The organism is Chitinophaga oryziterrae (assembly GCF_009758125.1).
GTDB classification, from domain to species: domain Bacteria; phylum Bacteroidota; class Bacteroidia; order Chitinophagales; family Chitinophagaceae; genus Chitinophaga; species Chitinophaga oryziterrae.
The window spans coordinates 173014-230131 of the sequence record NZ_WRXO01000002.1; the positions used below are offsets into that span (position 1 = coordinate 173014).

67 protein-coding genes (2 of these 67 running past the window's edge) are annotated in these 57118 nt (G+C 43.1%); 52 read left to right on the forward strand and 15 right to left on the reverse strand.

The window, feature by feature from the left end; all coding sequences use genetic code 11:
* Positions 1 to 1182, forward strand: the 3' end of a protein-coding gene (locus GO495_RS08270) for a glutaminase family protein (RefSeq protein WP_157299245.1). Its footprint begins 1272 nt before the window's first position; only the last 1182 of its 2454 coding nucleotides appear in the window; the start codon falls outside the window, past its left edge; the stop codon is at positions 1180 to 1182.
* Between the two features lie 441 nt (positions 1183 to 1623).
* On the opposite strand, the gene GO495_RS08275 is transcribed toward GO495_RS08270, so the two are convergent.
* Positions 1624 to 1860, reverse strand: a complete 237-nt coding sequence (locus GO495_RS08275) for a hypothetical protein (RefSeq protein ID WP_157299246.1) — start codon at positions 1858 to 1860, stop codon at positions 1624 to 1626.
* Between the two features lie 130 nt (positions 1861 to 1990).
* Between GO495_RS08275 and GO495_RS08280 the strand changes: the two genes are divergently transcribed.
* On the forward strand, positions 1991 to 3451 hold the full coding sequence (locus GO495_RS08280; protein ID WP_157299247.1) for a sialate O-acetylesterase: 1461 nt from the start codon (positions 1991 to 1993) through the stop codon (positions 3449 to 3451).
* Positions 3452 to 3505: 54 nt separating this feature from the next.
* Complete coding sequence (locus GO495_RS08285; RefSeq protein WP_157299248.1) at positions 3506 to 4375, forward strand: DMT family transporter; 870 nt, start codon at positions 3506 to 3508, stop codon at positions 4373 to 4375.
* A gap of 48 nt (positions 4376 to 4423) precedes the next feature.
* Here the strand turns inward: GO495_RS08285 and GO495_RS08290 are convergent, their stop codons facing one another.
* A complete protein-coding gene (locus tag GO495_RS08290; RefSeq protein ID WP_157299249.1) occupies positions 4424 to 4846 on the reverse strand; it encodes a hypothetical protein in 423 nt (140 codons plus the stop codon).
* A 32-nt stretch (positions 4847 to 4878) separates the two neighbouring features.
* A complete protein-coding gene (locus GO495_RS08295) occupies positions 4879 to 5118 on the reverse strand; it encodes a hypothetical protein (protein ID WP_089782441.1) in 240 nt (79 codons plus the stop codon).
* Between the two features lie 351 nt (positions 5119 to 5469).
* Between GO495_RS08295 and GO495_RS08300 the strand changes: the two genes are divergently transcribed.
* The 7 genes from GO495_RS08300 to GO495_RS08330 all read left to right on the forward strand — a co-directional run bounded on the left by GO495_RS08300 (position 5470) and on the right by GO495_RS08330 (position 15008).
* Entirely contained in the window at positions 5470 to 6048 is a 579-nt protein-coding gene (locus GO495_RS08300; RefSeq protein ID WP_157299250.1) for an RNA polymerase sigma-70 factor, read from the forward strand.
* Positions 6049 to 6109: 61 nt separating this feature from the next.
* The gene (locus GO495_RS08305) at positions 6110 to 7123 is read left to right on the forward strand and encodes a FecR family protein (RefSeq protein ID WP_157299251.1); all 1014 of its coding nucleotides are present in this window, start codon (positions 6110 to 6112) and stop codon (positions 7121 to 7123) included.
* A gap of 64 nt (positions 7124 to 7187) precedes the next feature.
* Complete coding sequence (locus GO495_RS08310) at positions 7188 to 10673, forward strand: TonB-dependent receptor (protein ID WP_157299252.1); 3486 nt, start codon at positions 7188 to 7190, stop codon at positions 10671 to 10673.
* Positions 10674 to 10685: 12 nt separating this feature from the next.
* The gene (locus GO495_RS08315) at positions 10686 to 12308 is read left to right on the forward strand and encodes a RagB/SusD family nutrient uptake outer membrane protein (RefSeq protein ID WP_157299253.1); all 1623 of its coding nucleotides are present in this window, start codon (positions 10686 to 10688) and stop codon (positions 12306 to 12308) included.
* A 32-nt stretch (positions 12309 to 12340) separates the two neighbouring features.
* A complete protein-coding gene (locus tag GO495_RS08320; protein WP_157299254.1) occupies positions 12341 to 13474 on the forward strand; it encodes a SusE domain-containing protein in 1134 nt (377 codons plus the stop codon).
* 21 nt (positions 13475 to 13495) lie between these two features.
* Positions 13496 to 14626 (forward strand): glycoside hydrolase family 76 protein, encoded by a 1131-nt coding sequence (locus GO495_RS08325; RefSeq protein ID WP_157299255.1) that lies wholly within the window; start codon positions 13496 to 13498, stop codon positions 14624 to 14626.
* A gap of 94 nt (positions 14627 to 14720) precedes the next feature.
* Positions 14721 to 15008: a GIY-YIG nuclease family protein gene (locus tag GO495_RS08330; RefSeq protein ID WP_089782448.1), complete on the forward strand. Its 288-nt coding sequence runs from the start codon at positions 14721 to 14723 to the stop codon at positions 15006 to 15008.
* 146 nt (positions 15009 to 15154) lie between these two features.
* Here the strand turns inward: GO495_RS08330 and GO495_RS08335 are convergent, their stop codons facing one another.
* Genes GO495_RS08335 through GO495_RS08380 form a run of 10 tightly spaced genes read right to left on the reverse strand, consistent with a single transcriptional unit; the run spans position 15155 to position 22929 of the window.
* On the reverse strand, positions 15155 to 15319 hold the full coding sequence (locus GO495_RS08335) for a phosphatidate cytidylyltransferase (RefSeq protein WP_157299256.1): 165 nt from the start codon (positions 15317 to 15319) through the stop codon (positions 15155 to 15157).
* Between the two features lie 44 nt (positions 15320 to 15363).
* The gene (locus GO495_RS08340; protein WP_157299257.1) at positions 15364 to 16572 is read right to left on the reverse strand and encodes a DUF3570 domain-containing protein; all 1209 of its coding nucleotides are present in this window, start codon (positions 16570 to 16572) and stop codon (positions 15364 to 15366) included.
* A gap of 6 nt (positions 16573 to 16578) precedes the next feature.
* Positions 16579 to 16800, reverse strand: a complete 222-nt coding sequence (locus GO495_RS08345; RefSeq protein WP_157299258.1) for a DUF4266 domain-containing protein — start codon at positions 16798 to 16800, stop codon at positions 16579 to 16581.
* The gene (locus GO495_RS08350) at positions 16787 to 17680 is read right to left on the reverse strand and encodes an FAD:protein FMN transferase (protein WP_157299259.1); all 894 of its coding nucleotides are present in this window, start codon (positions 17678 to 17680) and stop codon (positions 16787 to 16789) included. Before GO495_RS08350 ends, GO495_RS08345 begins: the two co-directional genes overlap by 14 nt.
* Positions 17680 to 18111 (reverse strand): thioredoxin family protein, encoded by a 432-nt coding sequence (locus GO495_RS08355; protein WP_157299260.1) that lies wholly within the window; start codon positions 18109 to 18111, stop codon positions 17680 to 17682. Before GO495_RS08355 ends, GO495_RS08350 begins: the two co-directional genes overlap by 1 nt.
* A gap of 50 nt (positions 18112 to 18161) precedes the next feature.
* Positions 18162 to 20756 carry a mechanosensitive ion channel family protein gene (locus tag GO495_RS08360; RefSeq protein WP_157299261.1) on the reverse strand — a complete coding sequence of 865 codons (2595 nt, stop codon included), beginning with the start codon at positions 20754 to 20756 and terminating at the stop codon, positions 18162 to 18164.
* 60 nt (positions 20757 to 20816) lie between these two features.
* Positions 20817 to 21398, reverse strand: coding sequence for a nitroreductase family protein (locus tag GO495_RS08365; RefSeq protein ID WP_157299262.1), 582 nt, complete (start codon positions 21396 to 21398; stop codon positions 20817 to 20819).
* A 10-nt stretch (positions 21399 to 21408) separates the two neighbouring features.
* Positions 21409 to 21843, reverse strand: coding sequence for a thioesterase family protein (locus GO495_RS08370; RefSeq protein WP_157299263.1), 435 nt, complete (start codon positions 21841 to 21843; stop codon positions 21409 to 21411).
* Positions 21844 to 22422 carry an RdgB/HAM1 family non-canonical purine NTP pyrophosphatase gene (rdgB, locus tag GO495_RS08375; protein ID WP_157299264.1) on the reverse strand — a complete coding sequence of 193 codons (579 nt, stop codon included), beginning with the start codon at positions 22420 to 22422 and terminating at the stop codon, positions 21844 to 21846. It abuts the gene before it with no gap.
* Positions 22423 to 22431: 9 nt separating this feature from the next.
* Positions 22432 to 22929, reverse strand: a complete 498-nt coding sequence (locus GO495_RS08380; RefSeq protein ID WP_157299265.1) for a hypothetical protein — start codon at positions 22927 to 22929, stop codon at positions 22432 to 22434.
* A gap of 171 nt (positions 22930 to 23100) precedes the next feature.
* Here GO495_RS08380 and GO495_RS08385 point away from each other — a divergent pair, with 171 nt between their 5' ends.
* The 41 genes from GO495_RS08385 (at position 23101) to carA (ending at position 52185) form a co-directional block, all read left to right on the forward strand.
* Complete coding sequence (locus GO495_RS08385) at positions 23101 to 24219, forward strand: branched-chain amino acid aminotransferase (RefSeq protein ID WP_240915192.1); 1119 nt, start codon at positions 23101 to 23103, stop codon at positions 24217 to 24219.
* Between the two features lie 15 nt (positions 24220 to 24234).
* On the forward strand, positions 24235 to 24543 hold the full coding sequence (locus GO495_RS08390) for a hypothetical protein (RefSeq protein ID WP_157299266.1): 309 nt from the start codon (positions 24235 to 24237) through the stop codon (positions 24541 to 24543).
* 105 nt (positions 24544 to 24648) lie between these two features.
* Positions 24649 to 25029, forward strand: coding sequence for a 30S ribosomal protein S12 (rpsL, locus tag GO495_RS08395; RefSeq protein WP_012789278.1), 381 nt, complete (start codon positions 24649 to 24651; stop codon positions 25027 to 25029).
* Between the two features lie 34 nt (positions 25030 to 25063).
* On the forward strand, positions 25064 to 25531 hold the full coding sequence (gene rpsG, locus GO495_RS08400; RefSeq protein WP_157299267.1) for a 30S ribosomal protein S7: 468 nt from the start codon (positions 25064 to 25066) through the stop codon (positions 25529 to 25531).
* Between the two features lie 357 nt (positions 25532 to 25888).
* Positions 25889 to 28036: an elongation factor G gene (gene fusA, locus GO495_RS08405; protein ID WP_157299268.1), complete on the forward strand. Its 2148-nt coding sequence runs from the start codon at positions 25889 to 25891 to the stop codon at positions 28034 to 28036.
* A 312-nt stretch (positions 28037 to 28348) separates the two neighbouring features.
* Complete coding sequence (locus GO495_RS08410) at positions 28349 to 29440, forward strand: glycosyltransferase family 87 protein (protein WP_157299269.1); 1092 nt, start codon at positions 28349 to 28351, stop codon at positions 29438 to 29440.
* Positions 29441 to 29543: 103 nt separating this feature from the next.
* The gene (locus GO495_RS08415; protein WP_157299270.1) at positions 29544 to 30314 is read left to right on the forward strand and encodes a glycosyltransferase; all 771 of its coding nucleotides are present in this window, start codon (positions 29544 to 29546) and stop codon (positions 30312 to 30314) included.
* Between the two features lies 1 nt (position 30315).
* Positions 30316 to 31104 (forward strand): polysaccharide deacetylase family protein, encoded by a 789-nt coding sequence (locus tag GO495_RS08420; protein ID WP_157299271.1) that lies wholly within the window; start codon positions 30316 to 30318, stop codon positions 31102 to 31104.
* Positions 31105 to 31262: 158 nt separating this feature from the next.
* Positions 31263 to 31865 (forward strand): porin family protein, encoded by a 603-nt coding sequence (locus GO495_RS08425; protein ID WP_157299272.1) that lies wholly within the window; start codon positions 31263 to 31265, stop codon positions 31863 to 31865.
* Between the two features lie 1238 nt (positions 31866 to 33103).
* A complete protein-coding gene (gene rpsJ / locus GO495_RS08430) occupies positions 33104 to 33409 on the forward strand; it encodes a 30S ribosomal protein S10 (protein WP_012789286.1) in 306 nt (101 codons plus the stop codon).
* A gap of 218 nt (positions 33410 to 33627) precedes the next feature.
* Positions 33628 to 34245 (forward strand): 50S ribosomal protein L3, encoded by a 618-nt coding sequence (gene rplC, locus GO495_RS08435; protein WP_089782467.1) that lies wholly within the window; start codon positions 33628 to 33630, stop codon positions 34243 to 34245.
* 1 nt (position 34246) lies between these two features.
* Entirely contained in the window at positions 34247 to 34885 is a 639-nt protein-coding gene (gene rplD, locus GO495_RS08440; protein ID WP_089782468.1) for a 50S ribosomal protein L4, read from the forward strand.
* Between the two features lie 51 nt (positions 34886 to 34936).
* Positions 34937 to 35236 (forward strand): 50S ribosomal protein L23, encoded by a 300-nt coding sequence (gene rplW / locus GO495_RS08445; RefSeq protein WP_089782469.1) that lies wholly within the window; start codon positions 34937 to 34939, stop codon positions 35234 to 35236.
* An 86-nt stretch (positions 35237 to 35322) separates the two neighbouring features.
* On the forward strand, positions 35323 to 36156 hold the full coding sequence (gene rplB, locus GO495_RS08450; protein WP_089782470.1) for a 50S ribosomal protein L2: 834 nt from the start codon (positions 35323 to 35325) through the stop codon (positions 36154 to 36156).
* Positions 36157 to 36242: 86 nt separating this feature from the next.
* Complete coding sequence (rpsS, locus tag GO495_RS08455; protein ID WP_089782471.1) at positions 36243 to 36509, forward strand: 30S ribosomal protein S19; 267 nt, start codon at positions 36243 to 36245, stop codon at positions 36507 to 36509.
* Between the two features lie 92 nt (positions 36510 to 36601).
* The gene (rplV, locus tag GO495_RS08460; RefSeq protein ID WP_089782472.1) at positions 36602 to 36958 is read left to right on the forward strand and encodes a 50S ribosomal protein L22; all 357 of its coding nucleotides are present in this window, start codon (positions 36602 to 36604) and stop codon (positions 36956 to 36958) included.
* A 45-nt stretch (positions 36959 to 37003) separates the two neighbouring features.
* The gene (gene rpsC / locus GO495_RS08465; RefSeq protein WP_157299273.1) at positions 37004 to 37822 is read left to right on the forward strand and encodes a 30S ribosomal protein S3; all 819 of its coding nucleotides are present in this window, start codon (positions 37004 to 37006) and stop codon (positions 37820 to 37822) included.
* Between the two features lie 41 nt (positions 37823 to 37863).
* On the forward strand, positions 37864 to 38283 hold the full coding sequence (gene rplP, locus GO495_RS08470) for a 50S ribosomal protein L16 (protein ID WP_089782474.1): 420 nt from the start codon (positions 37864 to 37866) through the stop codon (positions 38281 to 38283).
* 69 nt (positions 38284 to 38352) lie between these two features.
* Positions 38353 to 38553, forward strand: a complete 201-nt coding sequence (gene rpmC / locus GO495_RS08475; RefSeq protein WP_089782475.1) for a 50S ribosomal protein L29 — start codon at positions 38353 to 38355, stop codon at positions 38551 to 38553.
* 78 nt (positions 38554 to 38631) lie between these two features.
* Entirely contained in the window at positions 38632 to 38889 is a 258-nt protein-coding gene (gene rpsQ / locus GO495_RS08480) for a 30S ribosomal protein S17 (RefSeq protein WP_157299274.1), read from the forward strand.
* A 73-nt stretch (positions 38890 to 38962) separates the two neighbouring features.
* Positions 38963 to 39331, forward strand: coding sequence for a 50S ribosomal protein L14 (gene rplN, locus GO495_RS08485; RefSeq protein WP_089782476.1), 369 nt, complete (start codon positions 38963 to 38965; stop codon positions 39329 to 39331).
* 171 nt (positions 39332 to 39502) lie between these two features.
* Positions 39503 to 39841, forward strand: coding sequence for a 50S ribosomal protein L24 (gene rplX, locus GO495_RS08490; protein WP_089782477.1), 339 nt, complete (start codon positions 39503 to 39505; stop codon positions 39839 to 39841).
* Positions 39841 to 40422: a 50S ribosomal protein L5 gene (rplE, locus tag GO495_RS08495; RefSeq protein WP_157299275.1), complete on the forward strand. Its 582-nt coding sequence runs from the start codon at positions 39841 to 39843 to the stop codon at positions 40420 to 40422. The genes rplX and rplE overlap by 1 nt, the downstream gene beginning before the upstream one ends.
* Before the next feature lie 77 nt (positions 40423 to 40499).
* Complete coding sequence (rpsN, locus tag GO495_RS08500; RefSeq protein ID WP_089783686.1) at positions 40500 to 40769, forward strand: 30S ribosomal protein S14; 270 nt, start codon at positions 40500 to 40502, stop codon at positions 40767 to 40769.
* A 112-nt stretch (positions 40770 to 40881) separates the two neighbouring features.
* A complete protein-coding gene (gene rpsH / locus GO495_RS08505) occupies positions 40882 to 41280 on the forward strand; it encodes a 30S ribosomal protein S8 (protein ID WP_089782479.1) in 399 nt (132 codons plus the stop codon).
* A gap of 117 nt (positions 41281 to 41397) precedes the next feature.
* Positions 41398 to 41955: a 50S ribosomal protein L6 gene (gene rplF, locus GO495_RS08510; protein WP_157299276.1), complete on the forward strand. Its 558-nt coding sequence runs from the start codon at positions 41398 to 41400 to the stop codon at positions 41953 to 41955.
* Positions 41956 to 42040: 85 nt separating this feature from the next.
* Positions 42041 to 42394, forward strand: a complete 354-nt coding sequence (rplR, locus tag GO495_RS08515; RefSeq protein ID WP_089783687.1) for a 50S ribosomal protein L18 — start codon at positions 42041 to 42043, stop codon at positions 42392 to 42394.
* A gap of 37 nt (positions 42395 to 42431) precedes the next feature.
* Positions 42432 to 42950: a 30S ribosomal protein S5 gene (gene rpsE, locus GO495_RS08520; RefSeq protein WP_089782481.1), complete on the forward strand. Its 519-nt coding sequence runs from the start codon at positions 42432 to 42434 to the stop codon at positions 42948 to 42950.
* Positions 42951 to 42980: 30 nt separating this feature from the next.
* The gene (gene rpmD, locus GO495_RS08525; RefSeq protein ID WP_089782482.1) at positions 42981 to 43166 is read left to right on the forward strand and encodes a 50S ribosomal protein L30; all 186 of its coding nucleotides are present in this window, start codon (positions 42981 to 42983) and stop codon (positions 43164 to 43166) included.
* Between the two features lie 108 nt (positions 43167 to 43274).
* Entirely contained in the window at positions 43275 to 43721 is a 447-nt protein-coding gene (gene rplO, locus GO495_RS08530) for a 50S ribosomal protein L15 (RefSeq protein ID WP_089782483.1), read from the forward strand.
* A gap of 73 nt (positions 43722 to 43794) precedes the next feature.
* A complete protein-coding gene (secY, locus tag GO495_RS08535; protein WP_338075384.1) occupies positions 43795 to 45135 on the forward strand; it encodes a preprotein translocase subunit SecY in 1341 nt (446 codons plus the stop codon).
* A 152-nt stretch (positions 45136 to 45287) separates the two neighbouring features.
* A complete protein-coding gene (map, locus tag GO495_RS08540) occupies positions 45288 to 46088 on the forward strand; it encodes a type I methionyl aminopeptidase (RefSeq protein WP_157299277.1) in 801 nt (266 codons plus the stop codon).
* Between the two features lie 114 nt (positions 46089 to 46202).
* Complete coding sequence (infA, locus tag GO495_RS08545) at positions 46203 to 46421, forward strand: translation initiation factor IF-1 (protein WP_012789309.1); 219 nt, start codon at positions 46203 to 46205, stop codon at positions 46419 to 46421.
* A 28-nt stretch (positions 46422 to 46449) separates the two neighbouring features.
* Positions 46450 to 46566, forward strand: coding sequence for a 50S ribosomal protein L36 (rpmJ, locus tag GO495_RS08550; protein WP_089782486.1), 117 nt, complete (start codon positions 46450 to 46452; stop codon positions 46564 to 46566).
* A gap of 36 nt (positions 46567 to 46602) precedes the next feature.
* The gene (gene rpsM / locus GO495_RS08555) at positions 46603 to 46983 is read left to right on the forward strand and encodes a 30S ribosomal protein S13 (protein WP_089782487.1); all 381 of its coding nucleotides are present in this window, start codon (positions 46603 to 46605) and stop codon (positions 46981 to 46983) included.
* A 92-nt stretch (positions 46984 to 47075) separates the two neighbouring features.
* On the forward strand, positions 47076 to 47477 hold the full coding sequence (gene rpsK, locus GO495_RS08560; RefSeq protein ID WP_089782488.1) for a 30S ribosomal protein S11: 402 nt from the start codon (positions 47076 to 47078) through the stop codon (positions 47475 to 47477).
* Positions 47478 to 47642: 165 nt separating this feature from the next.
* Positions 47643 to 48248, forward strand: a complete 606-nt coding sequence (gene rpsD, locus GO495_RS08565; RefSeq protein ID WP_089782489.1) for a 30S ribosomal protein S4 — start codon at positions 47643 to 47645, stop codon at positions 48246 to 48248.
* Positions 48249 to 48373: 125 nt separating this feature from the next.
* Entirely contained in the window at positions 48374 to 49369 is a 996-nt protein-coding gene (locus GO495_RS08570; RefSeq protein ID WP_089782490.1) for a DNA-directed RNA polymerase subunit alpha, read from the forward strand.
* Between the two features lie 120 nt (positions 49370 to 49489).
* Positions 49490 to 49972, forward strand: a complete 483-nt coding sequence (gene rplQ, locus GO495_RS08575; protein WP_089782491.1) for a 50S ribosomal protein L17 — start codon at positions 49490 to 49492, stop codon at positions 49970 to 49972.
* Positions 49973 to 50152: 180 nt separating this feature from the next.
* Complete coding sequence (locus GO495_RS08580) at positions 50153 to 50980, forward strand: hypothetical protein (protein ID WP_157299278.1); 828 nt, start codon at positions 50153 to 50155, stop codon at positions 50978 to 50980.
* Between the two features lie 95 nt (positions 50981 to 51075).
* A complete protein-coding gene (gene carA, locus GO495_RS08585) occupies positions 51076 to 52185 on the forward strand; it encodes a glutamine-hydrolyzing carbamoyl-phosphate synthase small subunit (RefSeq protein ID WP_157299279.1) in 1110 nt (369 codons plus the stop codon).
* 647 nt (positions 52186 to 52832) lie between these two features.
* Here the strand turns inward: carA and GO495_RS08590 are convergent.
* A complete protein-coding gene (locus GO495_RS08590) occupies positions 52833 to 54065 on the reverse strand; it encodes a pyridoxal phosphate-dependent aminotransferase (RefSeq protein WP_157299280.1) in 1233 nt (410 codons plus the stop codon).
* Positions 54066 to 54200: 135 nt separating this feature from the next.
* Positions 54201 to 54608, reverse strand: coding sequence for a DUF1573 domain-containing protein (locus GO495_RS08595; RefSeq protein ID WP_089783688.1), 408 nt, complete (start codon positions 54606 to 54608; stop codon positions 54201 to 54203).
* A gap of 192 nt (positions 54609 to 54800) precedes the next feature.
* On the opposite strand from GO495_RS08595, the gene GO495_RS08600 reads away from it, so the two are divergent.
* On the forward strand, positions 54801 to 57118 hold the 5' portion of the coding sequence (locus tag GO495_RS08600; protein WP_157299281.1) for an alpha-ketoacid dehydrogenase subunit alpha/beta. The gene runs 82 nt beyond the window's last position; only the first 2318 of its 2400 coding nucleotides appear in the window; it begins with the start codon at positions 54801 to 54803; its stop codon lies off the right edge, out of view.

Here is a 57118-nt window from a genome sequence, read left to right on the forward strand (position 1 = left end):
ACTAACCTGGCTCCCTGGTGGAAAAAAGATGCATCCTGCACCATAGAAAAAGAATTGTCAAAAGCAGCAATCGATTACGCTGCTATCATGCAACGCTGTAATACATTTGACGATAATTTATACGCGGATACAAAAAAAGCAGGTGGTGAAAACTACGCTAAATTATGTAACCTGGGCTACAGGCAGAGTATCGCCGCTCACAAACTGGTAAAGAGCCCGGATGGAGATGTCCTGTTCCTTTCTAAAGAAAACTTCAGCAATGGTTGTATCAACACAGTAGATGTCACTTATCCGTCTGCTCCTTTATTCCTGGTATACAACCCGGACCTGATGAAGGGGATGCTTACCGGTATCTTCTATTTCAGCGAAAGCGGAAAATATACACAACCCTATGCAGCCCATGATCTGGGTACTTATCCGCTGGCCAATGGCCAGGCGTATGGTGAAGGCATGCCTGTGGAAGAATCAGGTAACATGATCATCTTAACGGCCGCTATTGCCAAAGCAGAAGGTAATGCGGACTATGCAAAAAAGCACTGGAAAACTTTGACCACCTGGGCAGAATATTTATTGAAAGAAGGTTTTGATCCTGCTAACCAGCTTTGCACAGACGACTTTGCAGGACACCTGGCGCGGAATGCCAATCTTTCAGTTAAAGCAATCGTTGGCTTAGGTAGTTATGCCATGCTGGCTGATCAGCTGGGAGATACTGCTACTGCCAACAAATACCGTAAGGCAGCAAAAGAGATGGTCCCTAAATGGATGCAACTAGCAGATGATGGGGATCATTACACACTGGCATTTGAAAATAAAGGCTCCTGGAGCCAGAAGTATAATTTAGTGTGGGATAAAGTATTGGGATTGGACCTGTTCCCTATTTCTGTGTATGACAAAGAGATAAAATATTATCTCACCCGTCAGCAGCCATTTGGTCTACCACTGGATAGCCGTAAAGGATATACCAAATCGGACTGGATACTGTGGACTGCTGCGCTGGCGAATAATCAGTCGGATTTCAGTGCATTAATAGACCCTGTATATAAATATGCAACAGAAACTTCTTCCCGTGTACCTCTCAGCGACTGGCATGAAACGTCAGACGGTAAGATGGTAGGCTTCCAGGCAAGAAGCGTAGTGGGCGGGTATTTCATGCAGTTGCTCAGTGCTACCATAAAGAAATAATACGCAATGGAGTAGCTTGTTTTACAGGCTACTCCATTCAATTTATAGAGTGTAGTAATGTTACTACAAAAGGTTCGTTCCCGTCTTTATATATTTGTAATCAAGTTACTATCCTTAAATAAAAAAGGCGCCGCCTTTCCCCATTCTCTAAATGCAAACATTTCGTTCAACATATTAGGGTATGATCATAGATCATACTGTAAAAGCTTGGTTTTTATTAGGATATGGTAGATAAGGTTGTCATTCTTGGCGACCTTCCTTTTTTTATACCAGTGAGTAAAAAAAAAGAAGCCCGCAAATGTGACTTTGCAGGCTGCCCCCTTTTTTGGGCGATGGATGTATTGAGGAATTAAATGGATGTTCGAGGTTACAATGAATGACTCCCGGGGGGATTACAATGAACGAAAGGGGACTAACGAATAAAAGATAAATGGATGAAAATCAGTTCTCGCTGAATTCGCTGAAGAAACGACGCGCCACGTGTTTGAACCTGTTCACATCTGCTTCATTATTAAGCGATATAATATCCGGAGTTGTTGATTGATAATATTTCAAAGCCGCCGTTGCCAGATCAATGTTCCCTTTTGCATCTACTGTAGCTTTAATATTGTTGCTATTACTGTTCAGGTAATGCAGCGCTTTGATGTCGAATTGAAAAGTTATGATATCGTTTGACATGTTATTTTTCGTTTTATACAGATCCTATATAAAAATTTCGTGCCAAAATATTTAAACCCTTAAATCCCCCGAAAAAATTTCATTTAATTCTCCCGTTTTGTACCTTACCTGTCTCAAAATCAAGATAAATATGCAATTAGCCACGTTAGCCAGGTCTTTCTTCTTATTTGTTGTTACATGCTTTATGGCGCTGTATAGCTATGCAGACGTACGTTTACCGGCATTAGTGAGCAACAATATGGTACTACAACGCAACAAACCATTACACATTTGGGGATGGGCAGACAAAGGAGAAAAGATTACGGTCTCTTTCTTTAATACTACCTATAAGGCAACTGCCGCCGCGAATGGCAAATGGCAGGTAACATTACCCGCCCGTCCTGCCGGAGGGCCTTATACCATGACAATTAAAGGTAATAATGTCATTACGCTGGATAATATCCTGATAGGGGAGGTGTGGATCGCTTCCGGACAGTCGAATATGGAAATGCCCGTAAACGGATGGAGCCATGTTATCAATTTCGAACAGGAAATAAAAGCCGCCAACTATCCGGAGATCCGTTTATTCCAGATCAACCATACTACCAGTACGGCCCCGCAGGAAGATGTGGTGACCTGGAAAGGTGGATGGTTAACCTGCACTCCGGAAAATATTCCACAGTTTTCCGCAGTTGGTTACTTCTTTGCCCGTGAAATTTATACACACGAACATATACCTGTTGGCGTTATACACACATCCTGGGGAGGGACTGTGGCAGAGGCATGGACAAGTGGGGAGTCTTTAAAGACAATGCCGGCGTTTGCAGATACCGTGAAGGCGCTGGAAAGCCTGCCGGAACCAAAGGCTCCCGGAGATCCCAACAAAGCGACTTTATTATATAATGCAATGATCCATCCTTTATTACCTTATCCCATCCGTGGGGCAATCTGGTATCAGGGTGAAAGTAATGCAGACAGGGCCTATCAGTACCGCGAACTGTTTCCTTTGATGATCAAAGACTGGCGCAAGCACTGGAATACCGGGGAGTTCCCTTTTTATTTTGTACAGCTGGCCAGCTTCAAAGACAAAAAGACAGAACCTGCTCCGTCCGCCTGGGCAGAGTTAAGAGAAGCGCAGTTACGTACTTTGGCATTGCCGAATACCGGAATGGCTTCAGCAGTTGATATAGGAGATGCAAAAGATATCCATCCCAGGAACAAACAGGAAGTAGGCAGACGCTTATCGCTGATAGCACGGGCACAGGTATATGGAGAAAAGATCCCTTTTTCAGGCCCTGTTTATTTGTCTAAACAGATTGCCGGTAGTAAGATCACGTTGTCTTTTAAATATACAGATGATGGTTTAATGATGAAACATGGGAGCTCTGCATTAACAGGTTTTGAGATTGCCGGGGCTGATAAACAGTTTCATTGGGCGCAGGCTAAGATCTCAGGAGATCATATAATCGTATGGAGTGATGAGGTGAAAAGCCCTGTAGCCGTACGTTACGGCTGGGCAGATAACCCGGATGGGAATCTGTATAATGGCGCCGGCTTGCCTGCATCTCCGTTCCGTACAGATGACTGGCAGGGAATAACTTTCGGTAAATAATTAAATAATAGAGGGCTGATTGTATTCAATCAGCCCTCATTCAGGTGAACAACGATGCGTCAGATTATTATAGGTTTGCTCTTCGCTTTTTTATGGGCATCCGCTGCTGTAGCTACTAAATACGGTATTCATTCCGCAGATCCTTTTATCCTTGCCAATATCCGTTTTTTACTGGCAGGAGGGGCTATGCTTTTCTACACCTATGCTATCAAACGCGAAGCGTTACCTAAGGGAAAAGAATGGCTGCATTTACTGATATTCGGCCTGATGAACACCACCATCTACCTGGGGTGTTTTGTCCTTTCCATGAAATCAGTTTCTGCCGGTATCGGTAGTCTGTCTACAGCTACCAGTCCGTTATTCATTATGATGATATCCGCTGTATGGCTGAAAAGGCCATTACGCTGGTATGAGATCTGCGGAGTTATCCTGGGTCTCACAGGTGTTGCGCTGGCAACATATCCTTTATTGCAGGATAGTCATGCTACATTGAAAGGCGTATTGATATTAATGGGCGGAATGGTTTCTGTATCAGTCGCCACGGTCTATTATGCACGTGTAAAATGGACGCTGCCCAACATTGCTATCAATGCGTGGCAGGTATTTCTGGGTGGGTTCTTATTATTGCCCGTTACCTGTTTCACCGGTAATTTTTCAGACAGTCATTTCGATTTACAATTCTGGCTGGCCATTGGCTGGCTGGCGATTCCTGTATCTATTATCGCTTTACAATTGTGGTTTTACCTGGTACGTAAAGATGCTGTGAAAGCCTCTTTATGGCTGTTCTTATGCCCTGTTTTCGGTTTTATGCTTTCTTCGCTGTTATTGCACGAACCACTCAGCTGGTATACCCTGGCCGGTACTTTACTGGTAATAGGTGGATTATACCTGGCACAAAGAGAAAAGTTTGCTGGTGGGGCATAAAGCAGTGAGAGCGGCATTGACCGACCCCGTTAAAAGCCTGCGGATGGATTAATCCTCAAAATCGATGGATTTGATCTTATTGGCCAGGTTATCGATGCTTTGCAGCTCGATCTCTATCATCTTTCTTTTCAGCACAATTGCTTCTTCCTGGGAAATGAGTCCGTTATTAAGAGCGGCCTGAATTTTCTTTTGAAGGAGTGTCTTAGACTTTTCTACTTTCTTTCCTTTGAAATAAGTATTGGTCTTTTTAGAGATAAATTTCCAAAATAAAGACAAGACTATAGATACGCTGGGGGCTATTATGACCAGCCATGATTTTAGCGGGTAAGACTCAGAAAGATTGTTGGCGAGCAATACTAAGAGTGTACCACCGCTGGCGCCGGCTATGCTTGCGGATGTAGTATTATTAGGTTGCTGGATATTGGAAGCCGGTGTGGATAGGTTAGCAACCAGTGGATTTTCCTGGTTCAATTGAAAAAAATAGGATTTAAAATAATACGGTTCTATTTGCCTAACAATGCGTCCATCGTACGGAGTAGCTGCTGGGTGTCGTTTTGCTTTTCAAGTTCTAACACTATTACGTTTCCTGATCTATTTTCTATTACAAGGGTTTTAGGCGGATATTTACTGAACTTCTTCAGCTTTGCAGATTCTTGCGCTGCACCTATCAAAGTTACAGCCAGTGAAGACAGTGAAGCGAAAACTGCAATTATTCCCAATATAGTTGTGAACGTAGCTGACATCTAATAATATTAAAGTTTAGATATCTAAATTACGGAAATTTTATTAGAATAACCCTCTTCTTATCGAGATATATAATAAATAATGCATTCAAAAGAACATACGTATGAAGCTGATTTTAATTTGAAATATTTTTCTCTCTTTGTAAGTAGTTTTTCCGGATTACCTGTCTTTATAAGAATAAGAACTCATTTAAGGGAGACTGATTCCACGAAGAAAACTGTAAAATGCTTTATACCATATGATTAGGGGACAAATTCTACGGCATTGGTTATCTTTACCTTTCTTGCAGCCTTAACAGTATGACACGTTATAAATCCACATGGTAGCATTGTAGTATAAAGAGGTGAAGTATGAGCAGCAGCGCAAATTTAAAGTTGTGGCAGCAACAGATCGCATGTGAAGGAGATGAAAAAGCCTTCGCGGAGCTATTCCGACATTTCTATGACCGGTTGTTACACTTTTGTATCCAGTACGTTCACTCCCGCGAAGCTGCGGAAGAGATCGTTTCCGATGTATTTGTGAAAATATGGAACCGCCGTACAGAATTAGAAAAGGTAGCCAACCTGGAAGTATATCTCTTTGTAGCCGTTAAAAATCACTCCCTTAACTATCTTGAACAATATTCGTCTCTGCGTATTTCCCCTATTAATGAAGAAACAGGGATGGCAGAACTGACCAATTCCGTAGATCCCGAAAAGAGGATGGAATGGAAAGAGATCCTGTTCAGAATGGACCAGGAAGTAAGTCGCCTGCCCGATCAATGCCGCCGGGTATTTAAACTCATCAAAGAAGAAGGATTTAAATATAAAGATGTGGCAGAAATCCTCAACATCTCTCCACGTACTGTAGAAACCCAGTTATTCCGTGCTATGAAACGCCTCAACGAAGTAATAGGACCCTATATGTTCAACCGTATCAAAAAAAAATAATTACATCTTGTAAGTAGTTATTTTCTTTTCCCTGTCCTTCTTATACAACCGGCTCCATTTTATGATCAACGAAGAATTATTCACCACGTTATCTGCCAGGAAACTGTCAGGAGAAGCTACCGCAGCAGAACAGCAGGAGCTGGAAGCGATGTTGCAGCAGGACCCTGTCTTACAGGAACGTTATGCTATCCTTCAGCAATACTTTACAGAAACATCTTATCACGCATCTGCAGATACCGAACAGGCATTGAAGCGCACAATGGCGCGTATCAAATTAACAGATATACCGGTTAAGCGTACACGATTTACTCCCATGTGGAGATGGGCAGGCGCTGCTGCCGTTCTATTACTGATAGGAGGATTTGCATTCACCTTTCATCATACCGCATCAGTAAAACAGATGGCTGTTGTTGATACTACCGAATGGCTGCACAGGCAAAATGGTAAAGCCACTAAAGCCACTATAGAACTGGCAGATGGTAGTAAGATATGGCTGAATGCTGATAGTAAACTCTCTTACCCCGAAGTATTCAGCAAAGGAATACGCGAAGTATATCTGGAAGGAGAAGCCTTTTTTGATGTAGCCAGTAATCCCGGCAAACCCTTTATCATTCATCTTGCAAAAGGGGATGTACAGGTATTGGGTACTTCATTTAATATCCGTGCTTATGAGAATGAGCCGGTACAAACATCTGTAAGAACAGGTAAAGTTGCATTTATCCCGGCCTATAAAGGCAGCGGTAAAAGACCGGATACTATTTACATTACACCGGATGAGAAAGTAACCTATGAACAGGTAGCCAACAGCATTAAAAAAGAAGTGACTTCTTCGGAAGATGATAAAGCCTGGACAGAAGGCCGTCTTGTATTCAGGGATATGACCCTGGAAGATATCTCCTATGAACTGGAAAGAACATTTGGTAAAAAAGTATCGTTTACCGAAGATGCGCCACGGCATTTTCGCTTAACAGGTAATTTCCAGAACAACAACCTGCAGGATATCATGTATTACCTGGCCCGGTCAAAAGCATTTCATTACGATATTACTGACAGTACATTAATTATCAGTCAGTAAGTTTTAGCATACATTATAGTTCACGTTATTTCAATCAATCAAAATTCACAAACACAGCTGCGTTATGAAAGAAAGACCGCTACCTATTTTATTCTCGGGTCCTTTCCGCTCTTTGTTCCTGCCGCTGATTATCTGCATGGCTTTGTTAAGCATGCTGGATCTAAAAGCACAGGTGGCATTTGCTTCCAATATGGAGCATCCGTCAGCAGGACAACAGGTAAAGGATACTGAGAAACCTTTAGAGAACCGTATTAGCCTGCAGGTAAATAATGAACTGCTGGCCCATGTATTGGAGAGAATAGAGCAACAGACCCCTTTTGTGTTTGTATACTCCAATGATGAGATTAAAGCTGCACAGAAAGTTTCTCTCAATGTAAAGGACAAAAAACTGGCGGAAGTGCTGGAAATGATATTATCTCCGCTGGATATCCGGTTTGAAATGATCAATAACAAGATCATTCTCAGGCAGGGGGGAGAAACCGCTACCTATACCGGCGTAGAAGATGTAACAGTGAATGGCCGTGTAGTTAACAATAAGGGAGAAGGTATCCCTAATATCAATGTTCGTTTGCAGGGTTCCTCCATCGGTACTATTACAAATGATCAGGGTTTTTTTACGCTAAAGATCCCGGCTGGGCAAAGCAATGGTACCTTGGTATGCTCTTCCGTTGGTTACATCCCATCGGAAGTGGGGATCGCAGGCAGAACTAATATTACCATTATGCTTACTGCCGACTCTAAGGACCTGGGAGAAGTAGTAGTTACAGCATATGGCTCACAGCAAAAGAAACAGGTAACAGCTGCTATCAATACCATCTCTTCAAAAGATTTACAGGGCAGACCCGTTACTAATATGTTTCAGGCTCTGCAGGGACAGGCGCCTAACCTGATCCTGCAACAGAACACCGCAGAACCCGGCGCTACATTAACAATGAATATACGTGGTGTGGGAAGCCTGACCGGTAACACCCCACTCATCATCATCGATGGTGTACAGGCAGGTACTACCGGCTTGCAAAACCTGAACCCATACGATGTGGAAAGCATCTCCGTATTGAAAGATGCGGCGTCTTCTGCTATCTATGGTTCACAGGCGGCTAACGGTGTCGTATATATTACCACTAAAAGAGGTACCAAAGACGGTAAACCAGGTGTGCAGTACAATGCGATGTATGGCTGGCAAACGCCTACCACACTGCCTCGCAATGTGGAAGCATGGGAATACATGACGCTGAAAGATGAAGCATTGGTGAACTCCGGTAAAACACCTCAGTATTCTCCCGAAGATATCGCATACTGGCAGAAACGTGGTTCAGAACCTGCTATGCTGCACGAAATGCTGCGTAAAACTACACCTCAGCAAAGTCATAATCTTAGTCTGACCGGTGGTGGTAAAAACAGCAGCTACCTCATTTCTCTGGGATATTTAGACCAGGGGAATATGTTGCAGAACAAATATGTAAATCAGGACTTCTACTACAAACGTTATAATGCAAGAACAAATCTTTCTGTAGATGTAAGCAAGTATGTAAAGGTGAATGCAAATATCGCCTACACAAAATCATACTATCGCACTCAGCAGCCGGATATAGGTTTCCTGATGAGAGATGCGATGCGTACACCACGTATCTATCCTGTAAAGGATTCTCTTGGTAACTATGTTGTGCCTGCGCTTAGCAGTGGTAACGTAATTGCAGCGCTGGACCTGGGTGGTTATAATATGAGAGAAGAAGATAACCTGCTGGGTGGGATCGATGTAACGATCAATCCTGTAAAGCATCTGTCTTTTAACTTCAATGCTTCCGGCAACTACAAAATAAATGACAATATCAGCAGGGTTAATAAATATTCCTACGCTCCTTATTATACCACTGCCAATCCTCCTATCTACAACCAGCTTTCTGAATCCAGTTATAAAGACAGGAATACAAACGTATACGCTACTGCAGAGTATGAAAATACCTTCGGTGAACACTACGTAAAAGCACAGGTGGGCGCAAGAAGTGATGCTACCAACGAATTTTATGGTCTGCGGGCCAGTCGCTATGGTACTACCAACCTGGACGATCAGTATGCTATTGGTGGAGGTTATATTCCTAAACCAGACGGTAGCTATGACTATTCCAGCATCGGTACATATAACGACATCACCAATCCTAACCTGTATGCATTGAACTCGCTCTTCGGCAGAGTAAACTATGTATACAATGATAAATACATGGCAGAATTTACCTGGCGTTATGATGGGTCATCCAAACTGGCTCCGGGTCATCGCTGGCAGTTCTTCCCTGCATTTTCACTGGGATGGCGTGTTACCGATGAGAAGTTCATGGAAGATCTGAAGAGATATGGAAATGTGAAACTCCGTTATTCATGGGGACAGGTAGGTAACTCTAACATAGGTGGTTACAACTACCTCGCAAGAGTAACACTCAATCCAAATAAGTATGCGTTTAACAATTCACCTTCTCAGGGGGCGGACTTCTCCGCTTACAACGAAACATTACAATGGGAAATTTCTACCATGAGTAACTACGGAGTGGATGTAGATTTACTCAACAATAAAATATCTGCTTCATTCGATTACTTCAACAAGAATACTACAGGGATCTATCTGTTCCAGGTAGTACCAGGTACGGCGGGTACCGGGTCTTCTTTGCAGAACGTTGGTAAGGTACAGAACAAAGGATGGGAACTGTCCGTTTCTTACCGTGCTAAAACCGGCGGATTCAATCACACCCTCACTGCTAACCTGTCTGATAACTTAAATAAGGTGATCAGGTATGGTGAACAGTCTATACAGGGGTCCGACTTTACTTATATCATTAAAGAAGGTTTCCCGATCGCTTCTTACTATGGTTATAAATCAAACGGCCTGTACCAGAACCTGGACGATATCAAAAATGCACCTGCGGTGCCATTCGCCTATAACCAGCAGGTAATGCCGGGAGATGTAAGGTATATAGACCGCAATAAAGATGGTAAGATAGATGCCAATGACCGTTATGTATTTGGGAATCCTTTTCCCCGTTATACCTTCGGATTCACTTATGCAGTTAACTGGAAGAACTTCGATTTTTCCATGTTCTGGCAGGGGGTAGGTAAAAGATCCCAGTTCCTGCGTGGGGATATCGTAGAAGCATTTCATAACAATGAAGACCATGCTTTCGTACAACACCTGGACCGCTGGACGCCTACCAATCCTGAAGCTACTTATCCTCGCCTCACTATCGGAACCGCAGACGCCAACAACTTTGCTTATTCCGATTACTGGTTATTTGATACCAAATACCTGCGTTTAAAGAACCTGCAGTTTGGTTACACCTTACCACACGATATTCTGAGTGCCATAAAGGTGCAGAGTGTCAGGGTTTATTTCACCAGTCAGAACCTGTTAACGATCACGCCAAAACGTTTCCGCCAGTTGGGCGTGGATCCTGAGTTTACACAGTATGATGATAAGTTAAGCAATGCTAATTACAATCCTATTGCAGGACGTAACTATCCCAATGCTTCCACTTTCTCATTTGGTCTGGATCTGAAATTCTAAAAAGTTAATTGTATGAAGAGATTAATAATATTGATATTAAGCGCTACTTCGCTGTACTCCTGCCGCAAGCTGGACCAGCCTATCACGCGTGAATATACAGATGCTGCCTACTGGCGGACAAACGATGATGCGTTGGCCGCTTTATCCAGCTGTTATGAAAACATGTCTAACGACGGCTACTTCTTCGGTGATGAAGCGCTGAGTGATAACGCCTATGTTAGCGGAGATGGTTTTAATGCCGTATCAAAGATCGCCAATGGCGCGTATGATCCATCCAATGGCCGTGTAACAGCTGAATGGGGGTACCGCTATACCTGTATCCGTAAGTGTAATGTCGTGGTGCTGAACATTGATAAAGTACCCGGTATGGACTCCACTTTAAAACACAGGATCCTGGCAGAAGCCCGGTTTATCCGCGCCTATTCCTACTTCCAGCTGGTAAACTGGTATGGGAATGTACCTTTCTATACAGACCTTATCACCATCGATGCTGCTAAAACGATTGGCCGTACGGATAAAGCGCAGATCCTGGATTTCATTCAAAGTGAACTCACCGACATCCGTTCTTCCCTGCCTGTAAATAACTATACTGGCACTGCGGGCGGATATGCGGAGAAAGACAAAGGTCGTATCACACGCGGAGCTGCTATTGCACTCAGCGCGCGTGTGCACCTCTTTAAAAGCGAATGGCAGGGAGCGGTAGATGACTGCGAAAAACTCATAGGCAATACCACTAACGGTACGTATGGCCTGATGGGTAATTACAGCGACATCTTCACTACCGCTAATGAGTACAACAACGAAGTGATCCTCGACCTGCAATATGGAGGTGGCCGTACATTCAGCTCACAACGTAGCTTCCTGCCACAGACTGTCGCTTTGCTGAGAAGTGTACTGGTACCTACACAAGACCTGGTAGATGATTACGTAATGCTGAATGGTAAAGGTATCGCTGAATCAGGCTCCGGCTACGACGAAAACGATCCATATAAAAACAGGGACCCGCGCTTTGAAGCCACTATCCTGCATGATAAATCTACTATCACAGACTTTGATGGTAAAGTGCAGACTATTCTTACTCAGCCGGGTTCTAATCCATCTACCAACAGTATAGATGATCAGGGCGCTTCTCCTACCGGTTATTATTTCTACAAATACTACGATCGTACTGCCAGTAATTACAACTCATCTCTCAACCTCATCATGATCCGTTATGCAGATGTACTGCTGATGTATGCAGAGGCAAAGAATGAACTGGGACAACTGGATGCTGCCATATGGAATCAAACCATCCGTGCACTACGTGTACGGGCTAAGTTTACCGATGCAGGAGCTACCGAATTTCCGGGAGGTACAAAAGAAGTACTGCAAACTATCGTTCGCCGCGAAAGAAGAGCAGAACTGGCATTCGAAGGCATTCGTCCTTTTGATATCCGCCGCTGGAAAATCGCAGACGTAGTGCTGAACAAACCGGTGAGAGGTATTAAAGTAACATCAGGTGCATTCACCAAAGATCCAAACGGGTATATTATTGTGGAGAACAGAATATTCTCTAATCCCAAACATTACCTGTGGCCGGTACCTACGTTTGAACACGATCAGAACGCTAACCTCGGACAAAACGATCTCTGGTAAAATTCCTACTAACAATTACAAACTGATACGATATGAAAAAGTATTTCTCCGCTATAATTATTGCATCACTGGGCCTTCTGTTCGGCGCTTGCAAAAAGGACTATAAAATAAATTCCAATATTCAACCGGTTAGCAAACTGAGTGCTCCGGTAGATGATAAATATATCAAGCTGCAACCTGCTACCAGCGCTTCTGTTAGTTTCGAATGGGAACAGGCACGTGCAGAAGATGGTTCTCTGATATTGTATGAAGTAGTGTTTGATAAAGAGACCGGCGACTTCTCCGATCCTGTTGCTACGATTGCTTCTGATGGTGGTGGGGTACAGAACAAACTGAGCCTGTCCCATAAAGATCTGAACAGCATTGCCGGTAAAGCAGGCATCGCTGCTCTGGCTACAGGTAAACTGAAATGGAGTGTGAAAGCTGCCAAAGGATTCAACATCAAACTGGCTACTGAAACACGTACGATAGAAGTAGAAAGGCCAAATGGCTTTGCTGAAATTCCGGTAGATGTATACCTCACCGGCGAAGCTACTGAAGTGGGTACTGATCTGTCAAAAGCGATAAAACTGAAATCTACGGCACCTGGTGTATTTGAAGTGTATACTTCTTTGAAAAATGGTAGCTATCAGTTCGTTGACAGGAATACCGGTACTCCTGCTACTTATTATATCGATGGCACTATTTTAAAAGAAGGTGGCGAAAGCACACAGGCTGATGGTACCAAACAATACCGCCTGCGCCTTGACTTTAATAATACGGCGGCTACCGTTACTGAGATTACTGCTATCGGCTTGTGGTTCGCTCCGGAAAACAAAATTCTATACGACCTGCCATATGCAGGTAACAGTACCTGGTCTTTCCAGAACCAGGTCATCACTTTCCACCAGGAATCATGGGGCCGTGATGAACGTTATAAATTCCGTATGGATGTAAAAGCGGCAGATGGTACAGTTGGTCAGGAATGGTACGGTAGTTCTAATTCAGATAACAACCGCCCTACAGCCACTACACCGTTATCTTTCTGGGAACTGAAACCTGTTCCGAACAACGACCAGTACAACTATAGCTTCAAATTCATGTCAGAGGTAGATACCAAAGCATGTGATGTAAATGTATACTTCTCGCCAGACAAGAATTATACGCATGAAGTAATCATTAAATAACTATTCCAATCTGATTAGCATATGCGTAGAATCTTCATTTTATTAACACTGGCTACTGCCTTTACTTCCTGCCTGAAAGAACCGGTAGATGATGGTCCGGGACCTGGAGCAGGACAAACCAGCTATATATATAACTGGCCCCTGATCGCAGATTCCTCTTCTTCAACACTGATCAGCAGCTTTTATAATCAAAGCAGCAAGACCTTCAATAAAAACAATGCAGGTGATCTTACTTTCAACTATTGGCCCAATGCACATGCATTGGATGTGCTTGTAGATGTTTACCTGCGCACCAATGATCCGGCCATCAAAACAAGGATGGACGATTTACTGGATGGTATGAAAACAAAGAACGGCGGTACCTATATCAATCATTATTACGATGATATGGAATGGATGACCTTAGCCTGCCTGCGTGCTTATGAAGCTACCAGTGATGACCGTTATAAAACCACTGCCGAACTGCTGTGGAATGATATCAAAGGGGGATGGGACGATGCCTTTGGCGGAGGGATCTACTGGAACAAAGACAGACAGAATAAAAATACCCCTGCCAATGCTCCTGCAAGTATCATCGCTTCCCGTATATACCAGTTGGACCGTAATGCGGATGATCTGGTATGGGCCAAGAAAATCTACCAGTGGCAAAAGGATTACCTGGTGGACCCTGTATCCGGACTGGTATGGGACGGACTCGATGCTACCGGTACCAATAAAAGCTGGAAGTTCACTTACAATCAGGGTGTTTATATCGGTGCAGGTATTGAACTCTACAAGATCACCAGTGATAATACCTATCTGAATGATGCGGTGAAAACAGCAAATAACTCAATGGCAGGGGATTTCAGTAGTGACAATATCATGAAAGATGAAGGCGCCGGGGACGGTGGTTTATTCAAAGGTATCCTGGTGCGTTATATGATGTTACTGATTACTGATGGTAACCTGAGCAGCACTGATGCCGCGAAGTATATCAGCTTCCTGCAACTGAATGCGGAAACATTGTGGTTACAGGGAACTTCCCGCCCTCAGGTACTGTTTAATACGAATTGGACTACAAAAGCGACTACTACAGACCTTACTACTCAATTGAGTGGTGCAATGCTGATAGAAGCCGCAGCAAGACTAAAAGAGTTGAATTTGATAAATTAATAATAAGTATATTTATGGCCACTATGAAATAGTTGGCGGATAAAAAGGTTACCTCACAAGGGTAACCTTTTTGTTTTCCGGCATAACCGACACTATGTATATCGTATATATCCTATTTTCCCGGAGTAATGAGAAGATTTATACAGGGCATACTACAAACCTTGTAAAAAGATTTCACTTCCATAATATACATGGGCGTCAGCGATGGACACTGCAATACAGGCCATGGGAAGTTATTTACCTGGAAGTTTTTGAAGACAAGCCCACTGCCATGAAACGGGAGTGGTTATTGAAATCCGGCAAGGGACGTGCCTGGATTTGGGGGAAGATCCAACAGGAATATTATGCTAAAGGATTTATCAGCAATGATTTAAGTGATTAGCTGCCACAAACAGGGGCTCCTGACAGAGAATGACATATTATCTTCAAACACGGAGTTCCTGATGGAGCTAAGTTTGTTGTGCCATATTTTACCAGATAATCCAGGTAAACAGGCTCCGGCAGGAGCCTCATATTTGTAGCTTCGAACTATTTTTTGGTGCCGCGCGATATAAGAAAAATAATCAGGATCACTACAAAAGCTACTGCAATGATGCCTGTCCATACACCTGCCTTGAAAATACCGCCTACTACCTCACAGCTGCTTAATAACAGGATGGCGAAGCTGAATAATGCCAGTTGTAAGTTTTTCATATCATCTGATTTAGATGTGGTATATCATACTCTGTGCCAGACTATTACTTCATATGTCTGAAATCCAGCAACAGCGATACAATATGTGCAGACAGCTGATCTGAGCGTTTGTAGAAGGAATATCGCAGTGCCACTTCCTGAAAAGCACTATGCTTAAATATGGGTTTAAACATAGCATACCGCCCTGTAATACCCACTTTGTAGCTATTGAACTTACTCAGGTCATAATCAGATGTGTAGAAGTCTTCCGTCAGCAGATGCTGATCAATAGGCTTAAAATACCTGGAAGGCGTTTGTGTGTAAAAACGTACAAGAGGAGATAATGTAAATAAAGGACTGGTTTTCACCGGTAACTCCAGCTGAAAGGTATGCCCGGTAATACCAAAGTTGTCCCGGTAAAACCGGTAATAGGAGCGGAGTATCACGTTATTACCAATGAATGTATTCAGCTGCACCGCCAGTGGCACCTTCCATCTTTCACGTGGAAGATTCTCTACTTTCACCAGTCCGGTGTTAAAATACACCCGGTGGAAAGGAGTGGAGAGCAATCCCCGCTGATATACCAGCTCCGGATAAATCGCCAGCTGCATACGCTGGTTAATCACCTGGTATAATGCCAGACTAAGATTATAAGAGGAGCGGCGGTAAATATCAAACCATTGCTGATCACGCAACTCTACAGGATATACTAATGTTTTCGGATAATAATAATCAGGATCAAATCTTCCCCAGCGCAGATCGTCAAAGTAACATTGCAGGGATGCTGATATCTGCCGGGTATGCGTAGCATTATCATGAGAGACAGAAACGCCTACAGGCAGAGACATGTAATCGGACTCTATCGAAAAACCTGCATTAATACCCGCTGTAATACCAGACTTCTTCATCAGACGGTTATACCCGCCTGCAATATGAAACCGCTTATCCACGCGGGATGCAGAGGATAATACATAATCAATATTGTCCGTAGAAGCAGAAGATATCACATCTATGCCTGCATTCAGGTATCCTGAATTTACAGAATCACGTTGATGCGTCAACGTAAACTCGGATACATATACCTGCAGGTTCTCCGTACCTTTACCTCCGGTTACCGCAGAATGGTCCCCATCCTGTGTATAATAAGAAAATAGCAGCTGTATATCCGATTTGGCAAGTTGTTGTTTCTTATATACCGTGCTATCGTTCCTTTTTTGCGCAGTTGCTGTAAAATAAGCCATCAGCAAGGCTGCCGCAACAAATATTCTTTTCATGTCTGATCAGTTACAACCACATCCTCCGCTACCTTTCCCTGTTCCGCCACCACTACTCCCTTCACGGTAAGACTGTGCGCTTTCATCTAATTTTTCTATTCCTGCTTTTCCTAATTGCATATTGGCATCATTCAGATATTGCCGCTGATAAGGCTTTACCGTAGCACAAGCCTGTAGTAACAATACCACAAGAATGATGATTAATATGCCGCTCTTATGCTTTTGCATGTATTTGAATCTTTTCCGACTGAAATATCTTGTTCTTACTATCGATGATGATACAATGTACATCCGGTAACTGGTTAATGAAGTCCAGTCCTACGGAAGGTCCCATTACTGTTACGGCCGTTGCCAGGGCGTCCGACAATTCTGCACTGGGGCTTATCACTGTTACGCTTTTAATATAGGGGACCGGTTTGCCCGTTCGGGGATCTATATTATGTGAATAACGGATACCATTCCTTTCTATATACTGTTCATAATTACCAGACGTTGCTACAGACGCATTTTGTACAGGTAGCCACATTAGCATCTTTTCAGGATCATCAGGGTTTGCAATACCTACTTTCCAGGGTTCACTACCCCAGGCGCTAAGGTCGCCACTGGCATTTATCACGCCGCTGCTCGCTCCCGCAGCTATCCACAATGCCTTTACCTTATCTGCGGCATATCCTTTCCCTATCGCCCCAAAACCTATCCGCATACCTTTCTGCTGTAACAGGATACGGTTATTATCCAGTAACGTAATATAGCGGTAGCCGGTTTTTTGAAGGGCGTCTGCTATTGCAGACGATTGAGGCCACTGAAAATTGTGTTGTTTGAAATTAAAGAGGCGTTTCAGTAAGCCGGAAGAAATATCAAAGGCTCCCTGGGAGATAGCGCTTAAGCGCAGACAACGTTGTATCAGCTGGTATACCTCGGCTGGTACTGTAACCGGTTGTAACCCGGCATTGGCATTCAGCTGCGCCGTAACAGAAGTATCATTGAACTCTGTGAGTAATGCCTCTATCCTTTTAATTTCAGCTACACCCTGTTCCAGCCTTTGCTCCGTTCCTATCAGTTCAAAATCAGAACCCATTAAGCGGATATGGAGCTTGTTATCAGGCATTACTTAAGCAGTTGTTTGAGGGTACTGATAAAATCAGAAGGGGATTGTTGCCTTACAGGGACGGCTGTGATCAGTTTCTTTTCAGGACTTAGCAGCACTATATGCGGAAAGGCCCCCTCAGGATTAAAAGCGGCTGCCAGGGAATCGTATTGTGAGCGTAAGGGGGCAGCTATCTTTTTACGCTGGGGGAAGTCTGCTTCCAGCAGCACGAGATTATCTCCTGCAAAGCGCAGGAAGATACTGTCGGATAATATGGCCTTGTTGAATTGTATACAGGGGATGCACCAATCAGAACCTGAAAAAACCAGCATTACCTTTTTGCCTGTTTTTTTTGCCAGGTCGAATGCTTTATTGGGGTTTTGCATAATCTGTGCTTCACAAACCGCACAAGAGAACCACATTCCCACGAACAGTAACAGAATAAGTCGCATAATGCGATGATTTTTATGGCATGGCTACCGCGCAAATATAGTTAAAAATACTATATACCTTCCTGGTCCGGATGCTTTTCGGACGAATCCTGTTGTTTCTTAATGAGCGGACCAGCCGGCTTTTCGACTGGTATAACCTCATCTGTTTGTGTCCCGGTTTGGGGGACATTTTCTTCCTTCCGATAAACATCCTGTCCCATCCTGATTTCCACCTGTTGCGGAGAAGGATGCGCAATCTTAATCCCTGCCTGTTGTAATTGAGAATAAATATCTATCAGAATTTCACTTTTCAAAGTCCCCGCCTGTCCAAGGTCACTAATCCAGAACGAAACTAAAAAGTCGATCGCATTATTTCTGAAATTAGCCAGTAATACCGCGGGTTCGGGTATTTCCAGCACGCCTTCCTGTTCTTTAATACATTTTTTAAGAATATCAGAGACTGCTTTAATATCCGAGTCATAAGCAACGCCTATGGGCAGATCTATCTTACGGGTGCGGTTATTCACTGTCCAGTTTACCAGTTGCTGGGCTATCAGGTCCCCGTTAGGGACAATCACCTCAGAACCATCTCCTGCAGATATCTTACTGGATCGGATGCCTATTTCTTTTACTACACCGGAACGGGTACCTAACTCTATCACATCGCCCACCTCTATTGGTTTTTCAAATGCCAGTATCACTCCGGATACAAGATTGTTGACAATATTCTGCAAACCGAAACCGATACCAACACCCAATGCGCCAATTACAATGGCCACTTTATCCATTGGTATCCCGGATGCTGCAAAGGCCAGCAGCGTACCGGCGCCTAATACGGCCAGTCGTATTAATAATATTGCCGAACCCACTCCTTTACGGGGTTGTGAAGTTTTACCGGTATAGCCCATCAGGTAAGAGATGATCTGCGTGATCACTGTAGATATCCAGATTATCAATAAGAAGATGATCACACTGCTATACGAGAAAGTGATATTCCCGATTTTACGTTCTTCGCCCAGGAACTCGCTGACGAAATCATAAATAGCGTCATAAATATACAGGTTACGGGTCATCAGCACTAGCCATCCTATAGTAGCGATGATATAAAAGAAGGCCTTAAGTTTATTCTTGATATTCTGATAATCTATCAGAGAGATAAATGTGCTGGAATCTTTATTGGCCTCTACCTGTAAATAAATAGCTTCCATTAATATTTCAACCATCAGCACAATGCTCAGGGCCATTGTAATATTCACTACGCTTGCCGCTCCAATGATCTTAGCCGCGGTAACCCGTGCTATAATTACCAATAAAAGAGAAAAGGAACTCATGAGGATGAACAGCCATATCGCAGAACGGGAATATTTCGGCAATGGCAGGGTTGTATTACGCAGGCTCTGTAATAAATAAACGCCTAATGTAATAGAGAGGATCGCTCCTGCAAAAAGGCCCCATTGCTCGGTAAAGGTGGCCTGTATCAACAGGTTATTCACGCAGTAAATAGCCAGTAATAACACCAGGAATAACCATCTTTTAAAAATATGAACAGGAATATTTTCCCTGATGATAAAAGTGGCAGAAAGGACAGTAATTCCCCATGCTATCTCTGCATATAGAATAGGATACTGGATAGATAATAATGAAGTAAATGTCGCTACTAATAGGATAGCGCTGGCAATAGGATGACGATACAGATATCTTGAATGCTGTAAGATAGATTCTGCTTCTGTAGGTTCATGATGTAGTCTTATCTTCTTTGTATTAAACCGTACCCACCATAAAAAGGCAATACCTGCCAATAACCATATGAAAAACAAGGGTCTTCGTACTGCATAAAAGATCTCCAGTACGCTGATGTTCTTACGCAGGGAATGACTTAACACCTGTGTAAACTTCGGACCTTTTTTATTGGGCAGCGGAGGTTCCCATAAATAGCTAAAGTCCTTGTTAAACATTCTGGAGCTAAATCCGGATAACTGGAAATCCATGTCTTCCAACAGATTGGTAGACTCAATATATCTCTTCGCTACTTTGTTCTGTAATAGCCCCAGGTACAACAGGTTTCGTTTATTCGCACTGTCTACCTGCCGCCATTTTCCTATCAATGTCGCCATTTGTCCTACGTAAATATCACGCAGCTGATCTTCTGCGGGGATGTTGCGCATGGCAGTATCTTTCCGTAGTAGTTGTAAGGTATCGCTGATATTTACCAGGCGGTCATAGTATTTAAAAAGATTATCCTGCCATTTATCTAATCTCCATTCCAGTTGCAGCAATAATACCCGGTTGGTATAGATGTCATGTACGTTAGGAGTGCTGCCTAAGCTGGCAATATCTCTTTTGATAACTAATAAAGAAGAATCTATTAAAGGAAGATTTTCACTGATACCGGCGGTATCGAGTCCGCGTCTTAGCGTACTCATTACCTGGTTCAGCATGAGGGTATAACTTTCTAATCTGTTGATGATAACGGCAACGGATGTATCAGATAATTTAAGCGTGGATTTACCGGAGGCGGTATCTTTTACCTGTTGAGAAATAATTTTGCTGAGGGTGGCGCTGTCCATGGGCTTGGCAGCAGGTTTAATGACCTGTGCCTGAATCCCTGTAAAAGATAAAAGGCAGAGCAGGATGATAAGAATGCTCCGGGGGGTATGGATCAGCATGTACAAACAATTTAAATTTTGATTTTAGTGATGGTGCGAAGCACCATCACTAAAAAATAATCATTTCTCCCACTTTACTTTCTCTTCCATTGGTTTCAATCTACGACCCACCTGTGCAGGTTCATCTGTATATCCGAGGTAAAAAATCCCCAGCACTTTATCTTCCTCTCTCAGGGAAAGATATTCCTTCATAGCAGGGTGGAAGGTCATTCCTCCGGAGCCCCAGTAACCAGCCAGTCCTAAAGCTGTAGCGCCCAGCCAAAGGTTTTGGGCAGCACATCCTACTGAAACTATTTCTTCTAATTCAGGAATCTGAGGTTTATTTCCTCTCTTCATACAAATCACGATCACGTGCGAAGCAAGATCTCCCTGTTGCTGTAATTTTTCATAATTACCCGGGATGAATTTGTCCGGAGCCGTATTGGCTTTGTATATTTCTGCATGATCATTACAGAAGCGTTTTACGGCATCTCCTGCAAATACTGCAAAATACCAGGGTTCAGTATAACCGTGCGTAGGAGCCCAGTCGGCCAGTTGTATTAACTGTTGTACCTGTTGATCGGGAATCTTTTTACCATTCATGCTGAATGGTTTGATATTCCTGCGTTGTTCGATGATGCTTGTCAGGTTGGCGATATCCATGCTTTAAAATTTATAAGGTCAGTTTTTGTTTCCATGCTTCCGGCAGACGGCCTACTTTCCGTTCATTATAATCAAAGTAAATCATCCCTGATTTCGCCTCTGAAATAACGATTGTTTTATTTTCCCGCGTAGTAGTAATACGGTAATAGATATCAAATCCAAAGGAAGAGATATCACCTGTACCAACGGCGATATCAAAAATGTCCCCGTGAAAGCCTTCGCCTTTATATACTACGGCAGCATCCGCCATAATAAGTCCTAATCCTTTTTCTTTATCCAGCTCCTGGTAACCCAGAGATGCCAGGAAGCGGATCCTTGCTTCGTGTATCAATGACAGGATGGAATCATTGCCCACATGCCCGCCATAATTTACATCTTTAATGGTTATCTGGATCTGTGTCGTAAAGCCCAGCTTTTCCGGGAGGTCTATTCTAACTCTAGCCATTTAATTATTGTTTTTCAAAAAGTTAACCAGTTTATGAAATGCTTTTGCCCGGTGACTATACTGGTTTTTCTCAGTTATATCCATTTCTGCAAATGCTTTTGCCGCACCGTCCGGTATAAAGATGGGATCATATCCAAATCCTTTGCCACCTTTGCGTTCCGTCAATATCGTACCCGGACAGATCCCCTCAAACTGGTATTCTTTTCCTTCCAGGATAAGGGAGATAACGGTGCGGAACTGAGCTTTACGGTTGGAAGAACCGTCCAGCTCCTGCAATACTTTGCTGATATTGTCATCAGCAGATTTCTGTTCACCCGCATACCTGGCAGATAATACGCCCGGAGCACCGTGCAGGGCTGGTATTTCCAGGCCCGTATCTTCCGAAAAGCAATTTTTCCCCGTCATATTATTAATAGTAACGGATTTTTCTGTAGCATTGGCTTCGAGTGTATCATGAGGCTCCGGGATATCTATATCGATACCAGCTTCCTGCAGGGTGATAATGGAGAAGCTGTCTCCCAGTACGGCACGGATCTCTTTTACTTTATTCTCATTGTTGGTGGCAAATACAAGTGTCATCGCAATTATTTAAACATTCAGGAGCTGTTTCAGGCCCGTCCATAATTTTCCTTTCAGGACCTTATCCTGGGAAATATCTAAAAAGGCATCGGAGTACAGTAGCTGGCAGCCGCTTACCTGCATCACCTGGTAAGTAGGAAAAGTCTCCAGGCCCAGGCTGGCAGGAGATATCCCGAACAGTACGCACTGTTTCATGGGAACAGCGGCCTGCCATGCTGTAAAGGGCATTGCAGGATATTGTGATATATTTATGAGTGCAATGTCCTGCATACCTAGTTTACAGGCATTTAAGATATTGGTGAGGAGATTAAATAATTCATCGTTTAAATATGCCTCACTTTCGTTTTGTATTAACAGAGTTATGTTTTTTTGATTTTCTCCTAAAAATTTCACCTTAGGAGGCGCTTCCTGTACTTTTGGCGCAGGACTGTTTTTCCCCGGAACAATCGGCTGGGTATATATCCTGGCTAACAGATAAGGGTCCAGTTGAACCTGATCAAGAGACATAAGTGTATAGTTTTAAATAAATGTAAAGGTCCCGCTTGGGGAAAAAACAGTTTATTTGCATTTCGCAGTGAGCAAATGTAAGTGTATTCAATTTTAGATTCACGATTTCCGACTTTAGATTTGAAATCTTCACGGTTAAGAAAAACATCAAAACAAAACTAATTAAGTCTCATGATGGCAGTAGATCATCCAACAACAAACACCGTTCGGGAGGAAGCTTTAAAGAAAATAAAGCTGAACCTGACGAAAGAAAGCAGGATAGGCGAAATTGATTTCAACAACCTGCAATTCGGTAAGAAATATGCAGACCATATGCTGGTAGCAGATTTCGATGGGCAGGAATGGAAGAACGCAGAGATACTGCCTTTCCAGCATTTGTCGGTAAGTCCGTCCAATGCCGCCTGGCATTACGGGCAGGCCATTTTTGAGGGAATCAAGGCGTATAAGGACCAGGAAGGAGAACCTATGATTTTCCGTCCGTATGATAACTATGCGCGTTTCAATATCTCTGCAGAAAGGATGGGTATGCCATCTGTACCTGAATGGTTGTTTATTGGCGGGATGGACCTGTTGATCGATGCAGACCGTAAATGGGTGCCTGCCAACCAGGGCAGTTCTTTGTACCTGCGTCCTTTTATGATCGCTGCCGATGAGTTTATTGGTGTAAAACCTTCTGATACATATAAGTTTGTTATTATAACATCTCCGTCAGGTCCTTATTTTAATAAGCCTATCAAACTGCTGGTGCAGGATAAATATATACGGGCCTTTCCCGGAGGCGTAGGATATGCCAAAGCCGCCGGTAACTATGGTGGCGCCATGTACCCTACCATGCAGGCTAAAAAACAGGGGTATGACCAAATATTGTGGGTAGATGGGGCAGCGTTCAAAAATCTGCAGGAGTGTGGTACCATGAACGTATTTGTGATCATTGGTAATAAAGCTATTACACCTGATCTGACTCAGGGAACTATCCTGGCAGGAGTAACCAGGGCCAGTGTGATGGATATTTTAACGGATATGGGACTCACAGTAGAGGAAAGACCTATCTCTATAGAAGAGGTGGTAGCTGCCTGGAAAGATGGCAGCCTGAAGGAAGTATTTGGTACCGGTACGGCTTCCAGCGTAGCTTACGTAGAGCAGCTGGACTACAAGGAAAACCTGATTAAGCTGGATACTACCAAATATTCTGTAGGAGCGGAAGTGATTGAGCGTCTGGATGCTATACGCACCGGCAGGGCAGAAGATACCCGTAACTGGAATTATAAAGTAGGAAGTAGCGCGCTTTAATCTATCTTTATACGCATGACACTTGCAGATTTTATAACATCTCTGAGTCTGGAAGCGCCGCCACAAGGGCTGTCGTCTTATTCCCGGGCACTCTGGTGGGATGGAAAAGGTAACTGGCAGAAGGCACATGATATTATAGAGGACCTGGGTGATGATACAGCAGCCTGGGTACATGCCTACCTTCACAGGAAGGAGGGCGATAATGGAAATGCCCGATACTGGTACGCACGTGCGGGGCGAAAGATGCCTGAAATTCCTTTAAAGGAGGAGTGGGAGGTGATAGTGAAAGCGCTGAATAGCGAGAGACCGGAAAAAAATGTTTAAAACATTTTGTTATTAACACAGAGAAGTATACCTTTGCCCTCCCAAATTCCCATTCTGGGTGATTTGGATGTCATTGTAAACCGACAGAAAAAAAAACTAGGTAGAATGCCTACTATACAGCAATTAGTAAGAAAAGGAAGAGAAATTATCCGGGCTAAATCCAAGTCCAGGGCTTTAGATAGCTGTCCGCAGCGCCGTGGTGTATGTACACGTGTGTACACTACTACTCCTAAGAAGCCTAACTCTGCACTACGTAAAGTAGCGAAGGTGCGTTTGACGAATAAAGTGGAAGTGATCGCTTACATTCCGGGTGAAGGGCACAATCTGCAGGAACACTCTATCGTGTTGATTCGCGGTGGTAGGGTAAAAGACTTGCCAGGTGTGCGTTACCATATAGTACGTGGATCTCTGGATACTGCCGGTGTAAAGGATAGGAAGCAGAGCCGTTCCAAGTATGGTACGAAAAAGGAAAAGGCTAAGAAATAATACATTATAAAAAAGTTGAAATCTTTCAGATAAAATGAGAAAGCAAGCTGCAAAAAAGATGCCTTTGGCTCCGGATCCGCGCTTTAACGACAAACAGGTAACACGGTTTGTTAACAACGTGATGGAACAGGGCAAAAAAAGCATTGCCTTTAGGATATTTTATGATGCGATCGACAGAGTAAGCCAGATGACCGGTGATAACGGTTACGAGGTTTGGAAGAAAGCTCTGGTGAACGTAACTCCTGCCGTAGAAGTTAGAAGCCGTCGTATCGGTGGTGCTACCTTCCAGATCCCTGCTGAGGTTCGTCCTGACAGGAAGATCTCCCTGTGTATGAAATGGTTGATCCGTTTCGCAGGTGAAAGGAATGGTAAGAGCATGGCTGAGAAGCTGGCTAGCGAAATCGTAGCTGCAAGCAAAGGTGAAGGTGCTGCTTTCAAAAAGAAAGAAGATACCCACCGTATGGCAGAAGCTAACAAGGCATTCTCTCACTTCAGGATTTAAAATCTCCTGCCGCTAAGGTAGATGGTTTATAAAGATATAAGGGAAACATCCCGGGATAACCCCGGGGTGTTTCCCTTTTTATATGCCTGAAAGAAACCACTTTTTGAGGGGCTCCTTCATATCTCCTTCATGTCTCCTTCATGTCTCCTTCATACCTGAAGCATGGATGATCCATGTCTCACCCATATTAACCGCGCACTTGTCGCTGTGAGCGACAACCGGTTTGTAATGAAAATGTAATTGTTGACGAAAGCCGGAGAAAATAACAATTTGGCAAAACAGGACGTTTTATTTATTGGTAAATAATAGTTACCTTTGCCCCCCAAATTGTATTATATACAGTCATTTTAATATTATATGGCAGACTTAAGATTTCAGAGAAACTTTGGTATTGCGGCGCACATTGATGCGGGTAAAACCACTACCACAGAGCGTATCCTGTATTACACAGGTAAATCCCACAAAATTGGGGAAGTGCACGAAGGTGCTGCCACCATGGACTGGATGGCACAGGAGCAGGAGAGAGGTATTACCATTACATCTGCTGCGACTACTTGTTTCTGGAAATTCCCAACCTTACAGGGAAAGATTCAGCCAGATTCAAAAGAGTATAAATTTAACATCATTGATACTCCCGGTCACGTGGACTTTACCGTAGAGGTAGAACGTTCCCTGCGTGTACTGGATGGTCTGGTAGCGTTGTTCTGCGCCGTATCCGGTGTTGAACCTCAGTCTGAAACCGTTTGGCGTCAGGCTAACCGTTACCGCGTACCCCGTATCGGTTTCGTTAACAAAATGGACCGCTCCGGTGCTGACTTCCTGAACGTGGTAAAACAGGTGAAGGAAATGTTAGGTGCTAATCCTGTTCCCCTGATGCTGCCTATCGGCGCTGAAGATACCTTCAAAGGTGTGGTTGACCTGATCACTATGAAAGGTATTATCTGGGATGAAGAAGGTAAAGGTGCTACCTACCAGGAAATCGAAATTCCTGCGGACATGAAGGACGAAGCAGAAGAGTGGAGAGCTAAACTCGTAGAATCAGTTGCTGATTATGACGAGAAGCTGTTGGAGAAATTCTTTGAAGATCCTAACTCAATTACTGAAGACGAAATTCACGAAGCAATCCGTAAGGCTACTATCGACATCGCGATCATTCCGATGTTGTGCGGTTCTTCCTTCAAGAACAAAGGTGTACAGAAAATGCTGGATGCCGTTTGCCGTTACCTGCCTTCTCCAATGGATATCGATGCTGTAAAAGGAACTAATCCTGACAATGGCGAAGAAATCGAACGTAAACCAGATGCTAAAGAACCATTCGCAGCACTGGCCTTTAAGATCATGACCGATCCTTTCGTAGGTCGTCTTGCATTCTTCCGGGCTTACTCTGGTCACCTGGATGCTGGTTCTTATGTACTGAATACACGTACAGGTAAGAACGAGCGTATCAGCCGTATCATGCAGATGCACGCCAACAAGCAGAACCCTATCGATTTCATCGAAGCCGGTGATATCGGAGCTGCTGTAGGTTTTAAAGATATCAAAACAGGTGATACCCTGTGTAACGAAGATCATCCGATTATTCTGGAATCAATGACCTTCCCTGAGCCTGTAATACACATCGCCATCGAGCCTAAAACACAGGCAGATATGGATAAGATGGGTATGTCAATCGCTAAATTGGTAGAAGAAGATCCTACCCTGAGAGCGAGAACAGACGAAGAAACCGGCCAGACCATCCTCAGCGGTATGGGTGAACTTCACCTGGAAATCATCGTTGACCGTATGCGTCGCGAGTTCAAGGTAGAAGTTAACCAGGGTGCGCCACAAGTAGCATTCAAAGAAGCACTGACTACCACCATCGAACACCGCGAAGTGTACAAGAAACAAACAGGTGGTCGTGGTAAATTCGCGGACATCCAGGTTACGATCGGACCTGCTGACGCTGAATGGCTGAAAGAAAATGACGGTAAATCATTCCAGTTCGTGAACGATATCTTTGGAGGATCTATCCCTAAAGAATTCATCCCTTCTGTACAGAAAGGTTTCGAACAATCCATGAACAATGGTGTATTAGCTGGCTATCCTCTGGATAATCTGAAAGTACGTCTGTTTGATGGTTCCTTCCACCAGGTTGACTCCGATGCTATGTCATTTGAGTTATGTGCTAAATCTGCTTTCCGTGAGGCCGGTAAAAAAGCCAAACCAGTTTTACTGGAACCAATCATGAAAGTGGAAGTACAGACGCCTGACCAATACATGGGTGATGTTACAGGTGACCTGAACCGTCGTCGTGGTATGCTGGAAGGTATGGAAATGAGAAATGGTGTACAGGTAATCAAGGCTAAAGTGCCATTGAAAGAAATGTTCGGTTATGTAACCCAGCTTCGTTCAATGTCATCTGGTCGTGCATCTTCTATCATGGAGTTCTCTCACTATTCACCTGCTCCTAACAGCATCGCTGAAGAGGAAATAGCAAAAGTGAAAGGTAAAGTGAACGCAGACTAACTCTGAATACGTTCTAAATTTATATGGTCCGTCCTGCTTTATGCTGGACGGACTTTTTTTTGTTAGTCTCCCACCTTAAAAACAGCTTAAGAAATGATTAATAATTGATTAATCCCCTGCAGAGCCTGTAACTTCTTTCGTAATATCGCGTTTTATAAAGTGTTAATTAGTGTTAACTACCGTTAAATACTGTTAAATTACATTTTCTAAGTAACTGATACCTATATCTGTATGGTTTTTATTACACCTTCCGTTAAGCGACCTGCACTATTCTCCAGGATAATGCACCCGCTTACTATTGGAATCATATATATGCTCATAACGATCATATTGTATGTACAGGCGATTCTGACAGAACGGTACAATAATTTTGTCATCTTCCGGGCTTCTTTTTATCATCTTATTCATGGGATGCCATTATATCAATTGTATCCGGCCGAATATTACGATTACTTCCTATACCATCCCTCTTTTCCTATACTATTTGCGCCCTTTGCAATATTGCCGAAAGAGATAGGATTACTATGTTGGTTGCTGGCAAGTACAGCCCTGTTCCTGTACACATTGCGTAAGTTGCCACTGGAGGTAAGCGTAAAGTCCTCCATAAGCTGGTTCCTGCTTATAGAGCTAAGTAATGCTATACAGTCAGAGCAGACTAATCCTGCTGTTGCAGCCTTTATGCTACTCACAGTAATCCATCTGCAAAGAGGGCAGTCTTTCCGTGCAGCGCTTTTCGCCAGTCTGGGCTTCTTCATAAAAGGCTATGGAGCTATCGTTGCGCTGGCGTTTCTCTTTTTTCCACGTAAAGGCGCCTTTATTGGATGGAGCCTGTTCTGTGGTATTATAGGCTCGGCTTTGCCACTACTTTTTATCTCTCCTGCACAATTGTTACAGCATTATACTGATTGGGGACAGCTATTAACAAGTTCTACTATAAAAGAAGACGGTTCTTTACTGGGCATGTTACATGTAATGCTGGGTTTAGGCCCGGCATTGATTGCCGGTTTTGATAAGATGATGCTTTGCCTTGCAGTCATCGGCTTATTGTATGCGTTGATTTGCGGGTATTTAAAACCAACACCGGTATATCCCTGGTTGCTCACCACATACCTGCTTATATGGGTGGTTATATTTAATCAGAGTACAGAAGCTCCAACCTACATAATTGCCATGACAGGTGTAGGTATAGGCTGTTATATGATGCCATTGCAACAAAGGTGGCGGAATATATTACTCTGGTCGGCTTTCATCATTGTATCACTATCTCCCACTGATCTTATTCCCCGCTGTATTAATCAATATGCTATTGCCTGGCACGTAAAAGCGTTGCCTTGTGCTGTTGTACTTCTTTTTTTACAGGCAGCTATAGGGGGACTGAAAATATCTACCGTTTTTAAAAAGTAAAGTAGTGTAGCATAGACACATATATATTATAAGAGGATTAAAATTTATTAATTAACTGACCGTTCCAACGGAGCAGAACGGGGGTGGTATGTAAAAATACGTTATGTCTGAACAGCTGTTTATTAAACATGTAACTGTTGGTACAAAACCTAGGTACAAACAGGTAATGACCTCGGGATTTGATCTCATTTTACCATGCTTTAATCCTCCTGAGGGCTGGGTAAAAACATTGGAACATCATTTTACTGAATTGGTTAACATCATGGAAAATGTCCCCGTACAGTTGATTGTGGTCAATGATGGATCGGTCAGGAATTTTGGTCCCGTTGAAATTACTGCACTGCGAAAGGCAATACCTGATATCATTATTGTTGATAATCTGGTGAACAGGGGAAAAGGTTATGCAGTAAGGGAAGGTGTCAGGAGAGGCTGGTATGATTTTCAGATCTATACAGACCTGGATTTTCCTTTTGGAACAACGGTGCTGAAACAGGTATACATGCAGTTGATAGAAGGCGCAGATATCGTTGCAGGAGAAAGAGGCAAACTGTACCTGGAGGTATTACCAATGAAAAGGAAAATTGTCACATTGATCAGCCGGATATTGAACAGGCATATTTTAGGTTTAAAAGTAGGAGACGCACAGGCCGGTCTTAAAGGCGTTAACTATAATGGACGGCAGCTATTGTTAGCTACACAAATAGACGGGTTTCTGTATGACAGCGAATTTATTCATAAAGCATCTAAATTATCAGGATTAAATATTACAGCTGTTGATATTACATGCAGACCTGAAATTAATTTCTCCTCTTTTGGTCTAAGATTGTTATGCCGCGAATTATTGAATTATATCTCTATATTAAAATCAAAGTAAAATGAATACCAGCAGGAAATTATTAATCAGTGTGGATGTAGAAGAGTTTGATATTCCGGAAGAATATGGGGTAAGGGTTAGCCCCGAAGATAAATTGAATATTTCACGTAAGGGATTGCTGATAATGCTGGATCTGTTCGACAAATACAATGTAAGGGCGACCTTTTTTGTAACCGCTTACTGGGCGCAGCATCATCCGGAGTTGGTACGGCAACTGGCCGTTCGGCATGAAGTCGCTTCCCATGCACATTTTCATAGCGATTTCGAGCTCGCTCATCTGGAAAGTTCCAGAACTGTGCTGCAAAAAATAACCGGGAAGCAGGTGTATGGTTTTCGGATGCCCCGTCTGCAAAAGGTGGATTATATGGCCTTAAAGGCAGCGGGTTATGTCTATGATGCGTCTGTTAATCCCACCTGGCTGCCGGGAAGATATAATAACTGGGACAAGTCCAGGACGATGTTTACTGAAAAAGACTGCTATATCATTCCAACATCCGTTTCCCCCCTGATCCGTTATCCCATCTTCTGGCTAAGTGTGAAGAATATGCCGGGTTTTGTAACGAGATATTTCAGCAATATCATTTTGAATAAAGACCACGTACTTTCCTGTTATTTTCATCCCTGGGAATTGTGCGATCTCGAAAAGTACAGCCTGCCTGCTTATATCTCCCGCGTAAGCGGGCTTAAAATGAAAGCGCGGCTGGAAAGCTTTCTGCAATTCTTACAGCAGAAAGGGGAGTTTTGCCCTCATATTGAATGGCTGAACAATCAATTGCATGAAAACTATTAACCACTGTGGCATCCTTTTTGAAAAGATAGCTTATATACGTATGTAAGCCCCTGATACCTACCTTTTTATTCAAGCTTTTCCTATGTTATCCTAATGGCTTAAAGTAGCGTCCTATGAATTTTCGATGGCAGGTATTAACTAAAACAAAAATTCATAACATGAAAAGAATCCCAACACTAACCATCGCCCTGATGGCATTATCTATTGGCACCACAGCAGTTGCGCAAACGCAAAAAGGTAATTTAATGGTAGGTTCAGACATCACGGACTTTGGTTTCACCTTCCAGAAATCAAGTACCCGGTTTAATTTCAATCTAAATCCCAAGCTGGCTTACTTTATCAAAGACGACCTGGCAATAGGTGGGTATGTTAATTTCGGACTGTCAACCAGCAATGGTGCCGGTTCTGATGTGAATTATGGGGTAGGAGCATTGGCGCGTTATTATGTCCACGATAAGAATACAGAGAAACTGGAGTTCTCCAAACGAGCCCGTTTCTTTGTAGAAGCAAATGCTGGATTTGGTGGTCAGAATCCGGCCAGTGGCGCTTCTACTAATGGCGTGCAATTAGGTGTCGGCCCCGGCTTATCCTATTTCATTACGCCTAACGTAGCGTTAGACGCGTTACTGAAATACGATCTGATCGTTGGCGGAGGGAACTCTACTACTTCCCAGAACCTGGGTTTTAGTTTGGGGTTCCAGATCTTCCTGCCAACATCAAAGGCAAAACAGATTATGCGCGAGGAAAAGATGATGAAATAAGAAAACTGATTACATGAATGTATTGGAAGAACAGCTTTATAGCTGTTTTTCCCGTTTTATGTAAAGATGTACACACTTTGAACAATTTGAACGAACATCTTGATAATGAATGTAATGAACAGACTTAATGCAATCGATACCCTTTAACTTTATCCCGGAAAGCGGGTTTACTCTCAGGTGCCTGTTACTCCTGGGATTGCCGAAAACCAGTGACAGAGTAGGCTTAACATCAATATGTAAGACATGACAGCTACCATTCTTTCTGCACTGATGAAATTTATTAAAACTGTTCTGGGCGGACTCTAAGCACCACAATGTTGCACATTGAAAGGTTCTGGTATTGTACCAGAGCCTTTTCCCATCTTACAAGTCATTGAAAATGAATAAAATGAACGATTGTGGTATTGAATATTGCCGTTAATTTTATTTCAGGAAGATGATCATCGCCTTTGGGATTGCCGAAAACCAAGAATAGAGTAGGCATTACACGTCTGAACGACCATTATATGGACCTGTTAAACCAATTACTGGCAACAATCCTGGCATTGTTGCAATCACTGCTGGGTGGTTTGTAGCCTCAGCCCTCTTGATCCATGAGAAAATGTTAAGCCACAACGCGGCATTTTCAAATTTTTAAAGGAATCCCCTTGTTACGGCAAGGGGATTTTTTTGTTCATTCCTGATTGCTAAATAAACAGGCTATTTTATGGCACTGAATAAAATGGTTAAACTGATTGATAATGAACGAAATGAACAGCTTTTATTTGGGTGCTTGCAATTAATTTACAGGCATGTTTCCGGCTATTGGGAACAATTGGGATTGCCGAAAACCAAGTAACAGAGTAGGCATTAACCTCATGAACAGCCTTTCGAAAACAACTATGGATTTATTTGACCAGGTATTGGCTTAGTTTCAGACTTGCTGAATTTTCTGCCGGGCGGGTTACCCGGTTGAACATTTTCAGGAATGAAACTATTGCTTATTGCATTCCCAGACAGAGCAGGCCACCGGTTTCCGGTGGCCTGCTTTTTTTGACCTGAAGCAGTAGGGTAAAGATTCGTTAGGACTTGACTATCAATAGATGTATAAGAGGTAATTTTACAGGTTATGGGCATAATATCCTCAACCATTGTGGAGATCTCACTATTTTTTCCACAATTTATTTGTGAAATAAAAAAAACGGGTTACCTTTGCCCTCCCAAATTGTAAATGGGAAAAAAGAAGAAGTTCATTGCATATGTCTCAGAGAATTAGAATCAAGCTGAAGTCCTACGATCATAATCTGGTAGATAAATCTGCTGAGAAGATCGTTAAAACCGTGAGGAACACGGGCGCCGTGGTAACAGGTCCAATACCTTTACCAACTGAAAAGAAAATTTTTACGGTGTTACGTTCACCACACGTGAACAAGAAAGCACGTGAGCAGTTCCAGTTGTGTACGCACAAGCGTTTGCTGGATATCTACACTTCTTCTTCAAGGACTGTAGACGCGTTGAGCAAGCTGGATTTACCTTCCGGTGTGGAAGTTGAAATTAAGGCGTAGTACATCTGCAGGTGGGCGAAAGGCCTGCCTTGTTTGATATAATATGACTTGTTGTTTCCTGGTTATAAGGCTTCGGCCGGATAGCCAATAGGGGAAATAACACCCGCAACAAACACATACAGGTCACACCTTCTGGGTGGCCGCCCAATAAAGCATTTAAACCGCCCATCCTGAGGATAGCTGGAAATCCCTCAGGCGCTGGGTAAAATATATATAAAATGAAAGGTATTATTGGTAAAAAGATCGGCATGACCAGTATCTTCGAGCCTAATGGAAAGCAAACTGCTTGTACCATTATCGAAGCTGGTCCTAACGTTGTAACTCAGGTTAAAGATGTAACCACAGATGGGTACAACGCTATTCAGGTAGCATTTGGTGAAAAGAAACCAAAAAACACTACCAAAGCAGAAACAAATCACTTCGCGAAAGCAAGCACCTCCCCCAAAAGATTTGTAAAAGAGTTCCGCAACCCGGACGTACAAAAAGCCCTCGGTGAAACCATCACCACAGATATATTTACAGAAGGCGAAACAATCGAAGTAGTAGGTACCTCTAAAGGTAAAGGTTTCCAGGGTGTTGTAAAACGTCATGGATTCTCCGGTGTTGGTGAAGCTACACACGGTCAGCACGATAGAAGCAGAGCTCCCGGTTCTGTTGGTGGTTCATCTTATCCTTCCCGCGTTTTCAAGGGTATGCGTATGGCAGGCCAGACTGGTAACGAACAAGTGAAAGTGAAAGGTCTGAAAATACTGAAGATATTCCCTGAAAAGAATTATATCCTGGTAAGTGGTTCCGTTCCCGGCCACAATGGTTCAATCGTTTTAATCCAGAAGTAACATGCAAGTAGATATTCTAAATATAGAAGGTAAGAAAACCGGAAGATCTATTGAGCTTCCCGAAGAAATTTTCGGTGTAGAGCCCAATAATCACGTGATTTACCTGGCTGTAAAGCAATACCTCGCCGCTCAGCGTCAGGGTACCCACAAGGTAAAGACAAGAGCTGAGGTGAAAGGTGCTTCCCGCAAATTACACAAACAGAAAGGTACTGGTGGTGCACGTAAAGGTAATATCCGTAACCCTTTGTACAAGGGTGGTGGTACTATCTTCGGACCAAAACCACACAGATACGACATTAAGCTGAACAGAAAAGTAAAAGATCTCGCTAAGATCTCTGCTCTCTCTATCAAGGCTAAGGAAAACAATATCATCATTCTTGAGGACGTAAACTTCGATACCCCTAAAACTAAACAGTTTGCTGGTATCCTGAACAGTCTGAAAGTAAATGTAAATGGCCGTAAAACTTTAGTTATTCTGCCAGAATACAATGATAATGTATACCTGTCCCTGAGGAACCTGCCTTCTGTTGACAGCGTAATGCTCAGCGATATCAATACTTATGATATCATGAACAGCAATACCCTGGTATTCACAGAAAGCGCTGCTAAAATCTTCACAGAGGAACCGGTAGAAGCTTAATCAAATTACAAACACAGGTTGTGGCCCATGCCGCAGCTCAAAGCATAAAAGATGAAACTTTCAGACGTTTTAATCAAACCGGTGGTAAGTGAAAAGGTGAACAAAGCCACTGATAAATTCAACCGCTACTACTTTATAGTAGATAAGAAATCCAACAAACTGGAGATCAAGAAAGCAGTGGAAGAATTTTACGGTGTTGCCGTAGCAGATGTGAACACTGCCGTAATGCCAGGTAAAAGCAAATTCCGCTTTACCAAAGCAGGTTTCATAGCTGGTAAAAAACCTGCTTACAAAAAAGCAGTGGTAACACTGGCCCCAGGAGAAACTATAGATCTGTATGCTAACATATAGTGCTCATTCCTGCTAACCGCAGGATGATGGATGTATATACAGATCACTTTTTATAAACAGAAACTAGTTAAACAAGACACTAGATCATGGCACTGAAGAAATACAAACCGATGACAGCCGGTACCCGTTGGAAAATAGGCAACGCGTACGCAGAGCTTACCTCGGATACCCCTGAAAAAAGTCTGCTGGAGCCTATCTCCAAAAGTGGTGGTAGGAACGCACAGGGTAGAAGGTCTATGAGATACATAGGTGGTGGTCACAAACAACACTACCGTATCATCGACTTCAAACGCGACAAACACTCTATTCCTGCTACTGTTAAGAGCATCGAATACGATCCAAACCGTAGCGCATTCATCGCTCTGCTGAACTATGCAGATGGTGAAAAACGTTACATCCTTGCTCCGCAGGGCCTGCAGGTAGGCGCTACTGTATTAAGTGGCCCTGATGCACCTCCGGAAGTAGGTAACTGCCTGGTATTAAGAAATATGCCTTTAGGTACAGTTGTACATAATATCGAACTGCAGCCTGGTAAAGGTGGTGCAATCGCTCGTAGCGCCGGTACTTATGCACAGATGTCCAACAAGGAGGAAAAATATGCTACCCTGAAAATGCCTTCCGGTGAACTGCGTAAAGTGTTGATCACTTGCTCTGCGACTGTAGGTACTGTTTCTAACTCGGATCACGCATTACAGTCTATCGGTAAAGCAGGTGCTAACCGTTGGAGAGGTATCCGCCCACGTACCCGTGGTGTTGCGATGAACCCTGTAGATCACCCGATGGGTGGTGGTGAAGGTAAATCTTCCGGCGGTCACCCAAGATCAAGATCAGGTAAATATGCGAAAGGTCTGAAAACCAGAAAATCGCAGAAGAGCTCTGATAAACTGATCATCAGCAGGAAAAACGGCAAGAAATTATAAAACTTAACGCTTTACTAGTTCCGCCTTACGCAGAGACGCTTTATGCGGAACTTGTATAGCGGAACCTGGAATAAAAACAACAAGATATGGGTCGTTCCATTAAAAAAGGTCCTTACGTTGACCAGAAATTAGAGCAGAAAGTAGAAAAAATGAATGAAGGTGCGAAGCGTACAGTTATAAAAACCTGGAGCCGCCGTTCTACAATCACGCCTGATTTCGTAGGCCATACTTTTGCGGTACACAATGGTAACAAGTTCATCCCGGTATACGTTACTGAGTTTATGGTTGGCCATAAACTGGGAGAATTTGCACCTACCCGCAACTTTAAAGGACACGCTAACAAGAAAATGTAGTAATTCGTTTGGAGTTTAAAAGTTAGAGGGTTTGACGTAGTACAACCTCGAACCCCCAAACTTCGAACCTCAAACATCAAATAATAAAGACAATGGAAGCAGTAGCTAAGCTTAGAAATAATCCTACATCGCCTCGCAAAATGCGCTTGCTGGCAGACCTGATCCGTGGTCTCGATGTAGAAAAGGCTTTGAATATTTTGAAGTTCCATGCAAAGCACTCAAGTGTACCACTGGAAAAACTGCTGGTATCTGCAATCGCTAACTGGAAACTGAAAAACGAAGGTACCAGGGTAGAAGATGCTAACCTGACAGTTAAAACCGTCTTCGTTGATGGTGGCCGTACTCTCAAAAGAATGCGTCCAGCTCCACAGGGTAGAGGTTACCGTATCCGCAAGAGAAGTAACCACGTAACAATTGTTGTGGACAGCAAAGTGGTGGCAGCAAAATAAAAGGAACTAAAAACTATTAATCTAATAGACAAATAAACCAGGAACATGGGTCAGAAAACAAATCCTATTGGTAACAGGTTAGGTATCATCAAAGGATGGGACTCTAATTGGTATGGCAGCAAAAAGGATTATCCTGTCAAACTGATCGAAGATAACAAGATCAGAACTTACCTGAGCGCCCGTATCAATAAAGGCGGTATCTCTCGTGTAGTAATTGAAAGAACATTAGGAAAGCTGATCATCACCATCCATACATCTAAACCTGGTATCATCATAGGTAAAGGCGGTGGAGAGGTTGATCGTATCAAGGAAGAGCTGAAGAAGCTGACTAGCAAAGAAGATGTTCAGATAAACATTCTTGAAATTCGTCGTCCGGAAATAGATGCTAACATCGTTGCTGAAACAATCGCTAAGCAGATCGAAAGCCGTATCAACTACAAACGTGCTATAAAGATGGCTATCGCCACTGCTTTAAGAATGGGTGCAGAAGGTATCAAGGTTAAAGTTGGTGGTCGTCTGGGTGGTGCTGAAATCGCTCGTTCAGAAGAAATGAAACAAGGTCGCGTACCTTTGCACACTTTCCGTATGGACATCGACTACGCTTCTATCTTCGCCTTAACCGTTTACGGTAAGATAGGTATCAAAGTATGGATCTGTAAAGGTGAAGTACTGGGCGAACGTGATCTGAACCCTAACGCAGTTGCCGGTAAAGATGGCGAAGGTCGTACAGGCGGTGGAAACCGTGGTGGCGAAAGAGGTGGTGAACATCGTGGCGGCGGAGAAAGAAGAGATAACAACCGTGGTGGCGGAGAGAGAAGAGGTGGTGGAAATAGCGGTGGTGGTGACCGTGGTGGCCGTAGATAGTCTTACTTAACAATTAACATTAACAATTAACTAATACCGAGATGTTACAGCCAAAGAGAACGAAACACAGGAAGATGCACAAAGGCCGCATCAAAGGTAATGCGAAGCGTGGTGCTGCGCTGTCCTTTGGTACTTTCGGCCTCAAAGCAATGGAACCTAAGTGGATCACTGACCGGCAGATTGAAGCTGCCAGGGTGGCTCTGACCAGGCATATGAAGCGTGAAGGTAACGTGTGGATACGTATTTTCCCTGATAAGTCTATTACCGCCAAACCACTTGAAGTGAGGATGGGTAAAGGTAAAGGTGCTCCAGATCATTGGGCTGCCGTAGTAAAACCAGGCCGTATCTTATTCGAAGCGGATGGCGTGTCTATGCAGGTAGCTAAAGAAGCAATGGAACTGGCCGCTCAAAAGCTGCCTATTAAAGTGAAATTTGTAGTACGTCGCGATTACGTTGCATAATCCGGTAACGCAGAAATGCAAAACGGAAGTGATAAACTATAAACGATAAACCAGAAATTAAATATTACAATGGTAAAAGAAAAGCTGGATCTGAAAGGCCTGAGCGAACAGGACCTGAGAGCGAAAATCTCTGAGGAAGAGTTACGCCTGAAGAAAGTTACGTTCAGTCATGCAATTACGCCCATTGAGAATCCAATGAGCATCCGCTCACTCAGGCGTCAGATAGCACAGCTGAAAACTGAGCTGCGCAAAAGAGAACTGGGCTTTTAGAGCCTGAATACTATAAATATTCATTAATCCAATTCCGAAACATACCGGAAAAGGCTTGAAGAGTAAACACTTTCAACAATGATCGAAAGAAAATTACGAAAAATCAGAACTGGTGTTGTATCCAGCAACAAAATGGATAAAACCATCACCGTTAACGTTGAGCGTAAGGTGAAACACCCTATGTATGGTAAGTTCGTTAAGAAAACTACCAAATTCATGGCGCATGACGATAAAAACGAGTGCAGTATCGGCGATACCGTTAAAATAATGGAAGTTCGCCCTCTGAGCAAAAACAAATGCTGGAGACTGGTTGAGGTTATCGAAAAAGTAAAATAATCTATTTGTTTCAAGCTACACTCGGCATCCCCGGGTATAGCCGCTGATTAAACAACTAACAAATTCATTACGAATGATACAACAAGAATCAAGGCTGAATGTAGCTGATAACAGCGGTGCCAAAGAGGTGCTGTGTATTAGGGTATTAGGCAACTCCGGCCAGGACTATGCAAAAGTGGGCGATAGAATCGTAGTAACAGTGAAAGATGCAATCCCGGGCGGTGGCGTAAAGAAAGGTATGGTTACCAAAGCTGTTATTGTAAGAACTAAAAACAAGCTGCGCCGTAAAGACGGATCCTATATCCGCTTCGACGATAACGCCGTTGTATTGCTGAACAACTCTGACGAGCCACGCGGTACCCGTATTTTCGGACCAGTTGCCCGTGAGCTGCGCGATAAGGGATACATGAAGATTATCTCTCTGGCTCCCGAGGTGCTGTAATCAAAGACACTACAGAAAGGCAAAAAGTAAAAAGTAAAGGGCTCGAAACGGCAGAATATTTTACTTTTTAATTTTTGCTTTTTTCTTTTTATCTTTGCAGCCCGTTTCAAAAACGACAATATTAATCAAGCGAAACCAGTGTTTCGCTTGGCGTTTATAAATAAACAAATAATGAAAACGAGATTCAAGCCTAAGTTCAACATTAAGAAAGGCGACACGGTAGTGGTGATTGCCGGTGATGACAAGGACAGAACCAAGCCCCGTCAGGTGCTTGAAGTAATTCCTGACAAGGCACGCATACTGGTTGAAGGTGTTAACATCATCACCAAGCATACCAAACCAACCGCTCAGAATACCAAAGGTGGTATAGTTAAGCAGGAAGCTCCTATCGCTATCTCTAACGTAATGTTATGGGATGCTAAAGCAGGTAAGGCTACCAGGGTTAACAGACAGCGTGATAACGGTAAATTAGTTCGTATAGCTAAAAAATCAGGGGAGGTAATTAAATAATGGCAAACACTACATATACACCCAGACTACAAACAAAATACCACGATGAAGTGGTTGGAACTCTGCACAAGAAGTTCAACTATAAATCAGTTATGCAGGTGCCTCGCCTGGTAAAGATCTGTCTGAACCAAGGTATCAATGGTGCTGTAGGTGATAAGAAACTGGTAGATATTGCTGTGGACGAAATGACCCGTATCTCCGGTCAGAAAGCGATCGCTACAATGTCTAAGAAAGATATCTCTAACTTCAAGTTGAGAAAAAACATGCCTATCGGCGCTCGTGTTACCTTACGCAGCACCAATATGTATGATTTCCTGGATCGCCTGATTGCAGTTTCCCTGCCTCGCGTACGTGACTTCAAAGGCGTGAATGAAAAAGCTTTCGATGGCCGCGGTAACTATACCCTGGGTATCACCGAGCAGATCATTTTCCCTGAAATCGATATCGATAAAGTAACTAAGATTTCCGGTATGGATATTACCTTCGTTACTACGGCTAAAACCAACGAAGAAGCTTATGAGCTCCTGAAAGAACTTGGTATGCCGTTCAAGAACATGAAGAAAGATACTCAGGAAAACTAATCATACTGATATCAAATTCCAAACCTTCACAGGATTTGGAATTTGAACTTTTTATAAACTGGAATTTTAAACTCATTATGGCAAAAGAATCCGTAAAAGCTCGCCAAAGAAAGAGAGAAGCTATGGTTGCTAAATTCGCAGAAAAACGTGCTACCCTCAAAGCTGAAGGTAACTACGCAGCTCTGGACTTGCTTCCTAAAAATGCATCTCCCGTTCGCCTGCATAACAGGTGTCAGCTGACCGGCCGTCCAAAAGGTTACATGCGTCACTTCGGTATGTGTCGTAACATTTTCCGCGACCTGGCACTGGCTGGTAAAATACCCGGCGTTAGAAAAGCTAGCTGGTAAGCCGATCGCTCCCCGGAATAACTCCGGCCGGCATCGCAAAATTTTGAATTGATTTTCCCATCTATTACTGATTGGATATCGCATTGTAAACAGTTTTTAAATTTTAAGAACAATGGTTACTGATCCAATAGCAGACTTCCTGACAAGAATCCGGAACGCGCAAATGGCCAACCACAGGATTGTAGAAATTCCTGCCTCCAAACTGAAGAAACGTATCACAGAAATTCTGTACGACAAAGGTTATATCCTGAAGTACAAATTCGAAGAAGATACTAAACAGGGGCTTATCAAAATAGCTCTGAAGTATGACCCGCAAACCAAAATACCTGCTATCACTGATCTGCAGCGTATCAGCCGTCCGGGCTTACGTCAATACTCCAAACCTGCCGACTTCAAACGTATCAAGAATGGTCTGGGTGTTGCAATCATCTCTACTTCTAAAGGCGTAATGACCGATAAAGAAGCGAAAACACAGAACGTAGGTGGCGAAGTAGTTTGCTTCATCTATTAATATATACGGATGAGTCTCTCATCCGACCAGCAAAATGGAACTCTGACAATTAAGCCTTCTATACGGAGCTGAACACGGAGAACCTGCTATTACAACATAACAGTAAAAACTGCAATTATGTCTCGTATAGGTAAAAGTCCTATCAAATTGGTAAGTGGTGTTACAGTTTCTGTAGCCCCAACTTCTAATGAACTGACTGTAAAAGGCCCTAAAGGTGAACTGAAAAGGATCATCGACAGGGATATCAAAATAGAAGTAAAAGACGATGTACTTACTGTAGTTCGTCCTACTGATCAGATCCGTCACCGCGCATTGCACGGTTTATACCGCGCACTGGTTGCCAACATGGTAACAGGTGTTACTGATGGTTTCAAAAAACAACTCGAACTGGTGGGTGTTGGTTACAAAGCCACAAACGCTGGTCAGCTGTTAGACCTTTCATTAGGTTACTCTCATAACATCGTTATCGAGATACCTAAAGAACTGAAAGTAGCTACCCTCACAGAAAAAGGTGCTAACCCTAAAATCATGCTGGAAGGAATCGACAACCAGCTGTTAGGTCAGGTTGCAGCTAAAATCCGTAGTCTGCGTAAACCAGAACCATACAAAGGTAAGGGGGTACGTTACAGCGATGAAGTGGTACGTAAGAAAGCAGGTAAGTCTGCAGGTAAATAATTTTAATTAGCTAACTGGTAGTAATATCAGTTAGCTAATTCAACAACGTTCCGGCAGTATCGGAATGATAAAAATAAACAGAGAAATGAGCACACAAATTAACAGGAGACAGAAGATCCGCTATCGCATCCGCAAGAAAATCGGCGGTAGTGCACAAAAGCCAAGATTATCTGTATTTCGCAGCAATAGCGATATTTACGTGCAATTGATAGATGATACCAATGGCGTAACACTGGCTTCCGCTTCTTCACGTGAAAAAGATATCGTAGCGCAGAAAGTACCCAAAATAGAAAAATCTAAATTGGTAGGTGCTGCATTAGCAACTAAAGCAAAAGCGCTGGGTATCACTACATGTACTTTTGACCGCGGTGGTTATCTGTACCATGGACGTGTAAAGAGTGTAGCAGATGGAGCCAGGGAAGGTGGTCTTCAATTCTAAATCGAAATTGATTAAATCGTAATTCGCAAATAATAAAATGGCAAAGAATACATTTAATAAAGTAAAAGCCGGTGACCTGGAGCTGAAAGAGAAGGTAGTGGCTATCAACCGTGTTACTAAAACAACCAAAGGCGGACGTACTTTCAGTTTTTCTGCCCTGGTAGTTGTTGGTAACGAACACGGTGTTGTTGGTCACGGTCTTGGTAAAGCTAAGGAAGTACAGGAAGCTATCACTAAAGGTATCGATGATGCTAAGAAAAATCTCATCAAAGTACCTGTAATGCATGGCACTATTCCTCACGACCAGTTAGCTAAAGAAGGTGCTGCTAAAGTACTGATAAAACCAGCTGCTCATGGTACCGGTGTAATCGCCGGAGGTTCAATGCGTGCTGTACTGGAAAGTGCAGGTATCACTGACGTATTGGCTAAATCTCTTGGTTCTGCTAACCCGCACAACGTGGTTAAAGCTACTTTCAAAGCTTTAGGCCTGCTGCGCGAACCTTTACAGGTAGCAAGAACAAGAAGTGTGTCTCTGAAGAAAGTATTTAACGGTTAATAACGCGCGTTAAGCGAAATTCATATAACAATGGCAAAGATCAAGATCACTCAGGTAAAAAGTGGTATAGACCGTTCAGAACGTCAGAAGCTTACGCTTAAAGCGCTGGGCCTGAAAAAAATGAACGCCACTGTAGAAGTGGAAGCTACTCCCCAGATTCTGGGTATGGTACGCAAAGTAGATCATCTGGTAAAAGTTGATGGAGCCAAGGCGTAATATCTTTTATTACCCGGGAAATAATCATACTTTTATACTGAAGATTTAAGAAGAACATTTATATTTAAAGCGAGCGGGTAATTTCCGCGTAAGTAAAAAGAATTAATTATGAATCTGCATACGTTACAGCCTGCACAAGGTTCCGTACATAAAGAGAAACGCCTTGGTCGTGGTGAAGCATCCGGTAAGGGTGGTACCGCTACAAAAGGTAATAAAGGTGGACAATCACGCGCTGGTTACAGCAGTAAAAGAGGTCACGAAGGTGGACAGATGCCAATCCAGCGTCGTATGCCTAAACGTGGTTTCAAAAGCCTGAACCGTGTTGAATACCAGGTATTTAACATCGGTGAGCTTGATCACTTAGTGGAAAAATTCAGCCTGACTGACTTCTCTGTGGAAAATCTTTACATGAACGGTCTTATCAACAAGACTGCTAAAGTAAAAATCTTAGGTCACGGAGAACTGAAAGCCAAAGTAACCGCGAAAGTAAATGCCATCAGCGAAAAAGCTAAGCAATTAATCGAATCTGCGGGTGGAACTGTAGAGTTGGTATAAGATTTCACGACTGAGGAGACGCCTACGAAGTAGTGCGTCTTTTCATATTTTAGATATTAAATATTCTCTTCCTGTGAAGAAATTTATCGAAACGATTAAGAATATCTGGAGCATCGAGGATTTGCGTAGCAGAATCCTCACTACCTTGCTTCTTGTCCTAATTTATCGTGTAGGATCCTATATCGTGTTACCCGGTATCGATGCCAACCTATTGCACCAGTTCTCTGAAAAATCTAATCAGGGTATTCTCGGACTGTTCAACATGTTTGCCGGTGGTTCGTTTTCCAGAGCTTCTATCTTTGCTCTCGGAATCATGCCTTTCATTTCTGCGTCTATTGCAATACAGCTGCTGACCATCGCAGTGCCGTATTTCCAGAAACTGCAGAAAGAAGGTGAAAGCGGCCGGAAAAAAATCAACCAGTTTACCCGTATACTCACCGTTGTAGTTACAGGTTTCCAGGCAAGTGCTTACGTGGCGTTCCTGAAAAACCAGTCCAGCGGTGCTATCATAGCTGAATACGGTACCTTCTTCTTCTGGTTAACTACCACCATCGTCCTTACAGCAGGTACCCTGTTCGTAATGTGGCTGGGTGAAAAAATCACGGATAAAGGTATTGGTAACGGTACATCTATCATCATCATGGTTGGAATCCTGGCGCGTCTCCCCCAGGCGCTTATTCAGGAGTTCACATCCAGAACTACAGAAGCCGGTGGCGGTCTGTTGGTGTTCCTGATAGAACTGGCTGTTTTCATATTCATCACTATAGGACTGATCCTGCTGGTTCAGGGTACTCGTAAGGTACCTGTGAATTATGCAAAACGTATAGTAGGAAACAAACAATTTGGTGGTGTTCGCCAGTTCATCCCCTTAAAGGTGAATGCAGCGGGCGTTATGCCTATCATCTTTGCCCAGGCAATTATGTTTATTCCTGCAACTGCCATCGGATTCGCAACCTCTGACAGTGCATCAGGTTTCATTCGCATCTTCAGTGATCATACGAACGGCTGGTATAATGTAATCTATGCAGTACTGGTGATCGTCTTCACATACTTTTACACTGCGTTGATCTTTAACCCAACTCAGATGGCAGATGAAATGAAACGTAACAACGGTTTCGTACCAGGTGTTAAGCCAGGTAAGGCGACAGCTGATTACATCGGTGCTGTGATGGACCGCATCACTTTACCGGGAGCATTCTTCCTGGCAATGGTGGGTATCCTGCCTGGTGTTGCTGCTGCTGTACATATCAATAGCAACTTTGCTTCTTTCTTCGGTGGTACCTCCCTCCTGATCATGGTAGGTGTTATCCTCGATACATTGCAGCAAATTGAAAGCCAACTCCTCATGCGCCACTATGATGGTCTGATGAGTACAGGCAGAATCAAGGGCAGAACAGCCCCTGCTAACGTCTAGTTGATTTCGGCTACTTTAAAATAAAGCCACAGAAGCATAAAGCCAACAGCGGGGAAAGCCTTTCTGCAGGATTTATGCTTTAGTGGCTTAACTTTTTAATATAACTGCGGCGCATACTTCGCAATTAAACTTTTCCAACCCGTTTTTAAACTATGGTGCATTACAAAACTAAGGATGAAATTGAGCTGATGCGCAAAAGCGCATTATTGGTTAGTGCTACATTAGAAGAAGTAGCCAGTAAATTAAAACCGGGAATGAGTACGCTGGAAGTTGATGAAATAGCGGAAAAGTTTATCCTGGCAAATGGCGCCACCCCGTCTTTCAAAAACTATAAAGGCTTCCCTAACAGCATCTGTGCTTCTGTTAACTCAGAAGTAGTGCATGGTATCCCTAATACGTACGTATTACAGGACGGAGACATTGTTAGTGTGGACGTTGGCGTATTCCTTAACGGCTTCCACGGAGACAGTGCTTATACATTTGCCATCGGCAATGTAAAACCCGAAATCCTGCAGCTGATGAAGGAAACCAAGGCTGCTCTTTATAAAGGGATAGAGAAAGCCATAGTGGGTAACCGCGTTGGCGATATCGGCAATGCCATTCAGGAGCACACAGAGAAGGAACGCGGCTACGGTGTAGTTCGCGAACTGGTAGGGCACGGCCTGGGTCGTAACCTGCATGAAGACCCTCAGGTGCCTAACTATGGCAAACGTGGTAGCGGTCCTATCATGAAAGAAGGATTGGTCATCGCGATTGAGCCTATGGTGAATCTGGGTGGCAGGGATGTAGAGTACCTGGAAGATGGCTGGACTGTCATCACCCGCGATGAGAAACCATCCGTTCATTTCGAACACACGGTGGCTATCATGAAAGGTAAGGCAGATGTACTTTCTTCTTTTGCAGGCATAGAAAAAGCAGAACAGAATAACCCTGCTTTAACCGCAAACTATTGATAATTAACACTATGGCTGCAATAGCAATCCCAGCCGAGATTAATTATTCACGTTTATTTTATTAATTTTATTTTTTCTTAAGATTTTGCTATCTTTGCAGTCCTAAAAATTTTTATGGCAAAACAGGCACTCATTAAACAGGATGGAATAATACTAGAAGCCTTGTCTAACGCTATGTTCCGGGTAAAACTGGAAAACGGACATGAGATATTGGCTACCATTTCTGGAAAAATGAGAATGCACTATATACGCATCCTGCCAGGCGATAAAGTGGGAGTGGAGATGAGTCCATACGATTTAAGCAGGGGAAGAATCATATTCAGATATAAATAATAACAAACAGAATTATAACTTATAACTTATGAGAGTTAGAGCTTCCATAAAAAAAAGAAGTGCAGATTGCAAGATTGTGCGCCGCCATGGAAAATTGTTGGTAATCAACAAGAAGAATCCCCGTTTTAAACAACGTCAGGGATAATCATTAATTAGTAATTAGTAAATCTAAAATACAAATATGGCACGTATAGCCGGTATAGATCTTCCTAAAAATAAAAGAGGAGTAATAGGCCTGACCTATATCTATGGTATTGGCCGTTCCCACGCCCAATATATCCTGGAAACAGCTAAAATCGACTTTAGCAAAAAGGTTAAGGACTGGAATGATGATGAGCAGGGTGCTATCCGTAACATCATTAATGCTGAGTTCAAGGTTGAAGGTCAGCTGCGTTCTGAGATTCAGATGAATATCAAGCGTTTGCTGGATATCGCCTGCTATCGTGGTCTGCGTCACAGGAAGGGTTTACCATTAAGAGGTCAGCGTACACGTACCAACAGCCGTACCCGTAAAGGTAAGCGTAAGACGGTTGCAGGTAAGAAAAAGGCGCCGAAGAAATAAACTTGATATTACAAATAACAAGTTCCTGTTTCCAATAGTCGTTTATATGACAAGCGGAAGTTGGAACCTGGAACCTGGAATTTTATATAATTATGGCAAAAGCAACAAATCAAAAAACTGCTGCTAGCAAAAAGAGGGTAGTTAAAGTAGATAACTACGGTGATGTTCACATCTCTGCTAGTTTCAATAACATTATCATCAGCATTACCAACAAACAGGGTCAGGTAATCTCCTGGTCTACTGCTGGTAAGATGGGTTTTAAAGGTTCTAAAAAGAACACTCCGTATGCTGCCCAGCTGGCTGCTTCTGATGCTGCTAAAACAGCGATCGATGCAGGTCTGAAAAGAGCAGATGTTTTTGTAAAAGGACCAGGTGCAGGTCGTGAAAGTGCTATCCGCGCTATCGCTAACTCCGGCATCGAGGTGAACATGATCAAAGACGTGACGCCTTTACCGCACAACGGTTGTCGTCCTCCAAAGAAGAGAAGAGTTTAGGAATTACACATAGAGTGGAATTTCGAAAGTTGAAAGTTGGAAGAAATTCTTCCCACTTACTGCTTTCGATTTTGCACTTTAACTTTAACATTAACAATGGGTGTATGATCAGGTTTAAGATTTTTTAAAGATCATACATCGCAACTAAAAAATCTGTTTAATAACATGGCAAGGTATACAGGGCCCAAGACAAGAATCTGCAGAATTTTCGGAGAACCAATTCTGGGTAACGGAAAGTATTTAGGTAAAAACAGCAATCCTCCCGGCCAGCACGGTGGAACCAAGAAGCGTAAGCAATTGGGAGAATATGCTCTTCAGTTACGTGAGAAACAAAAAGCGAAATACACTTATGGTGTATTAGAGCGCCAGTTCGCTAACCTGTTTGATGAAGCTACCCGTCGTAAAGGTGTTACCGGTGAAGTATTGATCAAATTACTGGAAGCTCGTCTGGATAACGCGGTATTCCGCTTAGGACTTGCTGCTTCTCGTCCTGCTGCGCGCCAGCTTGTATCTCATAAACATATTACAGTTAACGGTGAAGTAAACAATATCGCTTCTCATCAGCTGAAACCAGGTGATGTGATCGCTCTGAAACCTTCTGCTGCTGCAAATACTGCTATCACTAGCAACATTCGCGGTAAGAACCCCAAGTTCAGCTGGTTGGATTGGAATGAAAAAGAACTGAAAGGTGTTTTCATTGCATACCCTGAGAGAGAAAGTGTTCCTGAAAATATTAAGGAACAGCTGATCGTCGAATTGTACTCTAAATAATAATATGTCACTAGTCGTTAGTCATGGATCATTAGTAATCAGCGTAAATCAATTACGCCGGTCACTAATGATTGCATGTTAATGGCTATGGCTGTTTTACATAAACAATTAAACTTAGCATATCAATGGCAATTCTGAATTTCCAAAAGCCTGATAAGATCGTTTTGCAAAAGTCAACTGACTTTGAAGCTCAATTCGAATTCCGGCCATTAGAACCGGGTTATGGGGTGACCGTGGGTAACGCGCTTCGTCGTGTACTGCTGTCTTCTCTGGAGGGTTATGCCATTGTGGGAATAAAAATTGAAGGCGCAGATCATGAATTTGCTACTTTAAAAGGAATTACTGAAGACGTAACAGAAATTATCCTGAACCTTAAACAGGTTCGTTTCAAAAGGATAGTGGAAAATGAAGTAAGCAACGAAAAAATTCAGATTTCCATAAAAGGTAAAACAGAATTCCGTGCAGATCTGATCGAAAAAGCTACAAGTGCTTTCCAGATTATGAACCCTGAACTGTTGATCTGTACGCTTGATCCTTCCGCAAAGCTGGATATCGAGTTAACTATCGGTAAAGGCCGTGGTTATGTGCCTGCAGAAGAAAATAAGCCTAAAGATGCCGTTTTCGGTTATATAGCTATAGATTCTATCTTTACTCCCATCAAGAACGTAAAGTATAGCATCGAAAATACCCGCGTGGAACAAAAGACGGATTACGAGAAACTGATCATGGAAGTGATCACTGATGGTACGATCCACCCGGAAGAAGCTGTAAAACAGGCTTCCCGCATTCTGATACAACACCTTATGATCATCACTGATGAAAACATCAGCTTTGATACTAAGGACACTGAAAAAGAAGATGTTGTTGACGAACAAACCCTTCAGCTGCGCAAGATCCTGAAAACGCCGCTCGAAGATCTGGACCTGAGTGTTCGTGCTTTCAACTGTCTGAAAGCTGCGAAAATCAACTCTCTGAGCGAACTGGTACAGTACGAACAGGAAGAACTGATGAAATTCAGAAACTTTGGTCAGAAATCCCTGAGCGAAATCGAACAGGTTCTGAACGAAAGAGGTCTGCACTTCGGTATGGATCTGTCCAAACTGAAACTCGACGAAGAATAGTCACATATAAAAGCCGGAAACAGCGCTACCTCGTAGACTGTTGCCGGCTTTTACATTTATATTTAAACAAGTACCCTGTAATTCCTGACACGGTATAGGGGAAATCTAAAACAAATAGTCATGCGTCACGGAGTAAAATTAAACAAACTGAGCAGAACTTCTGCTCACCGTAAGGCCTTGTTATCTAACCTGGCTTGCGAACTGATCAGACACAAACGTATCAATACGACCCTTGCTAAAGCGAAGGCATTGCGCGTTTATGTTGAGCCTTTGCTCACAAGAGGAAAGACCGATTCTACCCACAACCGTAGAATTGTGTTCAGCTACCTGCAGGAAAAAGAAGCTATCAAGGAACTGTTTGGTCTTATCAGCGAAAAAATCGCAAACCGTCCAGGTGGTTACACCCGTATCATCAAGTTAGGCAAACGTGTTGGTGACAACGCAGAAGTTGCCCTGATTGAACTGGTTGACTTCAACGAAATCTATGGTGGTAAAGCAGAAAAAGAAGCTGCTCCTGCTAAGAAAACTCGTCGTGCCGGTGGTGCAAAGAAAAAAGCTGGTGAAGAAGGTACAGATGCAACTGAAGAAAAAGCAGCTGAATAGTAGTTTAGCACAGCTTAAACTTATAAAGAGGTCCCGGGATTATTTCCCGGGATTTTTTTATGTATGATAATCAGGTTCTTAAGTAAAAGAGGTATATATTGATTATAATTTTTTGTAATATCGCATTCTGAACCCAATGGTTTATAACCGGAAGGTTGGTTTTTAAATCCCTCTATTTTTATGATATACCTGAAATGTAAGAGCTGTGGGCATTATAACGAACTGCGATCGGAGTTCCTCACCTTTTGCGGTCAATGTGAAAAGAAATTAGAAAATAATTATTCCGAATGGAAGAATAAGCGCCCTGAAAGTAACTTCGAAGATTTCCAGCAGGAAGTTGCCGTGGAAACAAATGGCGTGAAAACCAGCCGTCTGACCATCCTCAAACAACGTTATCTCAAACAGGTAGGCAGAAGAGGGGTACTCCTCACCCTTATTCTCGTGATTGGCGTGGCTGCAGTAGCCGGTGGTTACTTCGGCAAACGGGTCGTATACGGCATGATCTTCCCCAAACTGAACAAAGCTTCTCTGTATAAATCCTGGGAAACAGCTGTTATTGGTCGCCAGGCACTGGAAATCAGCACGCCAATGCATCTCGGTGTCAACGACAAGCCACTCATACCCGAAATCGCACAGCTGGTAGAATATGCCAAAAGTTATCGCAACAGGGGAGATGATGGCATGCAGATCGAAGTGAACATGTACAGCTACCGCCCAAACATTTCTAACGATCTGGAGGTTGCAGGCGTAGCCGCTGCTGACGAAATGAAAAAATCCGGGGAAATCTCCGACCTCAAATACACTTCGAACCCGGTTATGCAAAGCGGTGTAGACGCTTTATTGCAACAGGGAACTTTCGCCTTTAAGAATGCTATCCGGCTATCTTTCTGTAACCTGTTACTGGTAAGCGGGCAACACCGCTGGGAGATAACTATCCGTTACCGGGAAGATGATACAACCGCATCTCTGGCAGCTCAGCGTATTATAAAATCGATCCGCATTAAGTAATTGGAAATTAAAGGTTAAGAATTAATATGGGTAATTATTAATTCTTAACCTTTAATTCAATAACTTTGCACGATTTTTTAAAACGAAAAATAAGCATGCCTCAGACAAGATCAATACAGCCAGCCATACTGTTGTTAGACGATGGTACGGTATATCAGGGAAAAGCTTTTGGTAAAATTGGCACCGCATCTGGTGAATTGTGTTTTAATACGGGAATGACCGGATACCAGGAAGTATTTACGGACCCTTCCTACAAAGGGCAGGTATTGATCATGAATAACTGCTACGTAGGCAACTATGGAGTTAAGAAAGATGATGTAGAAAGTGAGAGCGTAAAGATCAGTGGATTAATATGCAAGAACATCTCTTACAATCACTCCAGACAGATGGCAGACGGCTCCATAGAGCAGTTTTTAAAGGATAACAACCTGGTAACCATCTATGATGTAGATACCCGTGCTTTGGTATCCCATATTCGCAGTAAAGGTGCAATGAACTGCATCATCTCCTCTGAAATCCTCGATATTGATCAGTTGAAAGCGGAACTGGCTAAAGTCCCTTCTATGGAAGGCCTGGCACTCTGTGCTGAAGTAAGTACAAAAGAACCTTATAATATTGGTGACCCGTCTGCTGATATCCGCATCGCAGTGCTGGACAATGGCGTTAAGCGTAATATGCTGAAATGCCTGTCTGAAAAGGGTGCTTATCTGCAGGTATTCCCTACAGATACTACTTTCGAAGAGTGTGAGAAGTTCAAACCTAATGCATACTTTATTTCTAACGGTCCCGGCGATCCGGCTCCTTTAAAATATGCAGTAAATACGGTGAAGAAGATCCTGGATGCCAGCCGTCCGATGTTTGGTATCTGTTTAGGGCATCAACTGCTTGCGCTGGCTAACGATATTCCTACATACAAAATGCATCATGGTCACCGTGGCCTGAACCATCCGGTAAAAAACCTGGCTACCGGTCGTTGCGAGATCACTACCCAGAACCATGGTTTTGCAGTAGATCCTAAAGCGATTGCAGCCAGTGCTACGGTAGAGATCACACATGTGAATCTGAATGATGAGTCCATAGAAGGTATCCGTATCAGAAATAAGCCGGCATTCTCTGTACAATATCATCCGGAATCAACTCCTGGTCCTCACGATAGCCGTTACCTCTTCGATGATTTCTTCAATATGATCAAAGAGAACATGTAAAAAGAAAAATAAAAAGAATATAGAACGGTCCGGAATTTCCGGGCCGTTTTTCGTTTAAACCCGTTTTTACCTGACTTGCTAAAAGAGAAGAAAGTATTAACTACCTCTGGTTTGGATGAGTGTATATAATTACGATAAGATTGATAATGAATGTATTAAGGAGAGGTATGGGCAAAAAAATACGGCTCCGTGATCGGAGCCGTTTGCCTTTATAAATTCCACGTTATGAAAAACTGATACAAAAATACGGTATTTTGCTAAAACGTTTTAGTTTATCTTAAACTTTTTTTCAGAATTGACAGAATTTTGATAATTCTATCCCTCTGTGTTGATAAGTCAAAGCTCGTTCCTAAAAACCGTTCGAAAAAATAACTAAGGTTAATTTTATGCTAAACCTCTTTCTTCGGTCTTCGCTTTGGCAACTCATTTACTTCACATTACTTATCTGTTTGCTGCCGTTCACAATTCAAATATACAAACAAAATTGAACTAAAAAACATTTTTATCATAAAAAATGCTCTTTTTGTTTAAAAAAATCAACATATATTTTTTTGTAATGTAAAAAAGAAGCTGTTTTGGCTCAAAAACAAAGAATATAGAAATAATCACATTATATAGAATTTTATATAATGTGATTATTGGAGGTATTAATGCTTCTCTCCAAGCAAAACAGAACCGTTCCTTTGCAGCGTTTTGCCCGGATAAACTTCCAATGCCCTGGATAAACAGATCATTGCCTTACGGATATCTTCCTTATTCAGCACATAGGCCAGCCTTACCTCGTTTTTACCCAACCCTGGAGTTGCATAAAAACCAGTGGCAGGGGATAACATCACTGTCTGTTGCTCATAAGAGAAAGATTCCAGTATCCACTGACAGAATTTATCTGCATCATCGATAGGTAAACGTGCAATCGCATAAAACGCTCCTCCCGGATTAGGGCAAAATACCCCCGGCATCTTATTCAGCATCTCTACCAACACATCGCGGCGGCTTTGATACTCTGCCTTTATCTCATCAAAATAATTAACCGGCAAGTCCACGGCTGCTTCTCCGGCTATCTGCGCAAAAGAAGGAGGGCTCAGACGCGCCTGTGCAAATTTCATCACCGCATCAAGTACAGCCTGGTTTTTAGTGACCAATGCACCTATGCGTCCACCGCAGGCACTATAACGCTTGGATATAGTGTCCATCAGTATCACATTGTTCTCCAGTCCTTCCAGGTTCATCGCCGAGAAATGTTCTCCTGTATAGCAGAACTCCCTGTAAGCCTCATCAGAGAAAAGATATAAATTATGACGCAGACATACCTGTTTCAATACTTCCAGCTCTTCACGGCTATATAAATAACCGGTAGGGTTGTTAGGATTGCAGATCATGATCGCCTTTATACGTGGTGTTATGGCTTTCTCAAAATCTTCCATAGCAGGCAGCGCAAATCCGCTTTCTATATGAGAAGTGATCGTTTGTACCTTAATACCTGCTTCTACCGCAAAACCGTTATAGTTAGCGTAAAAAGGCTCAGGTACCAGCACTTCATCTCCAGCATCCAGGCAGGCCATGAAGGCGAACAGGATAGCCTCAGAGCCTCCTGTAGTAACAATTATCTGCTCATGTGTAAGCTGGATATCAAACCTGTTATAATAGGTTACCAGCTTGCGGCGATAACTTTCATTCCCCGCACTATGACTGTATTCGAGTACTTTGAAATTTGAATGGCGTACGGCATCCAGTACTGGTTTTGGTGTTTCTATATCCGGCTGCCCTATGTTAAGGTGATACACCTTAATCCCTTTTTTCTTGGCAGCTTCTGCATAAGGAACTAATTTCCGGATGGGGGAAGACGGCATTTGCTCTCCTCTCTTACTAATGGTAGGCATAAAATGTTTTGATTTTGCGTATACAAAGGTAGGGGATATAAGACAGCGGAAATTACCCGAATAAAAAAGCCTTACAGTTAAACTGCAAGGCTTAATATTTTACTGGATGCAGGTAAACTGCATAAGTAAGAAAATTTAGTTTTCTACTGTTCCTGTCAGATGTAATTCTTTGTCCTGATCTACTCCTTTCAGCTTAACCCAGATAGTTTTGTTCTGCTGACCTACACTGTTTGCACTGTAACCAGCTGTAATTTTACCTTTCTTACCAGGTAAGATTGGTTCTTTAGTCCAGGTAGGAGTAGTACAACCGCAACTTGCACGAGCTGTCTCAACTAATACTGGTTCTTTTGAGGTGTTGGTAAATTCAAAATCAACTGAAACTGGTTTGTTCAGCTTAGTTTTACCAAAATCAATACTTTCCTGTTTAAATTTTACTTTCGCATCAACAGGGTTTGCTGGTGTTGTTGTTCCGCTTTGCGCCTGAGCAAAGATAGCCGTAGTTACCAACATGCTCGCAAATAGGGATAAGATAAACTTTTTCATTATTAAGGGTGTTTTAAACGATTGGTTAAAAATGATCATCGTCTCTGTAACAAATTTACAGCCAAAAATAATCTATCGTCGGAGAATTTATTAAAATCTTATTAAAAAAAATAAGATTATTTTAATGCATGTATTTTCAGGCATTTCTCAACTGTATAATTTAACCTTACTTTTGTACCATAACAAAGAGGCATGATAGAAAACAATGAACTGACTATGAATACGGAAAGCCGGTTGTCATTCGAAGAATTTCGGAAAGAAGTGCTAAATGATTACCGCCTGGCCTGTGAAAGCAGGGAAGTTAGTCTGCTGGCCCGTAAGGAAGTCCTTACAGGTAAGGCTAAGTTCGGTATTTTCGGAGATGGAAAGGAAGTGGCTCAGGTAGCCATGGCCAAATATTTCCAGCCCGGAGATTTTCGTTCCGGTTACTACCGTGACCAGACCTTTGCTTTTGCCAGTGGTATTGCCACTCCGGAACAATTCTTTTCACAAATGTACGCTGATCCGGACCTGGCTAATGAGCCATTCTCCGGAGGAAGGCAGATGAATGCACATTTTGCCACACCGAACCTGGATCAGGACGGTAAGTGGCTCGACCTTACCAAAATAAAGAATACTGCTACTGATATGTCTCCCACCGCCGCGCAAATGCCGCGTGCGTTGGGATTGGCCTTTGCTTCAAAGTTATTCCGCGAAGTAGATGTTCTGAAATCATTCTCCAGGCTTTCCAATAATGGGAACGAAGTATGCTTTGCCACCATCGGTGATGCCTCAACTTCTGAAGGCCATTTCTGGGAAACCATGAACGCTGCCGGTGTACTTCAGGTGCCACTGGCCGTATTTGTGTGGGATGATGGGTATGGTATCTCTGTTCAACGCGAATATCAGACCACTAAAGACTCTATTAGCGTTGCCATGGAAGGCTTCCGCAAAGCAGAAGACACCAATGGCTTCGATATCTACAATGTGAAAGGCTGGGATTATGCCGGCATGTGCGAAGTGTTTGAAGCTGGTATCCGCAAGATCCGCGAAACACACATCCCTGCATTATTCCATGTGGAAGAACTGACGCAGCCACAAGGTCATTCTACCAGTGGCTCTCACGAACGCTACAAAACAAAAGACAGGCTGAACTGGGAGAAAGAATACGACTGTAACTCACAGATGCGTGAATGGATCCTGGAAAATGCCCTGGCAGATGAAGCTACCTTGCTGACAATAGAAGCAAAAGCAAAGACTGTTGCTGTAGATGCCCGCAAAACTGCCTGGAACAAGTACATTTCACCTATCCGGGAACAGGTAGACGCCGTATTGGCGCATGGTAAGGCTGTTGCCGCTGTACCTCATACAGATAAGGCTATGATCAATGGTCTGCTGCATGAACTGCAGGTCAACCGTGAACCATTACGCAGGGACGTGCTGAAAACAGCCGCCAGCATCCTGTTTCATCATAAAAAGATCAAATCTTCCGCAGTCGCTGAACTGAAAACGTTCTATGAGAATATGCTAAAGCTGGAAAAGGAGAATTATAACTCCCTCCTCCATGCTACTGGTGTAAACTCTGTGCTGAATGTGCCTGTAGTACCGGCAGAATATGAAGAGGATGCTCATTCTTTGAACGGATACGAAATACTGAATAAATACTTCGATCAACTGATAGAGAACGATCCCCGTGTATTCGCCTTCGGCGAAGATGTCGGACATATCGGAGATGTAAACCAGGGATTTGCCGGATTACAGCAGAAACATGGTAAACAGCGCATCTTCGATACAGGTATCCGTGAACTGACTATCATGGGGCAGGGTATCGGAATGGCTTTACGTGGTCTTCGTCCTATTGCAGAAATCCAGTACCTGGATTATCTGTTGTATGGTCTTCAGCCATTGAGCGATGATGTGGCCAGCCTGCAATACCGCACTAAAGGGATACAGCATTGCCCGATTATAGTACGTACAAGAGGGCACAGACTGGAAGGCATCTGGCACTCCGGATCACCTATGGGGATGATCCTGGGCGCTTTAAGAGGTATGAATGTATGTGTACCACGTAATATGGTACAGGCTGCCGGTATGTACAACAGCTTATTGGCTGCTAATGAGCCTGCTCTGGTAATTGAATCCCTGAACGGCTATCGCCTGAAAGAGAGATTACCACAGAACCTGGACAAATTCACTGTTCCGTTGGGTATACCGGAAGTGCTGCATGAGGGGAGCGATATTACGATCGTTTCTTATGGCTCTACACTACGTATCATAGAAGAAGCGCTGGTAACGCTGAAACAGCTGGATATCTGCTGCGAACTGATCGATGTACAGACATTGCTGCCTTTTGATATCAATCATAGCATCGTTGAATCACTGAAAAAGACCAACCGTATCCTTTTCGTTGATGAGGATGTACCAGGGGGTGGTTCTGCCTATCTGTATCAGCAGGTCATGGAACTCCAGGGTGGTTATCGCTGGCTGGATGTGGCCCCACGTACACTGAGTGCGCAGGCTCACCGCCCCGC

Bases quoted from the DNA above. Each gene is read 5' to 3' on its own strand.
- GO495_RS08275 (WP_157299246.1), bottom strand. From the start codon at position 1,860: ATGTCAAACGATATCATAACTTTTCAATTCGACATCAAAGCGCTGCAT.
- GO495_RS08280 (WP_157299247.1), top strand. From the start codon at position 1,991: ATGCAATTAGCCACGTTAGCCAGGTCTTTCTTCTTATTTGTTGTTACA.
- GO495_RS08285 (WP_157299248.1), top strand. From the start codon at position 3,506: ATGCGTCAGATTATTATAGGTTTGCTCTTCGCTTTTTTATGGGCATCC.
- GO495_RS08295 (WP_089782441.1), bottom strand. From the start codon at position 5,118: ATGTCAGCTACGTTCACAACTATATTGGGAATAATTGCAGTTTTCGCT.
- GO495_RS08300 (WP_157299250.1), top strand. From the start codon at position 5,470: ATGAGCAGCAGCGCAAATTTAAAGTTGTGGCAGCAACAGATCGCATGT.
- GO495_RS08305 (WP_157299251.1), top strand. From the start codon at position 6,110: ATGATCAACGAAGAATTATTCACCACGTTATCTGCCAGGAAACTGTCA.
- GO495_RS08310 (WP_157299252.1), top strand. From the start codon at position 7,188: ATGAAAGAAAGACCGCTACCTATTTTATTCTCGGGTCCTTTCCGCTCT.
- GO495_RS08315 (WP_157299253.1), top strand. From the start codon at position 10,686: ATGAAGAGATTAATAATATTGATATTAAGCGCTACTTCGCTGTACTCC.
- GO495_RS08320 (WP_157299254.1), top strand. From the start codon at position 12,341: ATGAAAAAGTATTTCTCCGCTATAATTATTGCATCACTGGGCCTTCTG.
- GO495_RS08325 (WP_157299255.1), top strand. From the start codon at position 13,496: ATGCGTAGAATCTTCATTTTATTAACACTGGCTACTGCCTTTACTTCC.
- GO495_RS08330 (WP_089782448.1), top strand. From the start codon at position 14,721: ATGTATATCGTATATATCCTATTTTCCCGGAGTAATGAGAAGATTTAT.
- GO495_RS08335 (WP_157299256.1), bottom strand. From the start codon at position 15,319: ATGAAAAACTTACAACTGGCATTATTCAGCTTCGCCATCCTGTTATTA.
- GO495_RS08340 (WP_157299257.1), bottom strand. From the start codon at position 16,572: ATGAAAAGAATATTTGTTGCGGCAGCCTTGCTGATGGCTTATTTTACA.
- GO495_RS08345 (WP_157299258.1), bottom strand. From the start codon at position 16,800: ATGCAAAAGCATAAGAGCGGCATATTAATCATCATTCTTGTGGTATTG.
- GO495_RS08350 (WP_157299259.1), bottom strand. From the start codon at position 17,680: ATGCCTGATAACAAGCTCCATATCCGCTTAATGGGTTCTGATTTTGAA.
- GO495_RS08355 (WP_157299260.1), bottom strand. From the start codon at position 18,111: ATGCGACTTATTCTGTTACTGTTCGTGGGAATGTGGTTCTCTTGTGCG.
- GO495_RS08360 (WP_157299261.1), bottom strand. From the start codon at position 20,756: ATGCTGATCCATACCCCCCGGAGCATTCTTATCATCCTGCTCTGCCTT.
- GO495_RS08365 (WP_157299262.1), bottom strand. From the start codon at position 21,398: ATGGATATCGCCAACCTGACAAGCATCATCGAACAACGCAGGAATATC.
- GO495_RS08370 (WP_157299263.1), bottom strand. From the start codon at position 21,843: ATGGCTAGAGTTAGAATAGACCTCCCGGAAAAGCTGGGCTTTACGACA.
- rdgB (WP_157299264.1), bottom strand. From the start codon at position 22,422: ATGACACTTGTATTTGCCACCAACAATGAGAATAAAGTAAAAGAGATC.
- GO495_RS08380 (WP_157299265.1), bottom strand. From the start codon at position 22,929: ATGTCTCTTGATCAGGTTCAACTGGACCCTTATCTGTTAGCCAGGATA.
- GO495_RS08385 (WP_240915192.1), top strand. From the start codon at position 23,101: ATGATGGCAGTAGATCATCCAACAACAAACACCGTTCGGGAGGAAGCT.
- GO495_RS08390 (WP_157299266.1), top strand. From the start codon at position 24,235: ATGACACTTGCAGATTTTATAACATCTCTGAGTCTGGAAGCGCCGCCA.
- rpsL (WP_012789278.1), top strand. From the start codon at position 24,649: ATGCCTACTATACAGCAATTAGTAAGAAAAGGAAGAGAAATTATCCGG.
- rpsG (WP_157299267.1), top strand. From the start codon at position 25,064: ATGAGAAAGCAAGCTGCAAAAAAGATGCCTTTGGCTCCGGATCCGCGC.
- fusA (WP_157299268.1), top strand. From the start codon at position 25,889: ATGGCAGACTTAAGATTTCAGAGAAACTTTGGTATTGCGGCGCACATT.
- GO495_RS08410 (WP_157299269.1), top strand. From the start codon at position 28,349: ATGCTCATAACGATCATATTGTATGTACAGGCGATTCTGACAGAACGG.
- GO495_RS08415 (WP_157299270.1), top strand. From the start codon at position 29,544: ATGTCTGAACAGCTGTTTATTAAACATGTAACTGTTGGTACAAAACCT.
- GO495_RS08420 (WP_157299271.1), top strand. From the start codon at position 30,316: ATGAATACCAGCAGGAAATTATTAATCAGTGTGGATGTAGAAGAGTTT.
- GO495_RS08425 (WP_157299272.1), top strand. From the start codon at position 31,263: ATGAAAAGAATCCCAACACTAACCATCGCCCTGATGGCATTATCTATT.
- rpsJ (WP_012789286.1), top strand. From the start codon at position 33,104: ATGTCTCAGAGAATTAGAATCAAGCTGAAGTCCTACGATCATAATCTG.
- rplC (WP_089782467.1), top strand. From the start codon at position 33,628: ATGAAAGGTATTATTGGTAAAAAGATCGGCATGACCAGTATCTTCGAG.
- rplD (WP_089782468.1), top strand. From the start codon at position 34,247: ATGCAAGTAGATATTCTAAATATAGAAGGTAAGAAAACCGGAAGATCT.
- rplW (WP_089782469.1), top strand. From the start codon at position 34,937: ATGAAACTTTCAGACGTTTTAATCAAACCGGTGGTAAGTGAAAAGGTG.
- rplB (WP_089782470.1), top strand. From the start codon at position 35,323: ATGGCACTGAAGAAATACAAACCGATGACAGCCGGTACCCGTTGGAAA.
- rpsS (WP_089782471.1), top strand. From the start codon at position 36,243: ATGGGTCGTTCCATTAAAAAAGGTCCTTACGTTGACCAGAAATTAGAG.
- rplV (WP_089782472.1), top strand. From the start codon at position 36,602: ATGGAAGCAGTAGCTAAGCTTAGAAATAATCCTACATCGCCTCGCAAA.
- rpsC (WP_157299273.1), top strand. From the start codon at position 37,004: ATGGGTCAGAAAACAAATCCTATTGGTAACAGGTTAGGTATCATCAAA.
- rplP (WP_089782474.1), top strand. From the start codon at position 37,864: ATGTTACAGCCAAAGAGAACGAAACACAGGAAGATGCACAAAGGCCGC.
- rpmC (WP_089782475.1), top strand. From the start codon at position 38,353: ATGGTAAAAGAAAAGCTGGATCTGAAAGGCCTGAGCGAACAGGACCTG.
- rpsQ (WP_157299274.1), top strand. From the start codon at position 38,632: ATGATCGAAAGAAAATTACGAAAAATCAGAACTGGTGTTGTATCCAGC.
- rplN (WP_089782476.1), top strand. From the start codon at position 38,963: ATGATACAACAAGAATCAAGGCTGAATGTAGCTGATAACAGCGGTGCC.
- rplX (WP_089782477.1), top strand. From the start codon at position 39,503: ATGAAAACGAGATTCAAGCCTAAGTTCAACATTAAGAAAGGCGACACG.
- rplE (WP_157299275.1), top strand. From the start codon at position 39,841: ATGGCAAACACTACATATACACCCAGACTACAAACAAAATACCACGAT.
- rpsN (WP_089783686.1), top strand. From the start codon at position 40,500: ATGGCAAAAGAATCCGTAAAAGCTCGCCAAAGAAAGAGAGAAGCTATG.
- rpsH (WP_089782479.1), top strand. From the start codon at position 40,882: ATGGTTACTGATCCAATAGCAGACTTCCTGACAAGAATCCGGAACGCG.
- rplF (WP_157299276.1), top strand. From the start codon at position 41,398: ATGTCTCGTATAGGTAAAAGTCCTATCAAATTGGTAAGTGGTGTTACA.
- rplR (WP_089783687.1), top strand. From the start codon at position 42,041: ATGAGCACACAAATTAACAGGAGACAGAAGATCCGCTATCGCATCCGC.
- rpsE (WP_089782481.1), top strand. From the start codon at position 42,432: ATGGCAAAGAATACATTTAATAAAGTAAAAGCCGGTGACCTGGAGCTG.
- rpmD (WP_089782482.1), top strand. From the start codon at position 42,981: ATGGCAAAGATCAAGATCACTCAGGTAAAAAGTGGTATAGACCGTTCA.
- rplO (WP_089782483.1), top strand. From the start codon at position 43,275: ATGAATCTGCATACGTTACAGCCTGCACAAGGTTCCGTACATAAAGAG.
- map (WP_157299277.1), top strand. From the start codon at position 45,288: ATGGTGCATTACAAAACTAAGGATGAAATTGAGCTGATGCGCAAAAGC.
- infA (WP_012789309.1), top strand. From the start codon at position 46,203: ATGGCAAAACAGGCACTCATTAAACAGGATGGAATAATACTAGAAGCC.
- rpmJ (WP_089782486.1), top strand. From the start codon at position 46,450: ATGAGAGTTAGAGCTTCCATAAAAAAAAGAAGTGCAGATTGCAAGATT.
- rpsM (WP_089782487.1), top strand. From the start codon at position 46,603: ATGGCACGTATAGCCGGTATAGATCTTCCTAAAAATAAAAGAGGAGTA.
- rpsK (WP_089782488.1), top strand. From the start codon at position 47,076: ATGGCAAAAGCAACAAATCAAAAAACTGCTGCTAGCAAAAAGAGGGTA.
- rpsD (WP_089782489.1), top strand. From the start codon at position 47,643: ATGGCAAGGTATACAGGGCCCAAGACAAGAATCTGCAGAATTTTCGGA.
- GO495_RS08570 (WP_089782490.1), top strand. From the start codon at position 48,374: ATGGCAATTCTGAATTTCCAAAAGCCTGATAAGATCGTTTTGCAAAAG.
- rplQ (WP_089782491.1), top strand. From the start codon at position 49,490: ATGCGTCACGGAGTAAAATTAAACAAACTGAGCAGAACTTCTGCTCAC.
- GO495_RS08580 (WP_157299278.1), top strand. From the start codon at position 50,153: ATGATATACCTGAAATGTAAGAGCTGTGGGCATTATAACGAACTGCGA.
- carA (WP_157299279.1), top strand. From the start codon at position 51,076: ATGCCTCAGACAAGATCAATACAGCCAGCCATACTGTTGTTAGACGAT.
- GO495_RS08590 (WP_157299280.1), bottom strand. From the start codon at position 54,065: ATGCCTACCATTAGTAAGAGAGGAGAGCAAATGCCGTCTTCCCCCATC.
- GO495_RS08595 (WP_089783688.1), bottom strand. From the start codon at position 54,608: ATGAAAAAGTTTATCTTATCCCTATTTGCGAGCATGTTGGTAACTACG.